The organism is Pseudomonas sp. DW-iso17, from assembly GCF_058725345.1.
Map to the genome: position 1 here is coordinate 1 of NZ_JBZXEA010000016.1, position 56516 is coordinate 56516.

The window sequence follows — 56516 nt, forward strand, 5'->3', positions numbered from 1 at the left end:
TCGACACCCGCAAAGGCGAACACCGCTACCACTACGACCCCCTCGCCCGCCTGACCCGCGCCGACCACTCCCAAGACGTACAGGAACGCTTCGGCCACAACCCGGCGGGCAACCTGCTCATGCAAGACCGCCCCGGCCCCGACATCGTCGCGGCCAACCGCCTGATGATCCAGGGCGACCGCCACTACGACTACGACGCCTTCGGCAACCTCATCCGCGAACGGCGCGGCAAAGGCCAGCAACTTGTTACTGAGTACCGCTATGACTGCCAGCATCGGCTCATCAGCGTCACGCAACCCAACGGCCAGACCGCCAGCTATCGCTACGATCCATTTGGGCGGCGCATCAGCAAGACCGTGGATGACATAACCACAGAGTTTTTCTGGCAAGGCGACAAGCTAATTGCCGAACACCATGCAGAACGCCATCGCAGCTACCTCTACGAACCCGGCAGCTTCCGCCCACTGGCACTGTTGGACGGTTTCGGCCCAAAAGAAACCAGGCCCTACCACTACCAACTCGACCACCTCGGCACCCCGCAGGAACTGACCAGCCCCGAGGGCGAAATCGTCTGGTCCGCCCACTACCGCGCCTACGGCCAGATCGCTCGGTTAGATGTGGACAAAATCGACAACCCGCTGCGTTTCCAAGGGCAGTATTTCGACCAGGAAAGCGGGCTGCACTACAATCGCCATCGCTACTACAATCCGGATATTGGTCGTTACCTGACGCCAGATCCAATGAAGCTGGCGGGGGGGATCAATGGGTACCGGTATGTGCCCAATCCGACAGGTTGGGTAGACCCGCTGGGACTGAGCTGTAAAAAAACAAGCTGCCCTGAAGGGCCGTATAGCGTAATCGTTCCAGGAGGAGGTTTAGCCGCACATGAGGCGGCAGGAGGACATCTAATGCAAAAGCATGTCGGTAGAACTGATCAACAGCTGCTTGACCGCTTGAGACAGGAACCACATATCCCGGCAGCCTCTACGTTTCATGATCGCGCAACAGCTGAACTCGCCGTTTCAAAGGTATTGGATAACAATCAAGACAAAATCAAAGACTTCCTAGAAGGAAACAACCAGCAGATAGTCATCACTCAACTATCCCCAGAGCCAATCGGCACAAGTTTCAAAAAGAACACTACGACACCTGTACCCGGAAAAGAAATTTACTTAATTATTCGCAGAGACCAAAAAATGCATACTGGATATCGAATTCACACAGGGTTTCCAAACCCATGAATAAAGACTACCCCGAGCTGCAGCAATTTCTTGCTGGATACTTCAATCAAGATTGGGTTGATGATCATAAAAGCGCAAACGACGTAATTGATTTTTTTATTTCGGAGTCGCCTGAAGATACGATAAAAATAGTGCTATCAGAGCTAGAAAAACTAATATCAGCCAAAAAAACAGAGCAAGATCTTCAAGACTTTTTACTCTCTGATATCGGCTGTTATTACTATTACCCTAATGAATGGAGTGATGGACAAAGGTGGTTAAACCATGTTGCCTTAACATTAAAAAACGCCATTAAATAATTTCCTGGCCGAGATACGGGGCTGCTAGGCAGCCCCACGCGAGCAAGCTCGCTCGCCACCGGTGTACTCAGCTCCTTTAGATCCCCGCCACCGCCAAATCCATCGCAAAATACGTAAATATCAAATCCGCCCCCGCCCGCTTGATCGACCCCAACGTCTCGCGCACCACTCGATCCTCATCAATCGCCCCGGCCTGTGCGCCGAACTTGATCATCGCGTACTCACCGCTCACCTGGTACGCCGCCACCGGCAGGCGCGAGGCTTCGCGGATGTCGCGGATGATGTCGAGGTAGGCACCGGCAGGCTTGACCATCAGCGCATCAGCGCCTTCCTGTTCGTCCAGCAGCGATTCGCGCACGGCTTCACGGCGGTTCATCGGGTTCATCTGGTAGCTTTTGCGGTCGCCCTTGAGCGCGCTACCGCCGGCTTCTCGGAAGGGGCCGTAGAGGGCCGAGGCGAATTTGGTGGAGTAGGCCATGATCGGGATGTGGGTGAAGCCGGCGTCATCCAGCGCGCGGCGGATGGCCTGGACCTGGCCGTCCATCGCCGCTGACGGGGCGATCACGTCGGCGCCGGCGCGGGCGGCGGCCACGGCTTGTTTGCCGAGGTTGACCAGGGTCGCGTCGTTGTCGACATGGGCACCGTGCATCACGCCGCAGTGACCGTGGTCGGTGTATTCGCAGAAGCAGGTGTCGGACATCACGATCATTTCCGGCACGGCGTCCTTGATGATCGAGGACATGCGCGAAACCAGGCCGCGTTCTTTCCACGTGTCGCTGCCGCTGGCGTCGAGGTGGTGGGACACACCGAAGGTCATCACCGACTTGATGCCAGCGCGGGCGTAACGCTCGATCTCACCGGCGAGTTTTTTCTCAGGAATGCGCAACACACCCGGCATGCTGGTGATGGGCACGAAGTCGTCGATTTCTTCTTCGACGAAAATCGGCAGTACCAAGTCGTTGAGGGTGAATTCGCTTTCCTGGAACAGGCCACGCAATTCAGGGGAGCGGCGCAGGCGACGTGGACGGGCTTGGGGGAACTGGCTGGTCATGGCAATCCTGAAAAATGGCTGAACACTTTGGGGCGAAAGCTTATGCCCCCAAGTCCCGGCAACACAAATGCCGAGGGGCCAATAGTGTATTGCCGGGTGCGTAACAATTCATTGATCTAAAGCTGTAGACGCCCTTCGATGCACAACGCTACGGCGCCGCCCACCCAGATTTCATCGCCCTGGCGCTCGATATGAATACGCCCCGCTCGCCCAATCGCCGTGCCTTGGCTGACCACGTAACGGCTGGGCGCCAGGCCCTCGGCGAGCAGCCATTGGGCCACGCCGGCATTCAAGCTGCCGGTGGCCGGGTCTTCGGCGGCGCCATCGCCAGCGACAAAAGCGCGCACTTCAAAGTGCGCGTCCACCGCATCACGCGTCGGATCACAGGGGCCGATCACCCCTACGGCTAGACCCAGCAGTTGCGCATAGTCCGGTTGCAACGCAAGCACCGCGTCACGATCAGCCAGCATCACCGCCAGCCAACCCGCACCATTGTCGACCCACTGGCTGCGCACAATCGCCTCGGGCGCCAGCTTCAATGCCAGGCGCACGCGCTCCAGCAACGGCGCCTCCACGGGCCCTGCACGCAACAATGGCGGCGCGATAAACGCCAGTTGGTCACCCTGGCGACGAATACGCACCAAGCCGATTTCGCACTCCTGGATAATCTCCTCCCCACGTGGCACGCCGCCAGCCTGCAACCAGGCGTGGCAACTGCCCAAGGTCGGATGCCCGGCGAACGGCAGCTCTTTGAGGGTGGTGAAGATTCTCACCCGATAGTCAGCACGTGGGTCGCGCGGCGTCAGTAAAAACGTGGTTTCGCTGAGGTTGGTCCAATTGGCAAAGTCCGCCATCTGCTGGTCGGTGAAGCTATCGGCCCCGAGCACCACGGCCAAGGGGTTGCCTTTGAGCGGCACGCTGCTGAATACGTCCAGTTGTTGAAAATCGAAAGTCGGCATGCATCAGCTCGGAATGTTGAGGCCACGGATCACCGCAGGACGTGCGACAAAGCCGTCCAGCGCGCGCAGTACGTTAGGGAAATCGGTGATGCCTACCAGGTCACCGGACTCGTAGAACCCGATCAGGTTGCGAACCCACGGAAAGGTCGCAATGTCGGCGATGCTGTACTCGTCGCCCATGATCCAGGTGCGGCCCAACAGGCGCTTTTCGAGCACGCCCAGCAAGCGCCGCGATTCGGCGGCGTAGCGATCACGCGGGCGCTTGTCCTCATAAGCCTTGCCGGCGAATTTGTTGAAGAACCCCAGTTGGCCAAACATCGGGCCAATGCCGCCCATCTGGAACATCAACCATTGCAGGGTTTCATAGCGGGTGGCCGGGTCTTCGGAAAGCAACTGGCTGGTCTTTTCCGCCAGGTAAACGAGGATCGCGCCGGATTCGAACAGTGCCAGCGGCTGCCCGCTCGGGCCGTTGGGGTCGATAATCGCAGGGATCTTGTTGTTGGGGTTCAGGGACAGGAACTCGGGAGACAATTGGTCCTGGGTGTCGAAGCTGACCTTGTGCGCCTCGTAAGGCAGGCCCAGTTCTTCGAGCATGATCGACACCTTGACGCCGTTGGGCGTGGGTAGCGAATACAGCTGCAGGCGTTCTGGGTGCTGGGCGGGCCATTTGCTATTGATCGGGAAAGCGGCGAGTGCGTTCATCGAGAACCCCCTGGTCGGAAAGCCCCATCATAGTCATCTGCCTGCCGCCGTGCATGGGTCATCGTTGCGCAACATTTGCCGGCTAGTATCCCGCGTGGGCGAACCAAAGCGCCCGAATGCACTCTTAAAGAGCGCCCGAACAATGAATGGAGGCTGCTTGCTATATCGACAGGGAACACCGCAGGACGCTGATGCGTCACTGGGGCCGGGCTTGTCCGCCTTAACCCGACGCACGAAGACTCGAACCTATCATGAAGATCAAGCCTCTGCGCCTTGTGCCACGACTCAAACGTTATTCCTACATGGTATTGCCGCTGCTGCTGGTCAGCGCTGCTATCGTCACCGCCCTGGACGCCCGTGAAAGCCGTGCGCAACCGGTCGATGGCGTGCAAACCCTGGTATTCCTGCGCCATGGTGAAAAACCCGCCGGTGGCCTGGGCCAACTCAATTGCCAGGGCCTGAACCGCGCCATGAACCTGGCGACCCTGTTGCCGGAAAAGTTCGGCAAAGCCAACTATGTGTTCGCTGCCAACCCGACGCGCAACGTCGAGGAAGGCGAACTGGATAACTCCTACAGCTACATTCGCCCACTGATCACCATCAGCCCCAGCGCGATCAAGCTCGGCCTGCCGGTGAATATCGAGTTCTCAGCGAATGACACCAGTGCCCTGGCCGAAGAACTGGTCGAGGACAAGTACCGCAACGCGACCATCTACACGGCCTGGTCCCACGGTTACTTGCCGGAACTGATCAACAAAGTCGCCAGCGAAGCCGCTGGCGAAAAACACACCATTACCGATGATTGGTCTGGCAATGACTACGACTCCCTGTACGTGCTGACATTGACCTGGCACAACGGCAAGGCTTCGCTGCTCAGCCGCAACTACAAGCAAGGGCTGAATAACGGCGGGGAAAACTGCCCGGACCCGACCCAGGTCAGCGCAGATATCTGAAGCTTGGGCCGCAGGGGCGTATGATGCCGGGCTATCGACTCACCTGCGGATCCTCTCCATGTCCAACCTCGCTTCCACCCAGCCCAACCGCGGCTGGGCATTCTGGTGCAAACCTGCGCTGTTTCTCCTGGTGGCCTGCATCGGCCTCTACTATGTGAAGTGGTCGCCCTACTACCTCAAGGCGTTTGTAGCGGCCGACAACCACAGCATTGGCGCCTCGATTCTCAATGACCAGCAAAGCTCGCCCCTGGCGGCGGCGCTGGCCTATGCCCAGGTGTATTTCCTGGCCATCTGGAAAGCCGCCGTACTGGCAGTGATCCTCGGTTCATTGCTGCAGGTATTGATCCCTCGCGACTGGCTGCTGCGCCTGTTTGGCCGCGCCGGGCTGGGCTCGACCCTGCGCGGAGGGCTGTTCGCCCTGCCGGGGATGATGTGCAGCTGCTGCGCGGCCCCGGTGGCGGCGGGCATGCGCCGCCAGCAGGTGTCGGTCGGCGCGGCGCTGGCGTTCTGGATTGCCAACCCGGTATTGAACCCGGCCACACTGGTATTCATGGGCTTTGTGCTGGGCTGGGGTTTCACCGCGCTGCGGCTGGTGGCGGGGATTGTGCTGGTGGTGGGCGTGTCCCTGGTGGCACAGCGCATTGCGCGCCCGGACCACGTGCCGGAAGCAGCACTTGAAGCCGTTGCCGACGTCAGCACAGTGGAGTCGCAACCGTTCTTGAGCCGCTGGTTACGCACGCTGTGGCAGCTGTTCTGGAGCACTATCCCGGTGTATATCCTGGCGGTGCTGATCCTCGGCGCGGCACGGGTTTGGTTGTTTCCCCATGTGGACGGAGCGATGGCCGACAGCCTGGTGTGGCTGGTGCCGCTGGCGATTGTGGGCACGCTGTTTGTGATTCCGACAGCGGCAGAGATTCCCATCGTACAAACCATGATGGCCCTGGGCATGGGCACCGGCCCGGCCGTGGCCTTGCTGATGACCCTGCCGAGCGTGAGCCTGCCGTCGCTGTTGATGCTGCGCAAGGATTTCGATGCGCGGGTGCTGGTGACGGTGGCCGGCTTGACCATGCTGGTGGGGGTGGTGTGTGGGTTGATTGGAGCGGTAATTCTTTAGATTTTCAGTGGGGCCGATGGCCTCATCGCAGGCAAGCCAGCTCCCACCTTTGTATGTATTCACACTTCAAAAGGTGGAAGCTGGCTTGCCTGCGATGGCGTCCCAAAGGTCACCCCACCCGGGCCGCCCGCTCGCGCAAATACTCCACCACTGCACCCTGCTCCCCGGCAAACTCGATACGCGCGCCCTTGCTTTCGCGCTGGAACGCATACATCGGGTCGTAATACTCACGCAACAAGCCTTCAATCCATACCCGATGCAACTCCACTGCGCCGCTGCGCGCCTGTTCGGCCAGGGCATCCTGCAACACCGCCTGCAACCGCTGGAAACGCTCGCCGCCCAGTCGCTTGTGAATATTGGCCAGGCTTTGGGTCAGGCGCTCGGCAAATAATCGCTGGCCGGTTTCCCCAAACACCTCAATGAACTCGGCGCACAGGTCCACCACGTAATCCTTCAGGATGCGCTCGACACGGCCCTCGACGCTGTCTTCCAGCCACACCATCGGAAACGTCTGCATGCCCTTGTGCAATGGCAGCGGCAGCGCACAGCTGCCGATCATGCGGCTCTCGTCCTCGACCACGAACTGGTCAATGCCCGTCGCGCGCTTCTTCAACAGGTCCACCGCCAGGCGGTTCTCGAAGTCGATATTGGACGGTTGCGCCGTAGCACGCTTGCCGAAGCTGGAACCGCGATGGTTGGCGTGCCCTTCCAAATCCAGGGCATTGCGCAGTTGGCCGAGCACTTCGGTCTTGCCGGTGCCGGTCATGCCGCCCAGCAGTACGAAATCACACTGGGCAGTCGCCTGCTCCAGGGTCTCCAGCAGGAAGGTGCGCATGGCCTTGTAGCCACCGCCCACGCGGGGATATTCGATGCCCGCTTCGGTTTTCAACCATTGCTGCACGATCTGCGAACGCAGGCCGCCCCGAAAGCAGTAAAGGTAGCCATTGGGGTTAGCCTGGGCAAACTGCGCCCACTGTTCGATGCGCTCGGCCTTGATCGCCCCGGACACCAACTCATGCCCCAGCACGATCGCCGCTTGCTGGCCTTGCTGCTTGTAACAGGTGCCGACCCGCTGGCGCTCGTCGTCGGTCATCAGCGGCAGGTTGATCACCCCGGGGAACGCGCCCTTGGTGAATTCGACCGGCGCGCGGGTATCCATCATCGGGAGGTCGTTGAGGAAAATGTCGCGGTAATCGGTGATGTCCGTCGCCATCAAATCACCTCAACCGCGTTGGTCTGTCGCTCCAGCAGTTCACCGATAGGCTCAAGGGCCAGGCCCAGCTCGGCGGCGACGGCGTGGAACTCGGCATCACCCTCCGGGGTAACGGCGATCAGCAGGCCGCCGCTGGTCTGGGGGTCGCACAGCACGCGCTTGTGCAGTTCCTGCACACGCCCCAGCTTGCTGGCGTAGCTTTCAAAGTTGCGCAAGGTGCCACCCGGCACACAGCCCTGGTCCAGGTAATACTCCACCCCTGGCAGGCGCGGAACCTTTGCATAATCGATGCGGGCCGTCAGGCCACTGCCGTCGGCCATTTCCACCAGGTGGCCGAGCAGGCCGAAACCGGTGACATCGGTCATGGCCGTCACGCCGGCCAACTTGCCGAAACGGCTGCCCGGCTTGTTGAGAGTGCACATCCAGTCACGCGCCAGGCCGATATCCGCCTCGCGCAGCTTGCCCTTCTTCTCGGCGGTGGTGAGGATGCCGATGCCCAGGGGCTTGGTCAGGTACAGGCGGCAACCGGCGGTGGCCGTGTCGTTACGCTTCATATGGCGCTTTTGCACAATGCCGGTCACGGCCAGACCGAAGATCGGCTCCGGCGCGTCGATGGAATGCCCGCCCGCAAGCGGGATGCCCGCCGCGTCGCACACCGCCCGACCGCCACGAATCACTTCGCGGGCAATCTCCGGCGCCAGCACGTTGACCGGCCAGCCGAGAATGGCGATGGCCATCAAGGGATCGCCGCCCATGGCGTAGATATCGCTGATGGCATTGGTGGCGGCAATGCGGCCGAAGTCGAACGGGTCGTCGACAATCGGCATGAAAAAGTCCGTGGTGGACACCACGCCGCGCTCGTCGTCGATGGCGTATACCGCCGCATCGTCGCGGGAGGCATTGCCCACCCACAGGTTGGGGTCGAGGTTCTGTGCACCGCTGCCCGCAAGGATCACTTCCAGCACCTGGGGCGAAATCTTGCAACCGCAACCCGCACCGTGGCTGTACTGGGTAAGGCGAATCGGCTCGTTCATGGGGGACCTCAAGCTAACAAGTGGGCCGATTCTAGCAGACAGCAAAAGGCCGGCTGGGCTCTTGTGAGCACAGCCGGCCTGTTTGTTCAGCGATTACTGGCGCGCAGCGAGCAAACGTGCGTGCCGGTTACGCCGGGCGATGTTCAAGCATTCGATCGCCGCCGAGAAGGCCATGGCCGCATACACGTAGCCTTTTGGCACGTGGGCGCCGAAGCCTTCGGCGATCAGCGTCATGCCGATCATGATCAAGAAGCCCAGGGCCAGCATCACCACGGTCGGGTTGTCGTTGATGAACTTGGCCAACGGTTCAGCGGCCACCAGCATCACGATCACCGAGACCACCACGGCAATGATCATGATCGGCAAGTGCTCGGTCATGCCCACGGCGGTGATGATGCTGTCGATGGAGAACACCAGGTCGAGCATCAGGATCTGGCCGATGGCGGCAGCAAAGCCGATGGTCACGGTATTGCTGACGGTTGCCTTCTCTTCAGGCTCCGGGTCCATGCTGTGATGGATCTCGGTAGTTGCCTTCCACACCAGGAACAGGCCGCCGGCGATCAGGATCATGTCCTTCCACGAGAACGCCTGGCCGAACACTTCGAACACCGGTGTCGTCAATTGCACGATGAACGCGATGGTGCTCAACAGGCCCAGGCGCAATATCAACGCCATGCTGATACCAATGCGCCGCGCCTTGGCCCGGTGCTTCTCCGGCAGTTTATTGGTAAGGATCGAGATAAAGATCAGGTTATCGATGCCCAGCACGATTTCCATGACGATCAAGGTAGCCAATGCGACCCAGGCGGTGGGGCTGGCGGCCAGTTGTAAAAGGTAATCCATAGGTCAGTCCTGACGTGGTTGTGCTGGGGAATTAGGTTTCTTTGGTGTCGGATTCAGCAGCGTTTTCGGCGTCTTTTTCCTGCTTCTCAGGGCTGATCAAGCCCTGGGTTGCTTCACTCAATGCCTGTTCGGCGGCCTTGTGGGTGTCATCGATCGCCTGCTTGGCCGACTCGGTGGCTTTGCCCAGCACCTGTTGCGCGCTTTTCTCGACTTGATCACAGCCGCTGAGCCCTATCAATGAAAGCGCAAGCAACGACGCCGCGCCCAGGGAATTGAGTTTCATGATGTATTCCTCGTTAGAACCCTTGGGTCCAAGTAGTGGCCCCTCGATAGCGAGGCATTCTATGCAGGCGAACAGTTCAGTAAAATTCGTATTTTTCTCGCGTATACTTCGGTTTTTGCGAAGTGTAAGTGAGCATGCTCAATTATCGACAGCTGCATTACTTCTGGGTGGTGGCCAAGACCGGCAGCATCGTGCGCGCCTGTGAGCAGTTGAACCTCACGCCGCAGACCATCAGCGGGCAGATCAGCCTGTTGGAGCAGACCTTCGGTATTGCCCTGTTTCAGCGGGTCGGGCGCCAGCTTGAACTGACCGAAGCCGGGCGCCAGGCGCTGCCCTACGCCGAGCAGATGTTCCAGACCGGCAACGAACTGGAGGCGATGCTGCGCGCCCAGCCCGACGAACAGCAGATCCCGTTCCGCGTTGGGGTGGCGGATGTGGTGCCCAAATCCATCGTGTACCGGTTGATCGCGCCGACCATGGAGTTGAGCGAACCGATCCGCATCACCTGCCGTGAAGACAAACTCGAACGTTTACTGGCCGACCTGGCGATCCAGCGCCTGGACCTGGTGATTTCCGACAGCCCCATGCCCACGCACTTGGACATCAAGGGCTACAGCCAGAAGCTGGGAGAATGCGGCATCAGTTTTTTCGCCACCCAGACGTTGGCTGACCAGCATGGGGGGGATTTTCCCCAGTGTTTGCAGGGCGCACCGCTGCTGATCCCGGGCGCTGAGACCGTGGTGCGCAGCCGTTTGCAGCGCTGGTTTGCCGAACAGCAAATTCAACCCCGCATCATCGGCGAGTTCGACGACAGCGCTTTGATGCAGGCCTTCGGGCAATCCGGCAGCGGAATTTTTATCGCGCCCAGCGTGATCGCCGACGAGGTGGTGCGCCAATACGGCGTAGCGCTGATCGGCCAGACCGATGCAGTGACCGAGTCGTTTTATGCAATCTCAGTGGAGCGCAAGGTCAAGCACCCCGGCATTGTGGCAATTACCGAGGGTGCCCGGCGGGAGTTGTTTACCGCCCTGCCCTGATCGCTCAGGCATTGAGCGCCGTGGGTTTGGCGGTCATCAGCCACAGTGCGAGCAGGATCGACACCAGGATAAACCCCGAAGCGGCAAACCCCAGGCTGCCCAGGCCCAGGGTGTCGATGACATGCCCGCCCACCATCGCGCCCAGGCCAATGCCGAGGTTGGCGCCGGCGATATTCAGCGACGCGGCAAACGCCGGTGCATGGGGCGCGGCCTTCATCAAGCGCACATGGCTGACCAGGAACATCGCCGCCTGGGTCACGCCCCACACCGCCATCGCCGCGGCCAGGCCGATGGTCGAGTGAATCGCCGGCACCACCGCCACCATGCCCGCGATCATGAACCCGCAGAACACCATGGACGCAATCAACGGATGACGATCCACGGCACGTCCGCCCAGGGAGTTACCGATCAGCCCGACCGCACCAAAGCCCATCAGGCACCAGCCCACCAACGTGCCGTCGAACCCGGCCAGGCGCTCAAGGATATCTGCCAAGTAGGTATAGGCGGTGAACATGCCACTGAACACCAGGATCGACAGCAGGATATGCCCCTGCATCACGGGGCTGCGCAGGATCTTGAATTGCGAGCGCAAGCTGGCCTGCTGGTGCTTGGCCGGGGTAACCGGCAGGTAGACATACAGCAGCAATGCCTTGGCCAGGGCAATCACCGCGAGCACGGCGAACGCGGTGCGCCAGCCGAACATATCGGAAATCAGCGTGCCCACCGGAATACCAAATACGGTGGCGCAAACAATGCCAAAGCCGATTTTTTCAATCGCACGCCCGGCGAACTCAGGGCCGACAATGTCAACCGCCGTTTCGCTGGCCAGGGCCCAGAACACGGGCAAGCCCAAGGCTGGGATCAAACGGGCCAGGGCCATTACCCAAATATTCGGCGCCAGTGCCGCCACCGTATTGGCCGCTGCAAACATGATCAAGATGCTGATAAACAGACGCTTGCGTGGGAAGCGTGCGCAGTAGGCAGTGAGGAACGGGCCGAACGCGGCCACGGTGAACGCGAACAAGGTCACCAGCAGCCCGGCCTGGGACACACTGACGTTCAGGTCCCGAGCAATCGAGGGCAACAGGCCGACGATGACGAATTCTGTGGTCAGCACGGTAAAACCGGCGGCTGACAGCAGCAGGATAGGAAACAACATGAAAACTCCAGAAACAACGACATCAACGACAGCCCGAGGGGCCCGCTGACGGATAGGAAAGATGAGAGGGATGAAGCTTAACAGAACATGTGCGGATCTGACCAAGCCCGACTGAAACGGGTGACGGAATGCCGCAGCGAACGAGACGCGTCCTACAGCATGCTAGACTTCGCGCCTGCTTCCTACAGTGCTTTCTGCCTGCAATGCTGTGCCCTACTAAAAAAACTAGAGACAACTCTTTATGACTGCTGCCCCTTCCCTGTTGCAACGTTTAATGCGCGTCAGCCTGGTCACCCAAATTGTCATCGGCCTGATTGCCGGGATCGTGTTGGCCTTGCTGTTCCCCGAGGCCGCGCGCGCCACCGGTTTTATCGGCAAGGTATTTGTCACGGCGCTGAAGGCTGTCGCGCCGATCCTGGTGTTTGTGCTGGTCATGGCCTCGATTGCCAACCACAAGCACGGTCAGGAAACTCACATCCGCCCGATCCTGTTTCTGTACCTGCTCGGCACTTTTTCCGCCGCCGTGGTTGCAGTGGTCGCCAGTATGTTGTTCCCGTCTGCCTTGGTACTGGTCACCCATGACGCCACGGTAAGCGCCCCCGGCGGTATCGGCGAGGTGCTGCAAAGCCTGTTGCTCAGCGTGGTGGATAACCCGGTCAGTGCGCTGATGAACGCCAACTTCATCGGCATTCTGGCCTGGGCCATTGGCATGGGCATCGCCATTCGCCATGCCGGTGAAACCACCCGTACGGTATTGGACGACTTGTCCAACGGCGTCACCCTGATCGTACGCGTGGTGATCCGCTTCGCCCCGCTGGGCATCTTTGGCCTGGTGGCCTCCACCCTGGCCACCTCGGGTTTCGGTGCCCTGCTCGGCTATGCCCATCTGCTGGTGGTGCTGATCGGCTGCATGCTTTTCGTGGCGTTGGTGATCAACCCGGCCATCGTGTTCTGGAAACTGCGCCGCAACCCGTACCCGCTGGTGCTGATGTGCCTGCGTGAAAGCGGGATCACCGCCTTCTTCACGCGCAGCTCGGCAGCGAACATTCCGGTCAACCTGGCGTTGAGCAAACGCCTGGGCCTGCATGAAGACACCTACTCGGTGTCGATCCCCCTCGGTGCCACCATCAACATGGCCGGCGCCGCCATCACTATCACCGTGCTGACCCTGGCGGCTGTGCACACTCTTGGGATTACCGTGGACCTGCCAACCGCCGTGCTGCTCAGCGTGGTCGCGGCCATTTGCGCCTGTGGGGCTTCCGGCGTGGCGGGCGGCTCGCTGCTGCTGATCCCGCTGGCGTGCAGCCTGTTTGGTATTCCAAGTGAAATCGCCATGCAGGTTGTCGCCGTTGGTTTCATCATCGGCGTACTGCAGGATTCGGCCGAAACGGCACTCAACTCATCTACCGATGTGTTGTTTACTGCGGCGGCGTGCCTGGGTAAAGAAGATCAGACCGCCTGATTGAGCAAAAAAAGCCCGAGCCGTTCACTCCTGAACCGACTCGGGCGTTTTTCATGGCGGATGAATATCCATCAAGATGGCGAAGTGGCCGCAGTGAATCCCTGAAGGGGCATCCCGTATCGCTCGTTTGTTTGCGGATTGAATCGGTACCATTTACCGCTGACGGAATCTAGCTGAGCGATAATCTTTGTCGCGTCCTCGCCCGCAGAAGTGCCAACCATTACATTTTTCGGCTTGTGCTGAAAAACCCTGTTAACACTAATGTTAGCCGCAACGCTTTTCCAGCCAAGGCTTAATTTGCCCACTACCGAAGAAAACGCTGTCAGGCCTCTAGTCCCGATGGCCGCCCCGCCTGCAAAGGGGTTGGCGGCGCTTATAAATGCCCGCCCCAGCCTGCCTGTAACACCTCCGCGCCCTAGCTGCCCACCTACCTTCGCGATCTTTGAAATTTTTCCGACGGCGCCTGCACCTGCGACAACAAAACCAAACACGTCAAATGCAAGGAATTTCAGCCCTTCACCAACCCTACCCTGCTGAAAACTGTGAAGCGCCGACGCTCCCGGTATCAGTGCACGGGTCACCGCCTGGATTTTTTCGAACTCAGTCACTTCAGTGTCGAACGTGGTGACACCTCTGGCCGCGTTGACCACCGTTTCACGTTCGTCGGCCCTGAAAAAATGGCGTGTGACTGCGTCTGCTATATGCTGCGTTCGCTGCGAACTGAAGGCTTGGGTAGGAGATGAAGTTTGAAGCTTTGATTCTCGCTCTTTACGTTCTGCCGAATCATTGGCATTAATTTCACTGATTTTGGTGTTGGATCGAACTCTGACCTTGGGTTTATTCGTAGCAACGGGGCTCCACTCGCCTTGCAACCCTGTCTTGAGCCCCTCCGCTAAATCTGCGCGATGCTGCAGCCCGCCCGTCGCGGGATTGAATTCGTAAATCCGTTTCTTGCCTTTATGCAGCGTCTCAAGAAATACAGAGCTACTTTTAACTTCTTCAGTCTCCGAAACATCGTATTGAATCTTGTAACCTGCCGATGTAATGGTTTGGGTGACTTTTTCCTCCCCATAGATTTTCAACGCGCCGTGCTGCAGTGCCTCCTGATCCTCCTGAGGCAGCAAAGACATCTGATGTTTAACATTCACGCTCATGGCGTCTTTAAATCCGTCGAAATACTCCAAGACATGTGATTCGAACGCTTCGTTTAAAGATCCCATCTCGTGAACGTCAGCCGCTATTTTTTCAATCGGAACAGCGGGATCATTGGAAAACCATCTGACATGTTGCTGCGGGGCGGAATAGATATCCAATATCGAATAGGGGCCTTTTAAGTCGCGGTGTTTCTCGGTGGGATAGATTGTTTTTTTCTCGAAGTCTATTTTCCCATAGGTTTCCTCGGGAAAACGGGCCCTCAATATACTGAGCCCTAACTCCGAGCGACTATGTAATATCGTGCGTTGCGCTTCTGAAGCCGTTGTCAATAACTCGAAGCGCTCGTTGGCGAGGACGCCGGCACGTTCAATTTCTTCATCCGTATAATTGTTATCCTCCCGTTTTTCGATGGCCCCATCCGCCACTGCCCAATGAATCAACCCCTCTCGCGCCGCCAACGCTTCCACTTGTATCCCGGCATCGTCTATGGGCCTCAAGTCGTCTTTGAGCAACTGCTCATATGTTTTAGTCGCCGCCACACCTGGAGAGCGCATTTCAGCTTTGGCAACGATCGATTTCAAACTGACCCAACCCGGTGAGCCGTAAGTCACATGATCCGGGACATCTTTGACCAGTAATTCCGGAGCGTGGTGCGACAACGGCAGATAGGCCGCAACAGGAGCGTTACCGCCGTATGACTTGCTCAGATGATCAGTGAGCCCCTTCAGAACAAATGACAGCGGTTTTCCCCAGTTCTCGCGCGCCGACAGATCAAACCCGGCCACCTTGTTCTTTTCGCCCGGTTTCCATAACGCATCCTGATTGAGGCCTATCTGGAGAGCCGAAAGTACCCAGTCCTCAACACTGCCGACCCCCTCGAACTTATCGCGCAAGGCTTCGCCCAAGGACTGCGCAGCCGGGCTTTGCAAAAGCCTCAAGATCGCTTGTCGGGGATCTTTCAATTCTGCTTCGGACCATTGGATGGTTTGTGTCAGATACCCGAACGCGTTTTGGCTCAATTTCAACTGGTCGAATTCGGGTAGCCCCATCGCGTTATAGGAAACAGCATCGTAGATCGCCTGCTGTTGCGTCGTATCGAGCGGCGTTGGCCACGCTAGTCCGCCGCCCAAATCCTGACGCCGTTGTGGGTACTGGAGCTCTGCTAAACTGAGGCCAATTTGTCGCATTTCTTCTGTATTAACCGGATGTTTCCAGCCATTGGCCGTCATGAACTGCAAGAGGTTCACTTGTCGTCCGGCCATTGGTTGGTTATCCAAGTGGAAACCAGATTCAGGGCCAATCGTGAACAGTTGCGATTGCAGGTAGGATAGAAATCCGGCTTCACGATCATAGGGAGGCTGGAAGCCAGGGCGAAAAGAGAGGTTACTCTGATGCAAGCGCTCTTGTTGATCCAGATACTTGCCTACCTTAGCATTAGCTTCGACCAGGGCATCTTGGAAGGCTTGCAGATCGCGTCTATCGGCAAGTTGTTGTTTTTGTAACATCAGGGTTTCTTCAGAACGCGCTTGACCAACGCCCGACGTCGCAAATGCGTTGTTTTTTTGCAACGCTTGAGCTCGTGCTCGATCCTCGGTTGAATCGTTATGTATCGTCTCTCCATAAAACTGGGCGATCAACTTGAGCGGTACACTGTCGGCGCGCACGGCCGAGTAGCTTATCCCGTCGGGAGCATAGGCTTTCAATGCGGCCAGAATTGGCCCTGCGTATAACGCCCAGCGAGGGTGGTCTTTTAAAGTAAATCGGGCAATTGCTCCATTTTTTTCTTTAACGCTCAGCGTCCCGTCTGGGGCGATCTCCATGGTGGTCGGGTCCAAACCCTGCCTCTTCAGCACATAGGCGAGATACGGGTCTTCAAATGTATTACGCAACTGTGTACGCCATTGGCCGAGAGACGACGCGTCTGGAATATTCGGAATAATAGTGTGCTCATCACGGGCTCGACTCTCCAGGGCTTCTGCATAACGGGCGGCCAATTCACTGTCGGCTTGAGCACGGTCAGAAGTTGATAGAACCGCTTCGTTACCGGGAGCCTCTCGACGGGTCCGACTCATCGCAAACGAACGTGAAGACGAATCCTGGCTGACGGAGGTATTGCGTGTATCTTCGAAATAAGCGTTATGGGTTGTCGACGTTAACGCAGAGGAGGAAAGCTGCATTTAGTTTGTGGTCTCCAGGTTCTTCGGTTGAAAGTTTAATAGGCACTCCTGAGTGAGATTTACTGAATATTGGTTGCATCAAGATATGTAACAAAGCATTGGTGAAAAGAATATCCTGCAAAAAAAAAACCGAGGCCGTTCATTTCAGAACAAGCCCCGGTTTTTTATTGAAGCGTGAGTTTAGAACGCGCCCATGTAATCACGCTTGCCCACTTCCACACCGTTATGACGCAGCAAGGCATAAGCGGTAGTGATGTGGAAGAAGAACTGCGGCAGGCCGTAGGTCAGCAGGTAGGACTGGCCGCTGAAGCGCTTCTCTTTCGGCGTGCCTGGGCGGGTGATGATTTCGATACCTTCCTTGCCGTCGATCTGCTCGGGCTTGATGGTGGCGACGAAGGCCAGGACCTTGGCGATCAGTGCTTGCAGGTCGGCAAAGGTGACTTCGTTGTCTTCGTACTTCGGTACTTCGATCTCGGCCAGGCGTGCCGACACACCTTTGGCGAAGTCCACGGCGATCTGCACCTGGCGCACCAACGGGAACATGTCCGGGAACAGGCGCGCTTGCAGCAAGGCGTTGGGCTCGATGTTCTTGGCGCTGGCGTGGGCTTCGGCTTTGTTCAGCACATCGCTCAACGCGTTGAGCATTTGCTTGAAGACTGGGATAGAAGCGGCGTACAGGGAAATGGTCATGTCAGTCTCACTGATAATGGCAGGGTTGGAACCAGCGGCGATTATAGCCATGCCCGGTGCTTGTCTTTTATTTTTTGAGGATTACGCTGGTGAGCTTCACTGCATAGGGAAAGCGCGATGACCGCCGAGCACGACACCGACACCCCTGAGCCGCGCCTGAACAGCACGGAAATCCGCATCCTGGGCTGCCTGATCGAAAAACAGGCGACCAACCCGGAAACCTACCCCCTCACCCTCAACGCCCTGGTGCTGGCCTGCAACCAGAAGACCAGCCGCGAGCCGGTGATGAACCTCAGCCAAGGCCAGGTCGGCCAGAGCCTGCGCGCGCTCGAAGGCCAAGGCTTCACGCGCCTGGTGATGGGCAGCCGCGCCGACCGCTGGGAGCACCGTGTGGACAAGGCCCTGGAACTGGTGCCGGCCCAGGTGATCCTGACCGGGCTGCTGTTCCTGCGGGGGCCGCAGACCGTCAATGAGTTGCTCACCCGCAGTGGGCGTATGCATGACTTTGAGGATGCCGAACAGGTTGTGCATCAGCTCGAGCGCCTGATTGCACGAGGACTGGCGCTGCTCGTGCCGCGTCAGGCGGGGCAGCGGGAAGACCGGTATACCCATGCACTGGGGGACCCGGCAGATATTGAAGCGATTATGACCGCGCGGGGGAATCCGGTAGAGCGTAGCGCAGGGGCTGTTTCGGTGGAGCGCATTGAAGAGCTGGAAGCGCGGATTGCCGCACTGGAAGAACGGCTGGCGCAGCTGGAACAGGGATAATGCAGATAAACATGTGGGAGCTGGCTTGCCTGCGATAGCCATTGGTATCGACACAACTTTGTAGGTTGCAGCAGCCAACGGTAACTACGATGCGAAGCGAGCCGCTCTTGATCTTGCTCTGCTTTTGATCTTAGGCGCCCCGTTAAACCACGCTGGCCGAACGCAGGCTTTAATTCGTGGGTAACCCGGCAGGACGCCGGGTTAGCCGCCCCGCGCCATGGATGGCGCGTGGCGGCGGCCCACGGATTCAAGCCTGCGTTCGGGCACACCGAGCCTAGGCGAGGTGCCGAGTGGTGGGGCAAGAGCCTTTTGCTTACTTTTGGGCTCTTTTCAAAAGTGAGCCGCTGTAAAAGCGGAACCCTAAGTAGCCGTTACCGCAGGAATGGATATGTACTCGGTATTACGGCGTCGACTGTGAGGCCGTCTTCGCAGGCAAGCCAGCTCCCACAGTTGGATCGTGGGGTGTCAGGTAGATAGCCGTCGCCTGGCAGGCCGCCATCGCAGGCGAGCCAGCTCCCACAGTTGGATCGCGTGCACGTCAGTTAGATCACCGAATGGTTGTGCGTAAGGCTTTAGCTGCGGGCGAAGGCCACCGCTGCCTCGAACTGCTCCTGCGTAGGCCGCACACCGGTATAAAGCACAAACTGCTCCAACGCCTGGATAGCGATCACTTCCAGCCCGGTAATCACCCGCTTGCCCTGGGCACGGCCACGCACGATCAACGGCGTTTCCGCTGGGATCGCCACCACATCGAAGACCGTCTCGGCCTGATCGATTGCCTCGGCGTCAAACGCCAACGCATCCGCTTCCGCACCGCCGGTCATGCCAATGGGCGTCACGTTGATCAGCATCTGTGGCCGCAGGCTGCCCAGATCCGCCTGCCACGCGTACCCCAGGTTCCTGGCCAATGCCTGGCCCGCCACCTCATTACGTGCCACGATCACGCCATTGGCGTACCCCCCGTCACGCAAGGCACTGGCGACCGCCTTGGCCATGCCGCCGCTGCCGCGCAGGGCGAAGCTGGAGTCCTTGGGTACCGCGTGTTTTTTCAACAGTTGCTCGATGGCGATGTAGTCGGTGTTGTAAGCCTTGAGGTGGCCGTTGGTGTTGACGATGGTGTTCAGGGAGTCGATGGCTTGAACCGAATCGTCGAGTTCGTCCACCAAGGCAATGGCAGCCTCCTTGAACGGCATGGACACCCCGCAACCGCGCACACCCAGGGCGCGGATACCGCCGATCGCGCCGGGCAGGTCCTGGCTGCTGAAGGCTTTATAGTAAAAATTCAGACCCAGTTGTTCATACAGGTGGTTATGAAAACGCAGGCCAAAGTTCCCAGGGCGCGCCGACAGTGACATGCACAGTTGGGTGTCCTTGTTGGGGTGCATCTGCATGGATAACTCCTTGAAGTAAGCAAATCGGTACAGACCTTACACAACCTTTACTCATTGGCCGTGCTGTTTTCTCGAAATACGTTGTCTTAAAAGTATCCCCGCGACAATCCTTGAGTCTATTGATTGCAGACCACAAGCGCAGGGGCTAATTGAGGAATGACCATCATGCGTAAACTTCCCAGGATCGCCTTGCTTATCGGCGCACTCGCAATGGCCGGCCAAGCTTCCGCCCACGGTGGTGGTTGGGGTGGCCCGGCCGTGTTCGGTGCGCTTGTCGGCGCAGCGGTAGTCGGCTCTGTAGTTGCCAGCCAGCCGCGTGAGGTGTACGTGCAACAACCGGTGTATGTGCAGCCGCAGCCGGTGTATGCCGCGCCGCCGCCGGTCTACTACGCGCCACCGCCACCAGTGTATGTGCAACAGCAGGTTTACTACCGCCCGGCGCCCGTCTATTACGGCCCACCGCGCGGTTATTATGGGCCACCTCGCGGCTACTACGGCCCGCCCCACGGCTACTACCGCCATGGTTGGTAAGTTTTAATCCATTGACAGGCACAGGCCTCGCCCACACGCGGGGCCTTTTTTTGCCTGAAAAGTCCGGATTTATCCTGCCGATGTCGCTGTGAGAACAACGCACGAGCGCCAATCCCACATCATGAGCGTCGAATATCCTCTTGATCGATGGCGGGCTGCGCTGTCATGTTTGCGTCACAAAACAGTCGCACTATCGACCCAGTCCAGCCAATAACAATTAAGGACGATTGACCATGCCCACGCAAAACCCGCACCGCACCGCCGGCCTGTGCACCTCCAGCAAGGTCTATAACGCGTTGACTGAACTCAAGCACCTTGAAGGCCATCGCAGCGCCAAGTTCCTGGCATTGCTGGCCGAAAACCTGGTGCGCAAGGGCCTGCTCAGTGAGCACGAAGTGGTGAACATGCTCGACCAGGTGGTGGATTAACGCCTGGCATTGATGTCGACTATCGAGCCAGGTGATTTTTCCCAAGCACCGGCAAACCGTAAGGTGACCTCCATAACGTTTGGAGGTACTTATGCCCACTGTTCAAATCATGTCTGTCATCGGTAGCGCCGTCCCCGCCCCTCTGCGCAAACTGGGCTTGCTCGCCTGCTGGTATGTGGTGCGCGATGGCGAGCCGATCAGCGGCCCGCTCACTTCGTTATCGGATGCCGAAACACAACGCCGAATGGCAACCGACTTCAGGCTAGAAGCCTGAACGCTATGGCAGCGGCAACTTGACCCGCGGCTTGGTTTCGACGAACAACGCCCAGCACGACATGAACAACGCCGCCACCAGCGGCCCGATGACAAAGCCGTTAAGGCCGAACACCGACAGGCCACCCAAGGTCGAGATCAGGATCAGGTAGTCCGGCATCTTGGTGTCCTTGCCCACCAGGATCGGGCGCAGTACGTTGTCCACCAGGCCAATCACGAACACCCCGAACAGCCCCAGCACCACGCCCTGCCAGATCGAACCGCTCAACAGGAAGTAAACCGCCACCGGCCCCCAGACCAGCCCGGCACCCACCGCTGGCAATAGTGACAGGAACGCCATCAGCACGGCCCAGAGCAAGGCACTGGGGATGTCCAGGAACCAGAAGATCAAACCTCCCAGCGCACCTTGGGTCACAGCCACCAGCACGTTGCCCTTGACCGTGGCGCGCACCACGCGGTTGAACTTGAGCTGCAGGCGACGCTTTTGCGGCTCGGCCAACGGTACGGCTGTGCGCACTTTGCGTACCAGTTCCGGGCCATCGCGCAGCAGGAAAAACAGCAGGTACAACATGATGAAAAAGCTCACCAGGAAATCAAACGTCCCCTGGCCGAAGCTGAACGCCTGAGAGGCAAAGAACTGACTGCCCTGCATCGCGCCCTTGACGACCTTTTCCCGCAGCCCTTCGAGGTTGCCCATGCCAAAACGGTCGAGCAATTGCTGGAAATACGGCGGTAGAACGTTCTTGAATTGCTCGATATAACCCGCCACGTCGAGTTTGCCGCTCTCGATGTTTTTGTAGAGCGTGGCCCCCTCTTGCACCAGCAAAGCACTGGTGATGATCACCGGCAGAATCGCGATCACCAGGCACACCATCAAGGTGGTCAGGGAGGTCAGGTTGCGGTTCCAGCTAAAACGTTGCTGCAGGCGGCGCTGCATCGGCGCAAAGATAATGCCCAGGATCACGGCCCAGAACACCGCGCCGTAGAACGGCAGCAATATCCAGATAAAAGCCACGGTGACCAAGGCCAGTAGCAGCAACAGGGTTTTGAATTGCAGGTTGGTTTGATTCATGTCCGGTCCATGTCAGAAAAACAGGGCCGATGGCGGCCCTGTTGCTTAGTCCGCAGCCAAACGTGGGAGTGCCCTTGTTTATCGAACAAGCATAGATCGCCATGCGTAGACGTGGATCAATGAACGGCGCCCGGCCCTGCACTACCCTCGCGCCTTTTGCGACCTACAGCCATGCCCTCGATGATTGCCCCCGAGCTGCTCGCCCCTGCCGGCACCCTGAAAAACATGCGCTACGCCTTCGCCTACGGTGCCGACGCGGTCTATGCCGGCCAGCCGCGCTACAGCCTGCGGGTGCGCAACAACGAGTTCGACCACGCCAACCTGGCCCTCGGCATCCAGGAAGCCCATGACCAGGGCAAGCGTTTCTACGTGGTGGTGAACATTGCGCCGCACAACGCCAAGCTCAAGACCTTCCTCAAGGACCTGGCGCCGGTGATCGCCATGGGCCCGGATGCGCTGATCATGTCCGACCCGGGGTTGATCATGCTGGTGCGCCAGCACTTCCCGCAGATGCCGATCCACCTGTCGGTACAGGCCAATACGGTGAACTGGGCCAGCGTGGCGTTCTGGCAGCAACAAGGCATTTGCAGGGTGATTCTGTCGCGGGAGCTGTCCCTGGAAGAGATCGGCGAAATCCGCCAGCAAGTGCCGGCGATGGAGTTGGAGGTGTTTGTACATGGCGCCTTGTGCATGGCCTATTCCGGGCGGTGCCTGCTGTCGGGCTACATGAACAAGCGCGATGCCAACCAGGGCACCTGCACCAATGCCTGCCGCTGGAAATACCAGGCCACGCCGGCAGTGGAGAATGCCACTGGCGATATCGTCCATGAATATCAACCCACATTGGGCATCGGCACGCCCACCGATCAGGTGTTCCTGCTACAGGAAGCCAATCGCCCCGATGAACCCATGCCCGCCTTCGAAGACGAACACGGCACCTACATCATGAACGCCAAGGACCTGCGGGCCGTGCAGCATGTGGAGCGCCTGGCACAGATGGGCGTGCATTCGTTGAAGATCGAAGGCCGCACCAAGTCCCACTTTTACTGCGCGCGCACCACCCAGGTCTACCGCCAGGCCATCGATGACGCAGTGGCCGGGCGTGCATTTGACCGCGGCTTGATGACCAACCTCGAGTCCCTGGCCCAGCGTGGCTACACCGAAGGTTTCCTGCGCCGCCACGTGCACGATGAATACCAGAACTACCAGAACGGCAGCTCGGTTTCCGAGCGCCAGCAGTTTGTCGGGGAGCTGACCGGCGAGCGCCGTGGCGCGTTGGCCGAGGTGAAGGTCAAGAACCGCTTTGCGCTGGGCGACCACCTGGAGTTGATGACGCCCGCGGGCAATTTTCATTTTGACTTGCCGAGCCTGCATAACGCCAAGGGCGAAAGCATTGAGGTGGCGCCGGGGGACGGGCATACGGTGTATGTGCCGATTCCGGCGCAGATGGACCTGCGCTTTGGCCTGCTGATGCGCGACGTTTAAACCCTGCCATGGGTTGAATGGGTCAGATCCTGAACTGGCCCACCAACTGTCCGAGGCGCTGGCCCAGGTCGGCCAAACTGCGAGACGTCTGAGCGCCCAGTTGGGTTTCGTCCGCCACGCTGTCTACCGCTACCGCAATCTGATGCACGCTGCGGTTGATCTCTTCCGCCACGGCGGTCTGCTCTTCCGCGGCGCTGGCGATCTGGGCGTTCATTGAGTTGATGGTGCCAATCAGTTGCGCCATGGTGTCCAGGGACGCGCCGGCCTGGTTGGCCTGGGCCGAGGTGCCGTCGCCGGCATCGCTGGAGCGGCGCATAGCGTCCACGGCCGCCTCGGTGCCTTTTTGCAGGCGATCGATCATGCCCTGGATTTCCTGGGTGCTGGTTTGGGTGCGACTGGCCAGGGCGCGCACTTCATCGGCGACTACGGCAAAGCCACGCCCAGCCTCCCCGGCCCGTGCGGCCTCGATGGCAGCGTTGAGCGCCAGCAGGTTGGTTTGCTCGGCGATGGAGCGGATCACGCCGAGCACACTGACGATTGACGACACATCCTGCTGCAGGCTGTCCAGGGACACGCCGCTGCTGCGGATGTCGTTCACCAGCGCATGGATCTGCGCGATGCTGCCGTCTACCACACGTTTGGCGGCCTGGCCTTCGGCGTCGGTCTGCTGCGCAGCGACGGCGGCGCCTTGGGCACTGCGTGCCACTTCGTGCGCCGCCGAAGACATCTGGTTGATCGCAGTGGCCACCTGGTCGGTCTCGTGGCGCTGGCGTTCCATGGCCTGTTCGGAACGCTGGGCTTGGTCGGACACCTGGCTCACCAGCCCGGTGAGTTGGGCGGTCATGTCGGTGATCTGGCGCACCAGGCCGTGGATTTTATCGACAAAGCGGTTGAATGCACCGGCCAGGTCGCCGAGTTCATCCTGGCTGGTAATGGCCAGGCGGCGGGTCAGGTCACCTTCACCCGCGGCGATGTCATCGAGGTTGGCTTTCATCAGGTGCAGCGGACGCAAGATGGTATTGGCCAGCAGCATGCCCACGGCGGCGATCACCAGCAACACCACCACGGCCACGCCGAGGATGCTCAACAGCACGCCTTGCATGCGCTTCTCGACTTTTGCCTGCACCACCGCCACTTGGGCGTCGATGCCATCGAGGTTCACCGAGGTGCCGATCACCATGTCCCACTTGGGCAGGTACTCGGTATAGCCGAGCTTGGGCACCAGTTCGGTCTGGCCGGGCTGGGTCGAGCTGTATTGCAGGTAGTGGCTGCCGTCCTTGCCGACCTTGACCAGGTCGCGGTTGACGTAGACGCCGTTGGGGTCGCGGTTGTCCTTGAAGCTTTTGCCTACGCCGTCCGGGCTGTTGCCCTTGAACAGGCGGATGGTCTCGGAGTCGTAGCCGAAGAAATAGCCGTCTTTGCCGTAGCTGGTATTGGACAGCAACTTGACCACCTGCGCCCGCGCCGCGCTGTCGCCGGGGGCTGCCGCGTCGTAGAGCGGCTTGATGGTGGTCATAGCCACCTCGACATAACTTTGCAGGGTGGCCTTGGCGTCGTTGAGCAGGCGCTGACGGGTTTCATCCACCTCGTTGCGGGCCTGGCCCTGCAGAATCCACACGGTGGTCAGGCTGATGACCACGGCAAACAACAACACCGGCACGACAGCAAGGGCCAGGACTTTGGCCTTCAAACTCAGACGCATGGCTTTTCTCTCTTGTTAGTGGCGACTTGAGAGGTTAACGGCCATGTGAGCGATTACTGTAGGCGCGAGCTTGTGTGGCCAGAGCTTGCTCCCGCTCGGGTGCGCAGCGCCCGCAAGCTTTTTGGGGCTGCTTCGCAGCCCAGCGGGAGCAATCTCTGGCCACAGGGGGCTCACTTGGATCAGAGCGTCATCGCAGCCAGCCAGCCGAACGCCAGCAGCGGCAGGTTGTAGTGCAGGAAGGTCGGTACCACGGTGTCCCAGATATGGTGGTGCTGGCCGTCGATGTTCAGGCCGGAGGTGGGGCCTAGGGTGGAGTCCGAGGCAGGCGAACCGGCGTCGCCCAAGGCACCGGCGGTACCAACGATGCACACGATGGCCACCGGGCTGAAGCCCAACTGCACACACAGCGGCACGAAAATCGCCGCGAGGATCGGCACCGTGGAAAACGACGAGCCGATGCCCATGGTCACCAACAACCCCACCAGCAGCATCAACAACGCGCCAACGCCCCGGCTATGACCGATGAACGCTGCCGAGGCCTGCACCAGCGAGTTCACGTCACCGGTCGCCTTGAGCACTTCGGCAAAACCTGAGGACGCGATCATGATGAAACCGATCATCGCCATCATCTTCATGCCTTCGGTGAACAGGTCATCGGTGTCGCGCCAGCGCACGATGCCCGACACCGAGAAGATCAGGAACCCGGCCAGGGCGCCGATGATCATCGAGTCCAGCCACAACTGGATGATGAACGCCGAGGCAATCGCCAGGCCGGCCACCAGCAGGGTCAGCGGGTTGTACTGCACCGCCACTTGCTCGACACGCTCGATTTTCTTCAGGTCGTACACACGCTTTTTGCGGTAGCTGATCAACACCGCCACCAGCAGGCCGACCACCATGCCCAGCGCCGGCAAGCCCATGGCGTGGGTGACATTGACCCCGCTGATATCCACTCCGCTCTTGGCGACGTTAGCCAGCAGGATCTGATTGAGGAAGATATTGCCAAAGCCCACCGGCAGAAACATGTACGGGGTGATCAGGCCGAAGGTCATCACGCAGGCGATCAGGCGACGGTCCAGTTGCAGCTTGGTCAGCACATACAGCAGCGGCGGTACCAGCAGCGGAATAAACGCAATGTGGATCGGCAAGATGTTCTGCGAGGCAATCGCCACCACCCACAACAGGCCGATCAGCAGCCATTTGACGTGGTTGCCACCGCTGGCGTCCTGGCGGTCCACCAGCAGCAAGGCTTTGTCCGCCAGCGCATGGGCCAGCCCGGACTTGGCAATCGCCACGGCGAAAGCCCCGAGCAATGCGTAGGACAAGGCCACGGTTGCGCCGCCGCCCAGCCCGCCGTTGAAGGCCTTGAGCGTGGCCTCGATACCCAGGCCACCGGTCAAGCCGCCCACCAGGGCGCCGACGATAATGGCGATGACCACGTGCACGCGGGACAGGCTGAGTACCAGCATGGTGCCGACCGCGGCGATGACTGCGTTAATCATGGTTACCTCAAGCAGAAACAAAAAAGACAGGCATGCCCGCGCGCGGCCCATGGGAACAGCTGCCGGCGTGCAAGCTTGAAAGAGGTCTTATTAGAGGGCGCGCACTTTGCAGGAGCTGGGCTGTCATGTCAAAAACTGTGGTGAGGCAAAGCCCTCTGCACGCATAAAGAATTACAGGCGCTGGCCGATACGCTGTCTCTATGTGCTTTCAGGTAAGGATGTCCCGATGTCGCTCAGGCAGCTCTCCATTCAATGGAAAATCACCCTGCTGGCGGGCCTCTGCCTGCTGGGGATCGTGACCCTGCTGGTGGGTCTGTCGCTGTATCGCATGGCGCAGAGCTCCCAGCAGGTCAAGGCGTCCAGCATGCAGATGCTCGACGAAGCCGCCCAGTCGCGCATCGAGGCCCAAGGCGAAGTGCAAGCGCTGGGCATTCGCCAGCAGTTCATGGATGCCTACCAATACGGCCATGGTTTTTCCCGCCAGGTGCTGTTTTTGCGCGAACAGGCCGAGAAGCGCTTTCTCGATGCCTTCGACACCCGTGAAGACCTGACCCGCCAGGTCAAGGCCGCCCTGCAGGCCAACCCCGACCTGCTCGGCCTGTCCCTGGTGTTCGAAGCCAATGCGCTGGACGGCAAAGACGAACTGTTCGCCAACCAGGCAGAACTAGGCAGCAATGACAAAGGCCGTTTCGCACTGTACTGGTCGCAACCGACACCGGGGAAAATCACCTCGATGGCACTGCCCGAGAGCGACATGGCCGACACCTCCATCGGCCCCAGCGGCGAAAAAGCCAACGCCTGGTTCACCTGCCCGCGCACGACTCTCAAACCCTGCGTGATCGAGCCCTACTTCTATGTGATCGACGGCCAGAACGTGCTGATGACCAGCATCGTGTTCCCGCTGATGGTCAATGGCAAAGTCATCGCCTCGCTGTCGGTGGATATCAACCTCAACAGCCTGCAGGCGGTCAGCCAACAGGCCAGCCAGAAACTGTACGACGGCCAGACCCAGGTCAGCATCCTCAGCCCGACCGGCTTACTGGCCGGCTACAGCCCGGATGCCAGCAAACTCAGCCAACGCCTGGAGCAGGTCGACCCGGCCAGCGGCGCACAGTTGACCAGTGCCTTGGCCAGCAGTACCCAGACCCACAGCCTGCGCACCGACCATCAACTCAAGGTACTGGCGCCTTTTGCGCCGATTCCCGGCGGTAAGGCGTGGGGCGTATTGCTGGATGTACCGGAAAAAGTCCTGGTCGCCCCCGCCGAAGCGCTGAAAAACCAGCTGGACGCCGACAACGCCAAAGGCACCCTGCTAGAACTGGGCCTGGGCCTGCTCGCCGCCGTGGTCGGCTTGATCCTGGTGTGGCTGATGGCGCGCAGCGTGACCCGGCCAATCCTTGGCGTGGCGCACATGCTTGAGGATATCGCCAGCGGCGAAGGCGACCTGACCCGGCGCCTGGCCTACGCCAAACAGGACGAACTGGGCCAATTGGCCGGCTGGTTCAACCGCTTCCTCGACAAGCTGCAGCCGATCATTGCCGAGGTCAAACGCTCGGTGCAGGACGCCCGCGGCACTGCCGACCAGTCCGCGGCCATTGCCACGCAAACCAGCGCCGGCATGGAGCAGCAGTACCGCCAGGTGGATCAGGTGGCTACCGCATCCCACGAAATGAGCGCCACCGCCCAGGACGTGGCCCGCAGCGCCGCCCAAGCGGCCCAAGCCGCCCGAGATGCCGACCAGGCAACTCGTCAAGGCTTGACGGTTATCGACCGCACCACCGCCAACATTGGCGAGCTCGCCGCCGACATGAGCACCGCCATGACCCAGGTAGAGGGCTTGGCCGCCAACAGCGAACAGATCGGCTCGGTGCTTGAAGTGATTCGCGGCATCGCCGAGCAGACCAATCTGTTGGCGCTCAACGCCGCCATCGAAGCCGCTCGCGCCGGTGAAGCCGGCCGCGGTTTTGCCGTGGTCGCCGACGAAGTGCGCAACCTGGCGCGGCGCACCCAGGAATCGGTGGAAGAAACCCGCCTGGTGATCGAACAATTGCAAACCGGTACCAGCGACGTGGTCGGCTCCATGGGCAACAGCTATCGCCAGGCTCAGGGCAGCGTCGAACAGGTCGGCCAGGCCGTCACCGCCTTGCGCCAGATTGGCGATGCGGTCACGGTGATCAGTGATATGAACCTGCAAATCGCCAGCGCCGCCGAAGAGCAAAGCGCCGTGGCCGAAGAGATCAACAGCAACGTGGCGACCATTCGCGATGTGACCGAGTCGTTGTCGGAGCAGGCCAATGAATCGGCGCGGGTCAGCCAGGCGTTGAACAGCCTGGCAAATCAGCAGCAGGGGTTGATGGATCAGTTCAGGGTCTGAATGTAGCAAGGCTTTACTGTGGGAGCCGGGCTTGCCCGCGATGCAGACACCTCGGTATGTCAGGCAAACCGAGTCGATGCTATCGCAGGCAAGCCAGCTCCCACATTTTGAGCGGTGGTGTGTGAATGCTAGCGCCGTGGCAACTGGATCAATACCTTGAGCCCACCCAGCTCGCTCTCTTGCAGTTGCAACACCCCACCCCACACCTCAACGATATCCCGCACGATCCCCAAACCCAGGCCATGGCCAACCCTTTGCTCATCCAGGCGTGCGCCACGGCTGAACACTTGGTCGCGCTGGGCCTCGGGAATGCCGGGGCCGTCGTCTTCCACCGCCAGCCGATAGCCCTGGGGCGTCTCGCTAACGCTCAGGCGTACCTCGGCGTCCGCCCATTTACAGGCGTTGTCCAACAGGTTACCCAGCAGTTCCAGCAGGTCTTCACGGTCCCAAGGCAGTTGCAGGCCCGGCGCCACCTGGTAGCTGAGGTCCAGGTGTTCGCCGTGGATCATGCGCAGGGTGGCCAGTAAACCGGGCAGCTCTTGTTCACAGTCAAACAACGCGCCCGGCAGCGCATCACCCGCCAGGCGCGCACGGTTGAGTTCACGGTTGAGGCGCTGCTGCACTTGCTCCAATTGCTCGCGCAGCAACTGGCTCAGTTGCGGATGATCCTTGAGGGCGTCACTGGAGGCCGCGCTCAACAACACTGCCAGCGGGGTTTTCAGCGCATGCCCCAGGTTGCCGAGGGCGTTGCGCGAGCGCTTGAGGCTGTCTTCGGTGTGCGCCAACAGGTGGTTGATTTGCGCCACCAGTGGCTCCAGCTCAAGCGGCACCTGAGTATCGAGTTGCGAGCGCTGGCCTTGTTGCAGTTGGGCGATCTGGTTACGTGCGGTCTCCAGGGGGCGCAGGGCACGGCGCACGGTGACCCGTTGCAGGATCAGCACCAGCAGCAGCGCCGCCAGCCCCATCACCAGGCCGACCTGACGCATCAGGCGAAAGCTCTCGCGCACAGGCGTGTAGTCCTGGGCCACGCTGATGGAAATCGATTGGCCAAAGCGCTTGTAGTCCGAGCGCAGCACCAACAGTTGCTGGCCTTCGGGTCCCAGTTGCAGGTTGCCCTTGAGCCCCGCCACCGGGAGCCGGGGCAGTTCCTGGTCCCACAGTGAGCGGGAGCGCCAATGCACATCGGCAAAGTCGATACGAAAGTAATGCCCGGAAAATGGCCGTTGGTACGCCGGCGACAGGCGTTGCTCATCCAACTGCACGCCGTTGGGCCCACGCACCAGCGCCACCAGCAGGTTTTCGCTGTCGTTGCGCAAGCCCGCTTCAAGGTAGCGCTGCAAACCCGCCTCGAACAACCACAGGCTGGTTTGCGCCAGCACCACGCCGACGATCACCATCACGCTGATCAACCCCAGGCTCAAGCGCCGCTGGATCGACCTCATGCCGGAGTGGCGCCGAATCGGTAACCCTGACCGCGTCGGGTCTCGATCACGCTGCGTCCCAATTTGCGCCGCAGGTGGTTGACGTGCACCTCCAGCACATTGGAGTCGCGTTCGGTCTCACCGTCATACAAGTGCTCGGCAAGGTGGCTTTTGGACAGGATCTGTTCGGGATGCAGCATGAAATAGCGTAACAAGCGAAACTCGGCAGCCGTCAGTTGGATCTCGGCGCCGTCACGTAGCACGCACTGGCGCCCTTCATCCAAATGCAGGCCGGCGGCTTGCAGGGTGGGCTGGTTCGTCTGGCCGTGGGAGCGGCGCAGCAGCGACTGGATGCGCAGGTACAGCTCTTCAGGGTGAAAGGGTTTGCTCAGGTAATCATCGGCGCCGGCCTTGAGCCCTTCGATACGCTCGGCCCAGGAATCGCGGGCGGTAAGGATCAGCACCGGGATGGCCAACGCGGCGGCGCGCCATTGGGCCAGCACATCAAGCCCGGGCAAACCGGGCAGGCCAAGGTCGAGAATGATCAAGTCATAGGGCTCGCTGCGCCCTTGATACACGGCGTCCCGGCCGTCGGCCAGCCAGTCGACTGCATAACCCTGGCGCTGCAGGCCGGCCATCAGTTCGTCGGCCAGGGGCACGTTGTCTTCCACCAGGAGCAGGCGCATCAGTCTTCCTCATCTTTGATCAGGTCGCCATTGGTGGCATCCAGCTTGATCTCGCGCACCACGCCCTCGGTGGTCACCAGTTCCACTTCATAGGCGTATTGCCCGTGTTTCTTTTCCAGTTCGGCCTCCAGCAGCCGCGAGCCGGGGTATCGCGCCATGGCCTGCTGCAACAGCTGTTCCAATGGCAGGATCACGCCTTGCTGGCGCAGGGCCAGGGCTTCGTCCTGGTTGAGGTCGCGGGCCGCCAGGCTGGAACAAAACACCATGAGCACCAGCGCCACGCGACTGCCGACGCGTAAATTTACCTTCATTACGTATCCTGATGATTCTTGAGAACCTGCCCGGTGAGCGCATTCAATTCAACATCCCATTCAATGCCGTCGGTATCTCGTAGCTCGACTTCATAAACGTACTTGCCGTATTCCTCATCCAAATCGGTGTCCAGCAGCGTCGAACCAGGGTGAAGGGCCAGGGCCGTAGCGTCCAATTGATCGAAAGCGACAATTGTAACAGTGGCCGGCACGATCAGTGGCTTGTCGGGGTCCACGGCGGCGGCCGGGGTCGCCGTAACGAGGATGATAGCGGCGGCGCCCAGGGCAGTGAGGCGCTTCATGATAAGTCTCCGTTACATGATGTTTTCCTACGCCGGCCACGGTACGCGCTGCAACTTAACTGAAACTGAATTGCCACCATGGCAATTCCGGTTAAGCCATTTTTCCCACTGCCTGCGAGATTTCTTATACTGCCCCGCTCGCCTCAACAGAGACCGGTATGACAGCCATCCATATCAAGTTCCCGGCCTTGACCCTCAAGGCCGGCAAACGCGCCTTCACCCGCATCCGCGAGCAGGGCCTTGCGCCTGCCGACGTCGGTATCCTCCCCGGCGCGGCGGGCGGCCCCAAGGCCCTGGGTATCCAAGGGCTGGACCTGGCGCTGTTCGGTGACTGGTTGCCCCGTGCGCCGCGCGAGCGTGCGCTGATCGGCGCGTCCATCGGCTCGTGGCGGTTCGCCAGCGCCTGCCTGCCCGACCCGGTGCAAGGTTTGCTCGACCTGGGCCGCCTGTACAACGAGCAGCGCTTTGCCAAAGGCGTGACCATGGCGCAAGTCAGCCAGAGCTGCCAACGCATGCTCGACGACCTGCTGGCCGGGCGCGATGCGCGGGTGCTGGACAACCCCGACTATCGGCTGAACATCATGGTGGTCAAGAGCCACGGATTGCTCGCCGATGACCACCGTGGGCGGCTGGGGCTGGGCCTGTCATCGGTGATTGCCGATAATCTGCGGGGCCGCGCACGGCTGTCGCGGCATTTCGAACGGCTGATCATCCACGACCCGCGTCAGGCGCCTCCGGTACACCCCCTGAAAGATTTCCCCTCGCGCTTCCTCACCCTGGACGTGGGCAACCTGCGCCAGGCGTTGCTCGCGTCCGGCTCGATCCCCATGGTCATGCAAGGCGTGCGCGACCTGCCCGGTGCCGGGGCCGGCACCTACCGCGACGGCGGCCTGCTGGATTACCACCTCGACCTGCCCTACCACGGCGATGACATTGTGCTGTACCCGCACTTTACCGACCGGGTCATCCCCGGCTGGTTCGACAAGGGCCTGCCATGGCGACGCAGCAACCAGCAGGGCTTGCAGGATGTGTTACTGCTGGCGCCGTCCAGGGACTACCTGGCCCGCCTGCCCCACGGCAAGCTGCCAGACCGCAGCGACTTCAAGCGTTTCATGGGCGATGATCCAGGCCGCAACAAATATTGGCAAACTGCCATGAGCGAGAGCCAACGACTGGGGGATGAGTTTTTGGCATTGGCGGATAACGGCAAGCTCGGCGACCGTTTGCTAGCCCTTTGACCGCATGGGCGCCTGCGGCCGAGGGGCGGTATGCGCAGAGGTTGAGCAAACTGTTAAACTCGCCGCCTGCCAGACACCTGACCGAGCTGAAAACACTGTGGAAATCTTCAAGGAATTTACATTCGAATCCGCCCATCGCCTGCCCCACGTACCGGAAGGCCACAAATGCGGGCGCCTGCATGGGCACTCGTTCAAGGTGGCCATCCACCTGAGCGGCGACCTGGATCCCCATACCGGCTGGATTCGCGACTTCTCGGAGATCAAAGCGATTTTCAAGCCGCTCTATGAACGCCTCGACCACAACTACCTCAATGACATTCCCGGCCTGGAAAACCCCACCAGCGAAGTGCTGGCCAAGTGGATCTGGAATGAACTGAAACCCTTGCTGCCGGAACTCAGTGCGATCCGTATCCACGAGACCTGCACCAGTGGGTGCATTTATCGCGGCGAGTAAGTGATCGAGTGTTGAAAAGACCACCTGCGGGAAATGTCACCGTGGCGAGGGAGCTTGCTCCCGCTGGGTCGCGAAGCGGCCCCAAAAGATGGGACTGCTACGCAGCCCAACGGGAGCAAGCTCCCTCGCCACAGGTCACTGTTTTTTTCGCTCTAGCTCTTAATTGGCTGGCATTGCCAACTGTAGGTGTTTTTTTCGAAGCGGCGGGCTGATCCATTAGGAAAACCCGCACAGACGCCGATCGACTGAGCCAGTTTGGCTCACCGCTGCACTGCTTTTGCGCTGATTGGGAGGAGGCGGCCTTATAAAGGGCTTACTCCGTCAGCCCATACCTGCCTGCACCTGCATTGGCACGCAGGATGCACACGACCTGGGTCACCACTCAGGGAGCAGCCCCCATGACGCAGCAAGAACCCGGCAACGACTACCCTCTCAGCGAAGTCCCCTTGCACGCGCGTAAGGGCCTGGCCTCTACGGCCATGGTGTTGCTGGGGTTCACCTTTTTTACCGCGACCATGTTCGCCGGCGGCAAGCTGGGGGTAGCGTTCAGCTTCATGGATATGCTCGGCGTCGTGGCCCTGGGTAACCTGTTGTTGGGTATCTACGCCGCAGGCTTGGGTTACATCGCGTTCAAGAGCGGCTTGAACTCGGTGTTGATGGGGCGTTTCTGCTTTGGCGAAGTGGGCAGCAAACTCAGTGACTTGATCCTCGGTTTTACCCAGATCGGCTGGTATGCCTGGGGCACGGCCACGGCTGCGGTGGTATTGGGCAAGTATTTCCAATTGAGCCAGGGCAGTGTGCTGGGGCTGATGGTGGTATTTGGCTTACTGTTCTGCGCCACCGCCTACGTGGGGTATCGCGGCTTGGAAATCCTGTCCTACATCGCGGTGCCGGCCATGGGCATCCTGTTGACCCTGTCGATGTGGGTCGCCACCGTGAAGGTCGGCGGGCTGGAGGGGCTGCTGGCGGTGGTGCCCAGCGCTGAGCTGGACTTGTCCACCGCCATCACGCTGGTGTTCGGGACCTTTGTCAGCGGGGCAACTCAGGCCACCAACTGGACACGGTTTTCGCGCTCGGCCAAGGTTGCGGTGCTGGCCAGCCTGATCGGCTTTTTTGTCGGCAACGGCTTGATGGTGCTGATCGGGGCCTATGGCGCCATCGTCTATCAGCAACCGGATGTGGTGGAGGTCTTGCTGCTGCAAGGTTTCGCCACGGCGGCGATGGCGATGTTGCTGCTCAATATCTGGAGCACCCAGGACAACACCATCTACAACTTCGCCGTCGCCGGTTGCAACTTGCTGCGCACCCAGCGTCGCAAGAGCGTGACCCTGGCCGGCGCGGTGATCGGCACCCTGCTCGCCTTGTTCGGCATGTACGACCTGCTGGTGCCGTACCTGATCCTGCTGGGTACGGTCATCCCGCCGATAGGAGGCGTGATCATGGCGGACTTCTTTTATCGCTATCGCGGCCACTATCCCCGCTTGGCAGAGGCTCGCTTACCGGCGTTCAATTGGCCAGGTCTGATCGCGTATGGGGTGGGCACCGTGGTCGCATTCAACTCGCCGTGGGTCGCGCCGTTGGTGGGAATTTTTGCCGCATCGCTGACCTATGTGCTGCTCAGCGCCATACTACGCGCCATGACCGCCTGGACATCGGTATCGCCCTGAGGATCTGGCGGCTGTCTGCCTGAATGTTTTTAGCCAAGAGGAACTTGCCCATGCACATCATCAATGCCCGCCTGCGCAACCGTGAAGGCCTGCATGATCTGCACCTGGAACACGGCCGGATCGCCAGCATCACTGCGCAAACGGGGGAGCCGGCGCTGATGGCCGGCGACTTGGACGCCGCCGGCAACCTGGTCATACCGCCCTTTGTCGAGCCCCACATCCACCTCGACGCCACCCTCACCGCCGGCGAGCCGCGCTGGAACATGAGCGGTACGCTGTTTGAAGGCATCGAGTGCTGGGGCGAACGCAAGGCCACCATTACTCTGGAAGACACCAAGGCCCGGGCCAAAAAAACCATTCAGACCCTCGCCGCCCATGGCATCCAGCATGTGCGCACCCATGTCGACGTCACCGACCCAGACCTTACTGCACTCAAGGCCCTGCTGGAGGTACGTGAAGAGAGCACGCACCTGATCGATTTGCAAATCGTCGCCTTTCCCCAGGAAGGCATCGAGTCCTTCCGCAATGGTCGTGAGTTGATGGAAGAAGCCATTCGCCTGGGTGCCGATGTGATCGGTGGCATCCCCCACTTCGAATACACCCGCGACCAAGGCGTGAGTTCGGTGAAGTTCCTCATGGACCTGGCCGAACGTACTGGCTGCCTGGTGGACGTGCACTGTGACGAAACCGACGACCCCCACTCACGCTTTCTCGAAGTCCTCGCGGAAGAAGCCCGCAGCCGCGACATGGGTGCCCGCGTGACCGCCAGCCATACCACCGCCATGGGTTCCTACGACAATGCTTACTGCGCCAAGCTGTTTCGCCTGCTGGGGCATTCCGGCATCAGCTTTGTCTCGTGCCCCACCGAAAGCATCCACCTGCAGGGCCGCTTCGACAACTTCCCGAAACGGCGCGGTGTCACCCGTGTGAACGAACTGCTTGAGGCCGGCATGAACGTGTGTTTCGGCCAGGATTCCATCGTCGATCCCTGGTACCCGCTGGGTAACGGCAACATTCTGCGAGTACTGGAGGCCGGTCTGCACATCTGTCATATGCTCGGTTACCGCAATTTGCAAAACGCCCTGGACCTGGTCACCGACAACAGTGCCAAAGCCATGGCCCTGGGTGATCGTTATGGGTTGCAAGCAGGCCGCCCGGCTAACCTGTTGATCCTGTCGGCCGACAGCGACTACGAAGTCATACGTAGCCAGGGCTTGCCGCTGTACTCGATTCGCAACGGCAAGGTGCTGATGAAGCGGCAACCGGCGCAGGTAGAGTTTATGTAACCGCGCGGGTTAGACGATTGAGTCGATGTCCAGCGTTTGCCCCCGTACCTGTTCGTCGTGGGCAGGCGGCGGGATGCTGGCGAATTGGGCCGGCTCACGATTCTCGCGGTGGCTGAACCAACGTTTGAGGCTCGATTGAAGATGTGCAGAACGGGCATGGCTGCCGTAGACATCGCGGGCTTCCAGGCGACGCCAGCGCAGGCTTGCCAAGCGCTCGCGGCTGGTGTGCAAACGGTCGATCTCTGCGTTCAAGGCATCAGTAGGTTCATGGCTACGATCATTGGCAGGGCGCCGTAGCGCAAGTTCACGCCGCTTGGCCCGGAGTTGCTCGCGCATGTCTTCAAAGGCCCGGTCGAGCAGCTCGAACTCCCTCTGAGTCACCAACGCGCCCTCACTCTCCAGGGTTTGTTGCCAGCGGCGCAATGTCGCCCACGCCGCGGGGATGTAGCTGGTGGTCATGAAGTGCTGGTCGGCTTGAAACAGCTGCCTCAGCACATTATCGCGCTCGGGCATGTCGCCCTGCAGTTGCAATGCGCGGTTGCAACCCGCTTCTTGGAGGGATTCACAGCCAGGCTTCCATAACACCGAGGAGTGGCTGCCATCCGGGAGCGTGATCGGCATGAAGTGATATTGCTCGCCATGATGTCGATAAGGGTTACCACCCACCCGCACCAGCCCTGCGGCGAACAACAGGCCACCGGGCACGGGGTGGCTGAATAGCGTGATGGCCCCGGGAATCCAGAGCTTGGCGGTGGTATTCATCCAGGGCGCCGGGACGCTGGGGACAGGGTCGTTGTGGTTGACGATGCGGTGGTGGACCAATGTTGAGGCGCCGGCAGTGAATTCGGCGTCGGCGGCGCGGGGGGCGCCGTAGGTGTAGAGCAGAATGTTGTAGTGGGCGTCTGGGGTTCGGCGCAGTCCTTCGGCCAATAGCAATGCAATGGCGCCGCCGAGGCTGTGACCGCAAATTACGATGCGCTGACCTGTGTGAAACTGATCAAGATATTGCAATACGAAATTACGCATAGCCCGATAGGCCTGGTAAAAACCATCGTGTGCTTTTCCAATACCGCCTTCAAAAGCCACCTGATGGGCGTCGGCGTCACGTAATGCGTCGGCACGGCTGACCGTTCCTCGCACAGAAATCAGGATGACTTCATCGTGGTGGGTGATGAAAGCCTGGGTGTCAGTACCGAATTTTTCATCATCGAAAAAGTGCAAGCGTGCGGGGTGTTCCTGTTCTTCCTTCCGTTCCGGGCGATTTTGTGGATACAACTGCGGATCGAAAGGCAGGATTTCGAAGCGTTGGGAGTAAGGGATATCTTCGTAGAGGGGGTAAAAACGGTGTGATTGCTTCGGATCAATTCGCCAGGCTTCGTGATACACCGAAAGCTGTTCAGCGAATAAATTTCCAACGCTCGGATCTAACGGAAACCGAACTTCGTCTAACGGTCTTTCTGCGGGGACCTGCCCAAAATCGCAGTAACTCAACGCAGCAAACAATGCCAGTTGGTATAGGTTCAAGGCGCAGAAGCTGTCTTCGGTGGATAACATTGGGCGTAACGCCCGTAGGGGTCGTACTTCTAGAACGGTGTGCTTGTTGGGGAACAGTACGATACCCACCAATGAGGGCTGAGGCGGGCCGAAGCCCAGATCGGCCATCATTTTCAATGCGTGACGCTTGGGTCGCAAAGCTGACGAAGCAGGTCGGGGCAGATGAGCGCTATGGCGTACCAAATCGCTTACTTCAACCTGATAAACTCCATCCGCTTGTGGGTAGGCAGGCGCCCCCTCAACGCGTCTTCCGTCAGCACTAGCAAAAAAAGTTCGCTCAGCGCGAATTTGAAGTTCGGTGATAGGTAGTTTGTACGTTCGGCGCGTTCTTAGCTGGTAGTACGGCTCCTCAGTCCCGCTATACAAATCATCCAACATGAGAACAACAGGGCCGCAATAGAAATCCTGCAGACTGGCAAAACCCTCACCATTCAATTTACCGACGTACTGCCTCCCTGAACTGTCATGGACCGAAAATGATAGTCCGCCATAGGCTTTTCCATTGCCCGCCATATCGACTAAACGAAAACTTACCCAGTGCCCTTTCAATGCGCAAGCAGGCATTCGTTCACTGAAAAAAGCGTGCTTCCATGCATCCAGCTTCATGAATTCGTCCTTGTTATTGGCATGTTGGATAGACGTCGCATATGCGCCCGTCCGGCATTTTTATGGGTTTGAAGTCCGTGGTGTTACCTGCGCAATATGCAAAAAGGTCTTCGAAACTCTTGCCTCTGCATCGCCGCCATCCACCCGGCACAGCTACCCACCTATCATCAAAGGCAGGTAACTCATCCTCACTGACAGATAGCACCAACCTCAGCTTTTTCCCCGGCAATTGCGGACGTTGCGCCACGCCCCCTACCCGCGACTCTTGCAACTTGCCCATCGAATCCAATGAATTGCAGATCAGAAGTTTTCTAATCGCGTGCAAAGGCCCGACCGTCCGAAAGTGCCATTTACATTGCCCACGTATTTCCTGCACACCCGACTCGGGCATCCCAGGCAGGTCGGCCTCCAAACGGTCGCGAATGGAAATACTCCCGAAATTCCCGCCCACATCCGTACTCCGCGTCCCCCACTTCGCATAGAAGTCAAACTCCACACTGCGTAGTACCAACGGACAACCCTCTACCGTTTCAGTCAATGGCAACTCATAACTCACGCTGCTCGCTACAGGCTTGTAGTCTGTAAAAAAGACCTTTCGCTCAGGTCTTTTGCCTCGCCGCCGAGGCAAGGTGCAGGTCTCACCCGTTGCGGGCCGGTAGTTGGCAGCCGTTTTAAGTTCAAATTGCGCCGGCAAATCCACCTCCAATGTAAAACGCTCCACCGTCCTCCCCGTACACCCCGAAAGCCACGCACCCGTAATAACCACCAGCACCCACCCTATCCACCTATTCACCTTTCCCTACCTCGCTGTGCCACTGCTCCATCACTCGTTCAAAATGCTCCCCTGGCGCCTCGCCAATCCTCGGTAACCAATGAATAACACTGCTGCCGGTCGCCTCTGCCAACCGGCGTACCACCAGAAACTCGAGCTGCGCCGGCTCCCGCCATTGCCAGCTGCGTGCCTGCTCCAGTACCTGGGCCAGCCAAATCCTGGGGTCTTGGAATTCGACCAATGCCGCCAGGTCTTCACTGTGCTCAGCCAGCAGGTAGCGCAGGATATTGGCGTGCAGGATGGCTTCGGCGTGAGGGTTGGGTGTGTCGAGCCACGGCGCTGGATCAGGCGCAGGGTAGTCGCCCGGCGCAGGATTTTCGTGGTGATGCCAACGGCCTTCATGCCAATAGCACACGCTGATCAGTGGTCCGAGGTAGGCGGGCCAATGCTCTTTGCCCAGATGGGCCAAGGCACGGGCCAGGGTGCGATTGTCGTGAATGCGATAAAGCACCTGACGGCCTTCTGGCGCCACCCGCAGTCTCTCGCGCCAATGGCGCGCCACACCCACCAGGTCGCTGGCCGACAGGCTGGCGAGCCAGCCCCAGTTCGACTCGGGGTGTAGCAACAGGTCGGCCAAGGCAGGCTCATTCAGTTGTTCCAGTAACAGTATGAGCGGGCCTGTATTCGCCAACTCCGCCGCAGCGGTCTCGCTGTAGAGGTTGCAATAGTGCGACGGAGCACGATTTGCCATCAGGCGTTGGCGAGCCTCGTGGTTACCATCAAGCATCAGGCACAATGGGTGTCCGCTCTGCTGTTGTTGGGCCATCCAACAATGGAGCAAGCTGTCCATCAGGCCGCCCTCCCGGGGATATCGCACAGGCCTTCGCGGCAGCCTTCGCACAGAGGGCAAAAGTCGGCGCCCAGTTGCTTGGCCAAGTCCATGATGACGTTTTGCACAGCAGAGATTTGCGTGCCGGCAACCCCTGATGGGTTCACCGAACGGCTTGCAGACGGCGAACCGCCCAGAGTGATGGACCGGCTGCTGGAAATACTGCCGGCTTGCATCACCAGGTGTTCCCCGCCTGCCTTCAAGCTCAGTTGTGCGCCGGCCTTTATCACCAGGCTGGCGCCGGCCTTGAGATGAACCTGCTGCCCGGCTTCGATCAACAAGCTCTTGCCAACGCGAGTCACGCTATCGCCCTCCACCTCCAGGCGACTGTCATGCCCCACCCGTTGCTCCAGGTCACGCTGGGCACGCAGGTAGATGAGTTCTTCGCCGCGCCGGTCTTCCAAGTGCAACTCGTTGGCGCCTCCGCCGCCCGGCGAGCTGCGGCTACGCAGTACGCTGCGTGTCTTGTGCTGCGGCAAAGCGTACGCCGGCAAGTGCGATGCATTGGGCAGGCAACTGGTGACAAGGGGTTGGTCCGGGTCGCCCTCCAAAAAGCTCACCAGCACTTCCATGCCCACCCGTGGAATGACCATGGCGCCAAACCCATCACCCGCCCAACCGGACGCCACGCGCAGCCAACAACTGCTCGTCTCGTCGCCCTTGTCCGCGCGATCCCAATGAAAGCGCACCTTCACACGGCCATAGGCATCGCAGTGCACGTCCTCGCCGGCAGGCCCGGTTACCGTCGCGGTCTGGCTGCCACTGATCGTCGGTTTGGGGTGCTTGAGGGCAGGTCGATGCACTGCGCGCCAGGGGGTTGCGGTGAACCGGTTGCGATAGCCTTGGAACCCATTGGCATCAACGATCGACTCCTCCAGCACCTGCGGCTGGTAACCCTCATGACGCACCGAGGTCAGCAACCATAAGTCGTTGCAGGCTGGGTCCGGGTGATCGCACAGTTCAAGGAAGTGGCCACTGCATAGCGCCGGTTGATCGCTCTTGCCCAGCACTCGATGGCGATCACGCTGGTGACGCTCCAGGCTGCGTCGCGCCAGCTTCGCACCACGTGCATGGCCCGTAAAGCCAGCAGGGTAGCCATAGTCTTCCAAAGGATCCGCCGGCCCGGCACCGGCTTGGTCATGCAGGCGAAACGAAGGGTGCTCAAAGTCATAGTCACGACGTACGGTGCGCCGGCTGCGCGTGACCAGGCGCCGGTCGAAACGTTGGACGACCGGGGCCCCAAGCGATGGATCAGCCGAGGAACAATAACGCTGTACCGGCAACCGGCGAAACACCGTCTGGTCATCACCAAACACCAGCAGATGATTCTCTGCACTGTGACGAAAGTGATAGTGAATGCCCTCCTCTTCACACAGCCGTTGGATGAAATGCAGGTCGGACTCCCTGTACTGCACGCAAAAGGCGCGTGGTGGATACACCACCGGCCCGAGCTCAAAGGCATAGGCGTCGGCGAAGATGCCGTGCTGTTCGAGGACCGCAACAATGATCTGCGGTACGCTGCGCTGCTGGAAAACCCGCTGGTCGCAACGATAGGCAAGGGATGCCAGACGTGGCGCCAGTGTCAGGTGATAAAGGGCGAGCCGCGTACCGGGATCATCCCGACCGATGGCAAAGATTTGCCCATGCAAGCCCTGACCTGCTTCGCCCAAGTGCAGATAGGCGGGTTGATGAAGCAATGCCTCCAGGTCAAGGAAGGGGTCTTCGCTGACTAACTGCACCTGTATAAAGTAGGGCTGGTCGAGGGCTTCGCTGCCTTTGAATGCCACTATCTGAAAATCTGTCTTTATACCTGCAAGGACCAATTTGAAACGTGACGAAACAAACGCGTTAACCATCCTTTGTTACCCGTCTTCAACTTTTCGTTTGAACAGCTTTCCCTCGTCAACGCCATTTGGATTGAGAAAAAGCACCTGAATGCGCTAAAGCTTAGCGATTTCAGGCGACTTTCGGCCCTTCAGAAATAATAAAGAAGTTTCGTACAGCAAAGATGGAAGTGTCTTTTACAGAATATAAATACAGCCAAAAAATCATCTAATAATTAGAGGCAAACTCTGACTGCGGCTTGTACTCTCTTAACTGAGTTTTAAGGAAACGGCTGACGCTTATTTAAGGCATCAGTCATTTCCGATGTTCAGACTTTTAATTGCGCTGTCCCGAAAAGACTAACACTCAGCACGTCTCCTGATTCGATCTGCAAGCGCACTGGCGCCGTGCCACCCGGCATTACCACCGCTACGTCGCCCCCCTCAACCCAACCTGCTCGCCATGCCGCGCACGCCACTGCACTGGCGCTGGTCCCCGAGGACGCCGTAGGCCCCTCTCCTCGCTCAAATACGCGTGCGATGATTCGATTGCCAGCGTCTCGAGCAGCCCATTGCAGGTTGACCCCACCGACACAGGGTTGGCCGCACCCTGCCGGCGGTGCAAAAGCGATGGCCTTCAACTGCTTGAAAAGTACCGACTGATGCATCGTGTCACAGCCTGGCAATGCCGAAACCTGCTCAACCAGCGTCACACAATGGGGGTTGCCAACCCGGACAAATTGACTGCTCCCCCATTGCGGATTGAGCGACGTCAAGGCTGCCATATGACTGAGTTCATGCCGCCCCACAGCCACCGGGCTCACGCCAACCGCCCCCACCGCCAAGGGGCCAAACTCGGGCCGGCCCAAGGCCAGCCAGAAGCCTGGCACCTGTTCATGCTCAGCCGGCTCGACACAGGTGATTACGGGCGATACCGCATCCGGCTTGTCGTGATACACCCGCAACTCGCTGCCATGGACCAGCAAACCCTGGTCGGTCAACGCTTGGGCAAAGATAGTCAGCCCATTGCCACTGCGTTCGGCGAGAGAGCCGTCGGTATTGATGATCAGCAGATCAAACGGTGGCTGGGCCTGAAATGGCCCGACCAACAAACCATCGCAGCGATGCGCCTTGGCACCAGCAGGACGCGGCAACGAACCCCAACCACATTCCGACGCAATCGCCGATGCGGCCCACGCCTTACGCGTGCTCGCAGCCAAGCCGGCAGTGTCGGGCACGGCAATACCCTGGCGGCATAAATAGGCGGGGCTGACCACCCCATAGATATTGCCGCGCGCGTCGTAGAATCGGGTCATAACCACACCAACCGGAAATTCTTCATCGGTTCGTCCGTTCACTTATCTACTATCGGGACAGCAGCGTATTACACAACAGCCGGTCTGTGGGAAGTGAGCTGGAAGGTGGTAATCCGCCGCAAGAAACCTGGGGTTCAACCACTCCCCGCAGGGATTACACACCTTCCAGCCCACCTCCTACAGGCTCGATCATTTCTACGTGGTGACCGGCCACCAAAGCGTTCCATGTTTGTAAAAAAATGAGGCTTGCACCCCGTACCTTTAATCCTGAACACCAACGGAACCCGATTCGCTCAAGAGGGCCTGATATGCAAGGATGTCGCGCCGGACATCGTTCGTTGAACGCCAAACCAAGGATTTTCCATGACTGCCATTCCCACTCCTGCCCCCGTGGTTCCCGGGCGACTGGAGCAGATGTCGACCCGCATCGCTTTTTTTATCGCAGGTTTTGGTATCGCCGCCTGGGCGCCGCTGGTGCCGTACGCCAAGGCGCGTGCGAATCTGAATGAAGGCACCCTTGGCCTGCTGCTGTTATGCCTGGGGGTGGGGTCGATCATCGCAATGCCGGCAGCGGGCGCGCTGGCCTCGCGTTACGGTTGCCGACGCGTGCTGAGCGCAGGGACACTGATGATCTGCCTGGCCCTGCCGATGCTGGCCACCGTCAGTTCCATCCCGTTGCTGATTGCCGGGTTGTTCCTGTTTGGCGCAGGCCTGGGCACCGTGGACTCCACCGTCAACCTGCAAGCGGTGATCGTTGAGCGCGCCAGTGGCAAAACCATGATGTCGGGTTTCCATGGTTTGTTCAGCCTGGGGGGCATTGTCGGCGCTGCGGGGGTTGCGGGGTTGCTGGGCCTGGGCCTGTCGCCATTGCAGGCGACCCTGGTGGTGGTGGTTATTACACTGGCCGCGCTGTTGAAGGCTGCACCGCACTTACTGCCTTATGGCAGTGAAAGTTCGGGGCCGGCATTTGCAGTGCCCCATGGTGTGGTGTTGTTTATCGGTTGCCTGTGTTTCATCGTGTTCCTGGCTGAAGGCGCCGTACTGGATTGGAGCGCTGTGTTCCTCAGCGCCGAGCGCGGCCTGGATGAGGCTTACGCCGGCCTGGGCTACGCGGCATTTGCCTTGACCATGACCGCTGGACGCCTGACCGGTGATGCGATTGTTCGACGCCTGGGCCCCACGCGGGTCATCGTGATGGGCGGCACGCTGGCCTGTGCCGGCTTGCTCCTCGCGACGCTATTGCCTGCGTGGGAAACTGCGCTGCTGGGGTATGCGCTGGTGGGGGCTGGGTGTTCGAATATCGTGCCGGTGCTGTACACCGCCGTGGGTAAGCAAACGGTAATGCCGGAGCATATTGCAGTGCCTGCCATCACCACATTGGGCTACGCCGGCATTCTCGCCGGCCCCGCCGTGATTGGTTTTATCGCCCACGGCAGCAGCTTGAGCACTGCCTTCATCCTGATCGCCGTATTGCTGGCGGCGGTGGCCATCAGCGGCAAAGTCCTCAAGGTGTAGCTTGCCTTTCAGCGTGCCTTGCGTGCGGCGTCTTGCTCATGCCACCGTTCGAGGCTTTTGTTGCTGAGCCACCCCTCTTTGTGAGGCGGGCCAAATAGTCGTGTGCCATTGGCGCGCTCCAACGAAGGCAGCAAACCTGGACGCTCAATAATGTTCTTCGCGGTGTAGACACAGAGTTCGCTGTATTTGGACTGGGGCATGCCCGTGGACGCATCCAGCACCGGCGCGCCCTGCTGATCAACCTCATGCGGGTCCTGCATGACCTCCCGCAGCCTGGCTATTTCAACATACTGATGCGGTTCAAACAGGTAGGTTCGGTCCATGGCCTTGTCTCTCAACAGCGGAAACTGGCTTTGTAGCGCCTCCACCACCTGCGCATTGCCTTGCGCATGAAACGGGTCCTGACTGAACTCGGTTGCCGAGCTGTTCCCCTGCAACGCTTGGGCCGCCGCGCGGAGGCTGTCACGGGTGATATCGCCGTCACGACTGAAGATCGCGTCACTTAACCGCGGGCGCTTGAGCATTTCCCCGACGACCTGAATCACGCCGTCCAACGCCTCGCTTTCACCCATAGGATGAACGGCGATCCGCTGCAAAGACATCCACGTCAAGCGCCCATCATTCAGAAAGGAGTGCAGCAGGCCGAAGGATTTTTCCAGGGCCTTCGCCAGTTGGTTGTCCGTTGAGCTAGCACCCGGCGGGGTACCACTGGCCCGCCCAATGGGAAAGTTCTGCAAGTCACGATGGCGCAGAGCGGACAATGTTCCGCGTAAAAGAAAAGGCTTGCGCGACCCCTCGCCCGACGTCGATGAAGGGGGCTGATGCCAGGTCTCAGGGTGGATGGCCGCTGATGACGTAGTTGAGTATACGGCCGGCTTGTCGGGGGGCAGAGGCCGTCCGGAAGGTAATACACCCTCGATTGTCATGGGTTTTCTCCAACACTTTTCAGATGCATATCCGCAGGGTGATTTTTACCTTGATGGGCAAAATCAACGAATGGACTCTACCCAGGCAGGCACCTCATGTGTGGTTGGAGGAACTCGGCAGTTCCGAGTCAACGATACCTACCAATGACAATATGTAAAACCGTGGTCAGCCGCGGTTAACCCAGCTTGCGCCTACGCCACCAGCCTGCCAGGCAATTGATCAACCCCGTGTCGTTCAACGAATCGGCGCCCTCCCCCCTGACCTGCGGGTCTGCCAGCATGCCCCGGGAAAAGTCGTCCGACACGGGCGCCTGGAATCTACGCTCGCCGGCATAAGCCTTCATACGCCGTGCTTCTGCCTCATATTCCGTCGACGCAAAAGGGAAGCTACGCGAGGGGCCGCGCTCCTTGGATACTGGTGGACTTGTACGTTGGGTACTGCGCAACAGGTCGATGGGACCGTTTGGGGAAGAATTAAACGAGGCTGAAGTCATATGTTTTCCCTCATTCAGAATCTGAAAAGCGGCGGGTCGAATTACAACCGCAAGTATCACCTCTGTGGCAAATGGGCGTAATTCGTTCCTTGAAACATATTGGACTGGCGCCGCCCCCGAGAGGCGGCGCCTGAAGAGCGGTCAGCGGGACAACAAGTACAGTCCTGTACGGCTGATTTTCCCGTCGTCATCTTTACTGGCGCGGTTATCCATTTTCTCCAGCAGATCACTGCGCTTGCGTATTATTTCCTGGGATAACTGAATCAGATGGTCCTTGGCTGCGTCGCCGGTAAGTGGCTGGCAGGCCCACTTTTTCAGGTCGCGGATTTTAAGGCTTGAGCCCCCGCTCCCGTTTTTCAACTCGTCGAAATGCTCAAGCAGCTCACCGGCCAGTTCCTTGTCGCTCTTGTACTTGAAGTAGTTTTCTCCTTTGATTACCGCGTTCAGGCTGTGCCGGTCGATCAGGCCATCCAAAGCGCCCGTGGAACCGTGCCGGTCCAATGCGGCCATCAGTTCCGGACGTCGTAGCAGTTCATTGGCCAGGCGAATGTTCTCGTTCATGACGGGGTTGGGCGACCACCCTCTTTTTGCCATTGCAAGAATGCTGTCAACGCTAATGGAACCAGGGTTCTTCGGGTCTCTGAAGGCATTGAAGTTATCGCGCAACTGCTGCGCCAGCTCTTCTCTATTTTTCAGCGAGTACTGCGGATCAGGCCTGCCGGGGGCGGGCGGATACGGCCGACCTGCAGTGGGGTCCGGCCTCGGTGGCGGATTACTCCCAATGGGGTTCGGCCTGGGTGGCGGGTTGCTGCAACCTGGGTTCGGCTTTGGCGGCGGATGCCCACAGCCAGGATGCATAGACGGCCGATGCCCGAAGAGCCAATGACTGATCCAGTGCGGGAGTTGGCCCAGGAAATTCTGCATCGCCGGTGGTCTGTGGTGATGTCCACGCACGTCAGCTGCGGAGGTGGGTGCCTGGGGGTTACCGAATACCGGCCCGGCTTTGTTGTCCCCCGATTGAAAATTCACATGGGCAGCATTCTGGCCCTTGAAGGAAGGTGCAGCCTGGCGCGTGTTTTTGACCTCGGCCTTGGCGCTGGCCTGTGAAAGGTCAGGCGTTGATGAAGCAGAGACGGGTGTATCCAACATCGATACCGACATAAGTTTCTCCATACAGTGGGCGATTTTCAGCTTGTCGCTCCAACGCAGTGTCGAAGCCCATCAGCTTTCCCATGTGTGGTTTTGCGTCGGAATCAGTTCCTGATCCAGCCATAATCTGTGCTGTGGTGATGTAGGAAACAGAGTGTGGTCTTGCAGCAATGAGTGCGCGGAGCGCTTTGCCCAGGCAAAAAAAATCGCCCCCCTGAGGTTGCGATTTTCCCCAGAGACGACAGATCAGAACCCGACGCTTGCCTGTACAAAGAAGGTGCGAGGCTCGCCCAGGTACAAGCCGGCATTGTTATCGCTGGAGCGCGTGTAATGCTGCTGGTCGAAGACGTTTTTCACGCCCACACCCAGCTTCAGGTTCGACAACTGCGCGCCGAAGTCATAACCGCTGCGCACGTTGACCGAGACATACCCTGGGATATCACCGTATTGACCATCCGCGGTGCCTTGGGTGATGTAGGTGGTTCCGGTGCCTGGCGCCCGTTGGCCGGACTGGGCATAGACATCCAGGTTGTGGGTCCAGTGGTTGACGTCGTAACGCAGGCCCAGGGTCGCCACTTGGCGGGAATACAGTGGCAGGTCGCGGCCCTTGAACGGCACATCACCTTCGGAGGTGGCCTTGGTGTAGGTGAAGCCCGCGTTGGCGGTCAGGCCGTCGAGGCGCGGGTCGAGGTTGGACAGGTCGTAATGGGCCGATGCTTCGATGCCGCTGTGCTTGGTGGCGCCGAGGTTGGTCCAGCCCACGTCATTGCTGACGTATTGCAGTTCATCCGAGAAGTCGATGTAGAACAGCGTCACTTCGCCGCCCCAGACGCTGTCGTTGTAGCGCGTACCGACCTCGTAGGTCTTGGCCTTTTCCGGGTTCAGGCCGTTGGCCGTCTGGTCGCCGGTACCGCCCTGGCCCAGTTGGAAATACTGCAGGCTGCCGAAGGAGGTTTCGTAGTTGGCGAACAGTTTCCAGGCGTCAGACACGTGGTACATCACGCTCAGCGCCGGCAGCGGTTCGTTGTTGTGGACCTCGCGGCGTTTTTCCTCGGTACGCTTGCCGTTCAGGGCCACGACTGGGCGGTCATGCCATTCGGTACGGATATCTTCAAAGCGAATGCCCGGGGTGATGGTCCATTTGCCAATATCGATTTTGTTATCGATATAGAAGGCGTTGGCTTCAGTGCCCCCCGTGCGGTCCTGATACACGTGACCGTCGCTCTGCCCGCCCGGCGTCGGTACGTTGTTGACCAGGTTCAGGCTGGTGGCCTCCTCGTGCATGCCTTCTTTGAGGTAGCGATAGCCCACGCTGACTTCCTGGGTACTGGGCCCCAGGTCAAACACATGGGACACACGCGGCTCGATGCCGAAGGTGTAGTAGGTGCGCGGGTAGGAACTGAGGGTCTTGAGGTCGCGGTTGGCAATGTTGCTGCCACGGAAACTGTCGGAATAGTAAGTCAGCACTTCGGCCTGGGTGCGGTCGTCGATCTGGCGGATGTACTTGAAGGAGATGTCCTTGCGGCGCCCGCTGAAGTTGTCCCAGTCACGCACCGATTGGTACGGGTTGGCATCGAACTGCTTCTGGGTCAGGCCGCCGGGCATATCGGCGCTGGCATCGTAATAGTGGAAGTTCAGCGAGAAATCGTCTTGATCGGTCGGCGCCCAGTGGGTCTTGAAGATCACATCATCGATGTCGTTGCCGTTGTTGCTGTTGCGGTAACCGTTGCCATTGACTCCGGAGTACAGCAGCGCGGCACCGATACCGTTGTCGGCCGTGCCGCCGATAAAGGCGTTTTCCACATGCTTCCAGCCCCCGTGGGCAGACGTTTGCAGGGTGGTGCCGACTTCCCCGGAGAAGTCTTGCGGGATCGCACGGGTTACGAAGTTGATCACGCCGCCGACGTTCTGTGGCCCATAACGCACCGAACCCGCGCCACGGACAACGTCGATACTTTCCAGGTTACCGGCAGAAATTGGCGCCATCGACAGCTGTGGCTGGCCGTAGGGAGCGAACGCAGCCGGTACGCCGTCAATCAGCACGGTGGAGCGCGGCGACAGGCGTGACGTCAGCCCGCGCACACCGACGTTGAGGGAAATATCACTGCCGCCGGTGCCGTTGGATTCCTGCACTTGCACGCCAGGCACACGGCGCAGCACATCACCGACGTTCATCGCGCCCTGCTCTACCATGGCCTCGCGGCGAATAACCGTGCGCGCACCGGGGTGGTTCTGCACCACTTCGGCATCGGCGTCGGCAAGCCAGTCGCCCACCACTTTGATATCGGTGACCCCCAGTTCCAGCGGTGAGCCCGCTTCACCGGTGCCGCTGCGCACCGGACGCAAGGTCACGGAGCCGGCGTCAATCTGGTAATCCAGGCCACTGCCTTGCAGTAATTGCCGCAGGGCTTGTTCGGGCGAGAGGTTGCCATCGACCGCGGGAGCTTGCTTGCCAGCCACCATATCGGGGCTGAAGAACACTTGCAGCGAGGTCTGCTGGCCCAATTGGCTCAAGGCTGCGCCGAGGGATTGGGCACGAATGTGGATGCCCTCGGCAGCCTGTGCGGTACTGATGGCAACGGCCAGGGCCAAGGGCGCCCAGCGGGAAATTTTATTGTTGTGAAGAGCAAGTTTTTTCACGTCGAACCTAGTCCTGTGATCGCAAGCATGCGCAGCCGTTAATGCAAACCAGTTGCAGTTGTACGAGAAGACGAAGAACTCGAAAAAAACCTGAACGTCAGCGTGAAATAATTTCCTGGCTACCGTCCGGCAAAGTGCGCAAGGCGACCGGCAGGATGTGGGGCAAGGCCTTGAGCAAAGCGTCGGTGTCGCTGGATTTGAAGACGCTGGTCAAGCGCAGGTTGCCCACCGCTGCCGTACTGACCCGCAGCGGTTGCTCGCGGTAGCGCGACACTTCCCGCGCCACGTCTACCAGGGTGGCGTTGTTGAACACTAGTTTACCGCTGCGCCACGCGGTCAGTTCTTCAGGGTTCACCGCGTAGGCCGCCGCCACTTGGCCTTGGGGATCGACATGGGTGCCACGCCCGGCGGTGAGCGTGACGATGTGATCGGATGCCCGGCCCTGCACCTTGACCGTGCCGGCTTCGACCGCCACGCGGGTCTGGTCCGCCTCCCGACGTACATCAAAGCGCGTGCCGGTGACGGTCACCTGCCCTGCCCCGGCTGCGACCACAAACGGGCGTTCGGCGTCATGTTGCACGCTGAACATCGCCTCGCCCTGCTTGAGCTCTACGCCCCGACGGCTCTTTTCGTAGCGAACCGCGACCACGCTGCGGCTGTTGAGGTCCATCACGGAACCGTCAGGCAAGGTCACCTGACGATGCTCGCCTAACCGAGTGCTGAATTCGGCATTGTAGGGCTTTGGCTGCCCCAGACCGCTGTACGCACCCAGGCCCACTGCAACGGCGACCACACTGGCGGCCACGGCATAACGCAGAAGCGCACGCCGTCCAAGGCGCTCGGTTGGCGCATCGCCCAGCGCCTGCAAGCGGGCCTTGGGCAGCAAATCCGTCGCACTCCATAGCCCTTGCAGCACATCGATTTCGTACTGATGCGCGGGCTGCGACCTGCGCCAGGCATCGAAACGTTGACGTTCCTGGGCGCTCAATGGGCCGTCTTGCAGGCGTACAAACCACTGCGCGGCCTCATCACGGACACGGTTATCCATCGTGGAAGATCCTGTTTCAAAGCCGGTCATGGCGCGCTCGCATCCAGACGATCACGCAGATGCCGCAAGGTGCGGATCATATACTTTTCCACCATGTTTTTAGACAGCCCCAGGCGTGTGGCGATTTCCTGCTGGGTGAGCCCTTCGATCTTCTGCCAGATAAAAATCCTGCGACAGTTGAGCGGCAATTCGGCCAGCGCCCGCTCGATGGCGTCGGCCAATTGGATCGCGTGCATGTAATGTTCCGGGTCGCTACTGTGCGGCGTACTGTGATCAACCACCTGCAGCGTCAACGTCTCGCGACGGTCTTCGCGGCGGTAGGCGTCCACCGCAATATTGCGCGCGGTTTGATGCAGGTAGGCGCGCGGTTGCGCCACCTCGCAGGCAGCGGACTCAAGCACACGCACGAAGGTGTCGTGCGCCAGGTCTTCGGCTTGCTGACGGTTTCTCAGGCGGCGTGTCCAGGTGCCGATCAACTCTTCGTAGTGCTCGAAAAAGCCTGTTCTGCGGGGCGGCTGAGAAGTCATCGCGAGAGCACTGGGGAGGCGGGGTGTGAATAGTAATGCTTCCTATTAAGTGGGGCAATTGCTGCTCATCGCCCACCCACTATTTGTTTGAAATGACCTCACTCATGTATTGATGCAAATCACGAAAGTCTTTAACGCTCCAGGCATGTGGCGCGATCTTTACGCCATTGTCTTGCAGCGTCTTGGGGATCAGGTTGCCATTGGGGCGAAGGATGACCGAGGAGACGATAACGCCAGGATATTCATGGAGTCGTTTCTTGAAGGCGGCGGTTGTCAGGTCGGGGGTTGGCGGATTACTTTTTTTAGCCAATGGCCCGGTGCCTTTGATATCGGGCCCATGGCACACAGCACAGCGCTGTAGATACAGCGTTTTACCATTGCTGTTATCGGCAAGGCACAGGGCTGTTTGAGTCAGTGATAAAACGGCCAAGACGCCGCTGACTAACAGTTTGATCAATCTGGTATCGGCCCACGCCTGCATTCCATCGCTTCCTGTATTGCCCTTTGTTTTCAGCATCATACGATAAAGTCGCGCTTTTACCCGCGCTGGGCGTAAACGCGAGGGGGTGAACTTCCGCTCCCCGCCGCCAGTCAGCAAGAAGGACTCTCATAAAACGGTGGGTGGGCGATGCAGATTTCCTTGCAGCAACAAGTGGCCCTGGTCACCGGGGCCAGTTCCGGCATTGGCGCGGGCGCGGCCAAAGCCCTGGCCGCAGCGGGCGCCGCGGTGGTGCTTAACTACAACTCCCAGGCGGCACCGGCTGAGGCTCTCGCCGCGCAGATCAATGCCAACGGCGGCCGAGCGCTTGCGATTGGCGGCGATGTGTCCAAGGAGGCCGATGTCGAACGCCTGTTCGCCCAAACCCTCGACGCCTTCGGCCATCTGGATATTCTGGTGGCCAACTCCGGCCTGCAAAAAGATGCCAATCTGGTCGACATGACCCTTGAGGATTGGAACACGGTGATTGGCGTCAACCTCACCGGGCAGTTCCTGTGCGCGCGGGCGGCGGTGCGTATCTTCAATCGCCAGGGCGTTCGCGAAGGTGTGTCACGGGCCGCCGGCAAAATCATCCATATGAGTTCGGTGCATCAAATCATCCCCTGGGCCGGGCATGTGAATTACGCCGCGTCCAAGGGCGGCGTGGAGATGCTGATGCGCACCCTCGCCCAGGAAGTCAGCGAACAGCGCATCCGTATCAATGGCATTGCGCCAGGGGCGATTCGCACGGCGATCAACCGCGCGGCCACCGAAGGCGCGGCAGAACAAGAGCTGCTTAAATTGATTCCCTATGGTCGTGTCGGTGACGTCGAAGACGTGGCCAACGCCGTGGTGTGGCTGGCCAGCGATGCCTCTGATTATGTGGTTGGCAGCACCTTGTTCATCGATGGCGGTATGAGCCTCTACCCGGAGTTCCGTGGCAATGGTTGATTTCAAGAACGAACCTCAAAGTGCCATTGATGCCCACGGGATCATTGGCGACATGCGCAGCGCGGCACTGGTGAACGACCGCGGCAGCATCGACTTCTTCTGCTGGCCGGAATTTGACAGCCCGTCGGTGTTTTGCGCATTGCTCGACACGCCCGAGGCCGGCACATTTCAGCTTACCCCGGACCTGCCCAACGCCCGCCGCGAGCAGATCTACCTGCCCGACACCAACGTGCTGCAGACCCGCTGGCTGAGCGATGAAGCGGTGGTGGAGATCACCGACCTGCTGACCGTCAGCGAAAACGTCGATGAACTGCCTTTGCTGATCAGGCGGGTACGGGTGGTCAGTGGCAAGGCGACTATCCACTTAAGCTGCGCCGTGCGCCACGACTATGCCCGGGCCGCTACCGAGGCGAAGGCCGAGGCTGCCAGTGTCGTGTTCACCGCCAACGGCCAACCCGGCCTGCGCCTGACCGGCAGCCAGCCGCTGACCCTCCAAGACAACACCGCCATCGCCACCTTTACCCTCGCCCAGGATGAAGGCGCCGAATTTGTCCTCGGTGGCCAGGAGGATGCGCGCGTCACCAACGACTGTACTGACCTCTACCTGGAGCGCACCTTGAAGTTCTGGCGCGGTTGGATCAGCCAGTCCAACTACCGCGGGCGCTGGCGCGAGATGGTCAACCGCTCGGCACTGGCGCTGAAACTGCTGACCTCGCGCAAACACGGCGCCATCATCGCCGCGGCCACGTTCGGGCTGCCGGAAACGCCCGGCGGCGAACGCAACTGGGACTACCGCTATACCTGGATCCGCGATGCGTCGTTCACCGTCTATGCGTTCATGCGCCTGGGTTTCGTCGAGGAAGCCAACGCCTATATGCGCTGGCTCAGGTGTCGGGTCAGCGACTGCTGCGGCCAGCCGACCAAGATCAACATCCTGTACGGCATCGACGGTCGCCAGGAACTGCCGGAAACCACCCTCGACCACTTGAGCGGCCACGGCGGCGCCCAACCGGTACGGGTGGGCAATGAGGCGTTCGATCAGATCCAGCTGGATATCTATGGCGAACTGATGGACGCGGTCTATCTGGTGAACAAGTACGGCGAAGCCATCTCCCACCAAGGCTGGAAACACACGGTGGAAGTGGTCGACCAAGTGTGTGAGATCTGGAACCGCAAAGACGTAGGCATCTGGGAAATGCGCGGTGAGCAGCACCACTTCCTGCATTCACGCCTGATGTGCTGGGTGGCCCTGGACCGTGCCATTCGCCTGGCCTCCAAACGTTCGCTGCCGGCCCCGTTCGCACGCTGGGACCAGACGCGCCAGGCGATCTACGCCGACATCTGGAGCAACTTCTGGAACGAAGAACGCGGGCATTTCGTCCAGCATATCGGCAGTACGGCGCTGGACGGCTCGATGCTGTTGATGCCGCTGGTGCGCTTCGTTGCAGCCACCGACCCGCGCTGGCTGGCGACGCTGGAAGCGATCCAGAAAAGCCTGGTGCGCGACGGCATGGTCTACCGCTACCGCAATGACGACAGCCAGATCGATGGGCTGCAAGGCGTCGAAGGCGCGTTTGCCGCCTGCTCGTTCTGGTACGTCGAATGCCTCGCGCGCGCCGGGCAAGTCGAAAAAGCCCATTTGGAGTTCGAGCAGTTGCTGCGTTACGCCAACCCGCTGGGGTTGTACGCCGAAGAGTTCGACAGCCAGGCCCGGCACTTGGGTAACACGCCCCAGGCCTTGAGCCACTTGGCATTGATCAGTGCGGCAACGTTCCTGGACCGCAAACTCAGCGGGGAGAAAACCGTATGGCAACCGTGACGTCCCCTGCCCCGCTGCTGTATGTGCGCACAACTCTACTTGATGTGGCTTACGAAACCCACGGCCCCATCGATGGCGAACCGGTGATCCTGTTGCATGGCTTCCCTTACGACCCACGGGGCTACGACGACATCGCGCCGGTGCTGGCTGAACGTGGTTATCGGGTATTGGTCCCGTATTTACGCGGTTATGGCCCGACGCGATTTATCAACACGCAAGTGATGCGCTCCGGCCAACAGGCGGCGCTGGCCAAGGATTTGCTCGACTTCATGGATGCATTGTCGATCCCGCAAGCCACCCTCGCCGGCTTTGACTGGGGTGGGCGCGCCGCCTGTATTGTCGCGGCGCTATGGCCACAGCGGGTGCGCGGGCTGGTGACCGGCGATGGCTACAACATCCAGGCCATCAGCCAGTCGCTCAAACCCCGGCCGCCTGAGACAGAGCACCGGCTCTGGTATCAGTACTACTTTCACACCCAGCGCGGGGTCGACGGCTTGACGGCCAACCGGCGTGAACTCTGCCAATTGCTCTGGACGCTGTGGTCACCGTCCTGGGCCGAAGGGCCAAGCCGCTACGCCCTGACCGCGCCGTCGTTTGATAACCCGGATTTTGTCGAGGTGGTGATTCATTCCTATCGCCATCGCTTTATGTATGCGCCGGGTGATCCCGCGCTGGAATACATCGAGCAGGCGCTGGTGCCCCAACCGGCGATATCGGTACCGAGCATTTCGTTGTGTGGGGCCGACGATGGCGTGGGCCCGCCGTCGCTGGAGGATGATGACGTGGAGCACTTCAGCGGTTTTTATCGCCGCCAGGTGTTGCCCGGCGTGGGTCATAACGTTTTCCAGGAAGCGCCCCAGGTCACGCTTCAAGCTTTGCTGGAACTACTGGAGCGGTGAAAAACGCTCTCGATAAGCCTGGGGCGTCACTGACAAGGCCCGCAGAAAGCTGCGGCGCAAAGTCTCTTCACAGCCAAAACCGCATTGCATGGCGATACGTTTGATGGAGGTCGTGCTGTCTGCCAGTTGCCGGCGTGCGTTTTCGACGCGAATCAGTTCCACGGCCCGCGCCGGTGTTTGGCCAGTCTCGGTGCGGTAATGGCGTACAAAGCTGCGCTCGCTCATGTCAGCCTGGGCTGCCAGGGTGGCGATGCTCAAATCCAGCGTCAGGTTATCGGCGATCCAGGCATGCAGCTCGGCAAAACGGCTGTCGCTTTTTTGCAGAGATAACGTCACGCTGAATTGCGACTGACCGCCAGGGCGCTTGAGGAACACCACCAAGTGGCGCGCCACCTCCAGGGCAATCGCACGCCCCAGGTCATCCTCTACCAGGGCCAGGCACAGGTCGATCCCGGCGGTCACGCCAGCAGACGTCCACACCGCGCCCTGCTGGATGAAAATCGGATTGGCCTCCACCGTGAGTGCAGGGAACTTGCGCGCCAGTTCTTCACAGCGCGTCCAGTGCGTGGCCACGCGGCAACCATCAAGCAGACCACTGGCGGCCAGCAGAAAAGCCCCGGTGCAGACCGAGGCCATGCGCCGGGTGTGCAGGGATTTATCACGCACCCATTGCACCAGCGTCGGGTCCTCGGCAACACCGTACACACCCCAGCCACCGGCGATCACCAGCGTGTCGCAGGGCTGGTCAATGGCGGGCAGCGGCTCGGCCAGCAGCGCCAGGCCGGCCGACGTCATTACCGGCCCAGCCTGAGTAGCAATGACGTTGACCGCGTAGGGCAATGGCAAA

At 59.8% G+C, this 56516-nt stretch carries 51 protein-coding genes and 1 pseudogene (1 of these 52 running past the window's edge); 21 read left to right on the top strand and 31 right to left on the bottom strand.

The features are described 5' to 3' along the window. Both AC4PS6_RS13385 and AC4PS6_RS13390 read left to right on the top strand, forming a co-directional pair. A partial coding sequence (locus tag AC4PS6_RS13385) for an RHS repeat-associated core domain-containing protein (RefSeq protein WP_492180855.1) occupies window positions 1-1241 on the top strand: 1241 nt, incomplete at its 5' end. Then, window positions 1238-1540: a contact-dependent growth inhibition system immunity protein gene (locus tag AC4PS6_RS13390; RefSeq protein WP_019817509.1), complete on the top strand. Its 303-nt coding sequence runs from the start codon at window positions 1238-1240 to the stop codon at window positions 1538-1540. The genes AC4PS6_RS13385 and AC4PS6_RS13390, both read left to right, overlap by 4 nt. Window positions 1541-1616: 76 nt before the next feature. On the opposite strand, the gene hemB is transcribed toward AC4PS6_RS13390, so the two are convergent. From hemB to AC4PS6_RS13405, 3 genes are all read right to left on the bottom strand, one after another. Next, on the bottom strand, window positions 1617-2591 hold the full coding sequence (gene hemB / locus AC4PS6_RS13395; protein ID WP_019817510.1) for a porphobilinogen synthase: 975 nt from the start codon (window positions 2589-2591) through the stop codon (window positions 1617-1619). A 116-nt stretch (window positions 2592-2707) separates the two neighbouring features. Continuing rightward, window positions 2708-3550: a PhzF family phenazine biosynthesis protein gene (locus AC4PS6_RS13400; protein WP_089042728.1), complete on the bottom strand. Its 843-nt coding sequence runs from the start codon at window positions 3548-3550 to the stop codon at window positions 2708-2710. 3 nt (window positions 3551-3553) lie between these two features. Continuing rightward, on the bottom strand, window positions 3554-4252 hold the full coding sequence (locus tag AC4PS6_RS13405) for a glutathione S-transferase N-terminal domain-containing protein (protein ID WP_019817512.1): 699 nt from the start codon (window positions 4250-4252) through the stop codon (window positions 3554-3556). A 251-nt stretch (window positions 4253-4503) separates the two neighbouring features. Between AC4PS6_RS13405 and AC4PS6_RS13410 the strand changes: the two genes are divergently transcribed. After that, complete coding sequence (locus tag AC4PS6_RS13410) at window positions 4504-5205, top strand: hypothetical protein (RefSeq protein ID WP_019817513.1); 702 nt, start codon at window positions 4504-4506, stop codon at window positions 5203-5205. A gap of 58 nt (window positions 5206-5263) precedes the next feature. Beyond that, window positions 5264-6319 (top strand): permease, encoded by a 1056-nt coding sequence (locus AC4PS6_RS13415; RefSeq protein WP_019817514.1) that lies wholly within the window; start codon window positions 5264-5266, stop codon window positions 6317-6319. Between the two features lie 109 nt (window positions 6320-6428). Here the strand turns inward: AC4PS6_RS13415 and mnmH are convergent, their stop codons facing one another. The 4 genes from mnmH to AC4PS6_RS13435 form a co-directional block, all read right to left on the bottom strand. Beyond that, window positions 6429-7532, bottom strand: coding sequence for a tRNA 2-selenouridine(34) synthase MnmH (gene mnmH / locus AC4PS6_RS13420; protein WP_492180856.1), 1104 nt, complete (start codon window positions 7530-7532; stop codon window positions 6429-6431). Further along, window positions 7532-8566, bottom strand: a complete 1035-nt coding sequence (gene selD, locus AC4PS6_RS13425; RefSeq protein WP_020302053.1) for a selenide, water dikinase SelD — start codon at window positions 8564-8566, stop codon at window positions 7532-7534. The genes mnmH and selD overlap by 1 nt, the downstream gene beginning before the upstream one ends. Window positions 8567-8659: 93 nt before the next feature. After that, a complete protein-coding gene (locus AC4PS6_RS13430; protein ID WP_014717958.1) occupies window positions 8660-9409 on the bottom strand; it encodes a TerC family protein in 750 nt (249 codons plus the stop codon). Between the two features lie 31 nt (window positions 9410-9440). Continuing rightward, window positions 9441-9692 (bottom strand): hypothetical protein, encoded by a 252-nt coding sequence (locus tag AC4PS6_RS13435; RefSeq protein WP_288856441.1) that lies wholly within the window; start codon window positions 9690-9692, stop codon window positions 9441-9443. A gap of 134 nt (window positions 9693-9826) precedes the next feature. Here AC4PS6_RS13435 and nhaR point away from each other — a divergent pair, with 134 nt between their 5' ends. Beyond that, window positions 9827-10729, top strand: coding sequence for a transcriptional activator NhaR (gene nhaR / locus AC4PS6_RS13440; RefSeq protein ID WP_014717956.1), 903 nt, complete (start codon window positions 9827-9829; stop codon window positions 10727-10729). 4 nt (window positions 10730-10733) lie between these two features. Here nhaR and AC4PS6_RS13445 read toward each other — a convergent pair whose 3' ends face one another. Next, window positions 10734-11888, bottom strand: a complete 1155-nt coding sequence (locus tag AC4PS6_RS13445; RefSeq protein ID WP_020302054.1) for an MFS transporter — start codon at window positions 11886-11888, stop codon at window positions 10734-10736. 241 nt (window positions 11889-12129) lie between these two features. On the opposite strand from AC4PS6_RS13445, the gene sstT reads away from it, so the two are divergent. Beyond that, window positions 12130-13350 carry a serine/threonine transporter SstT gene (sstT, locus tag AC4PS6_RS13450; protein ID WP_014717954.1) on the top strand — a complete coding sequence of 407 codons (1221 nt, stop codon included), beginning with the start codon at window positions 12130-12132 and terminating at the stop codon, window positions 13348-13350. Between the two features lie 71 nt (window positions 13351-13421). On the opposite strand, the gene AC4PS6_RS13455 is transcribed toward sstT, so the two are convergent. Together AC4PS6_RS13455 and AC4PS6_RS13460 are read right to left on the bottom strand one after the other, a co-directional pair. Continuing rightward, entirely contained in the window at window positions 13422-16577 is a 3156-nt protein-coding gene (locus tag AC4PS6_RS13455) for a hypothetical protein (RefSeq protein ID WP_492180861.1), read from the bottom strand. A gap of 285 nt (window positions 16578-16862) precedes the next feature. Beyond that, window positions 16863-17372: a DUF1993 domain-containing protein gene (locus AC4PS6_RS13460; protein ID WP_333959236.1), complete on the bottom strand. Its 510-nt coding sequence runs from the start codon at window positions 17370-17372 to the stop codon at window positions 16863-16865. Window positions 17373-17489: 117 nt separating this feature from the next. Here AC4PS6_RS13460 and AC4PS6_RS13465 point away from each other — a divergent pair, with 117 nt between their 5' ends. Further along, the gene (locus AC4PS6_RS13465; protein WP_014717951.1) at window positions 17490-18140 is read left to right on the top strand and encodes a YceH family protein; all 651 of its coding nucleotides are present in this window, start codon (window positions 17490-17492) and stop codon (window positions 18138-18140) included. Between the two features lie 572 nt (window positions 18141-18712). Here the strand turns inward: AC4PS6_RS13465 and AC4PS6_RS13470 are convergent. Continuing rightward, entirely contained in the window at window positions 18713-19531 is an 819-nt protein-coding gene (locus tag AC4PS6_RS13470; RefSeq protein ID WP_014717950.1) for a shikimate 5-dehydrogenase, read from the bottom strand. Between the two features lie 156 nt (window positions 19532-19687). On the opposite strand from AC4PS6_RS13470, the gene AC4PS6_RS13475 reads away from it, so the two are divergent. The 3 genes from AC4PS6_RS13475 (at window position 19688) to AC4PS6_RS13485 (ending at window position 20764) form a co-directional block, all read left to right on the top strand. Next, window positions 19688-20062 (top strand): hypothetical protein, encoded by a 375-nt coding sequence (locus AC4PS6_RS13475; protein ID WP_019818659.1) that lies wholly within the window; start codon window positions 19688-19690, stop codon window positions 20060-20062. 233 nt (window positions 20063-20295) lie between these two features. Beyond that, a complete protein-coding gene (locus AC4PS6_RS13480; RefSeq protein WP_014717949.1) occupies window positions 20296-20490 on the top strand; it encodes a hypothetical protein in 195 nt (64 codons plus the stop codon). Window positions 20491-20581: 91 nt separating this feature from the next. Continuing rightward, on the top strand, window positions 20582-20764 hold the full coding sequence (locus tag AC4PS6_RS13485) for a hypothetical protein (RefSeq protein WP_003190283.1): 183 nt from the start codon (window positions 20582-20584) through the stop codon (window positions 20762-20764). 3 nt (window positions 20765-20767) lie between these two features. Here AC4PS6_RS13485 and AC4PS6_RS13490 read toward each other — a convergent pair whose 3' ends face one another. Further along, window positions 20768-21835, bottom strand: a complete 1068-nt coding sequence (locus AC4PS6_RS13490) for an AI-2E family transporter (RefSeq protein ID WP_019818663.1) — start codon at window positions 21833-21835, stop codon at window positions 20768-20770. A gap of 171 nt (window positions 21836-22006) precedes the next feature. On the opposite strand from AC4PS6_RS13490, the gene trhP reads away from it, so the two are divergent. Continuing rightward, a complete protein-coding gene (gene trhP / locus AC4PS6_RS13495) occupies window positions 22007-23320 on the top strand; it encodes a prephenate-dependent tRNA uridine(34) hydroxylase TrhP (protein WP_032903782.1) in 1314 nt (437 codons plus the stop codon). Window positions 23321-23342: 22 nt separating this feature from the next. Here trhP and ctpM read toward each other — a convergent pair whose 3' ends face one another. Together ctpM and AC4PS6_RS13505 are read right to left on the bottom strand one after the other, a co-directional pair. Beyond that, window positions 23343-25022: a methyl-accepting chemotaxis protein CtpM gene (ctpM, locus tag AC4PS6_RS13500; RefSeq protein ID WP_019818665.1), complete on the bottom strand. Its 1680-nt coding sequence runs from the start codon at window positions 25020-25022 to the stop codon at window positions 23343-23345. Window positions 25023-25201: 179 nt separating this feature from the next. Further along, on the bottom strand, window positions 25202-26521 hold the full coding sequence (locus AC4PS6_RS13505; protein ID WP_161793214.1) for a Na+/H+ antiporter family protein: 1320 nt from the start codon (window positions 26519-26521) through the stop codon (window positions 25202-25204). Between the two features lie 1372 nt (window positions 26522-27893). Here AC4PS6_RS13505 and AC4PS6_RS13510 point away from each other — a divergent pair. Together AC4PS6_RS13510 and AC4PS6_RS13515 are read left to right on the top strand one after the other, a co-directional pair. Further along, window positions 27894-28040: pseudogene (locus AC4PS6_RS13510) on the top strand (HAMP domain-containing protein); the annotation flags it as partial. Window positions 28041-28142: 102 nt separating this feature from the next. Beyond that, window positions 28143-28898 carry a methyl-accepting chemotaxis protein gene (locus AC4PS6_RS13515; RefSeq protein ID WP_370694801.1) on the top strand — a complete coding sequence of 252 codons (756 nt, stop codon included), beginning with the start codon at window positions 28143-28145 and terminating at the stop codon, window positions 28896-28898. A 128-nt stretch (window positions 28899-29026) separates the two neighbouring features. Here AC4PS6_RS13515 and AC4PS6_RS13520 read toward each other — a convergent pair whose 3' ends face one another. The 4 genes from AC4PS6_RS13520 to AC4PS6_RS13535 are packed head-to-tail and all read right to left on the bottom strand — an operon-like array spanning window position 29027 to window position 31618. After that, window positions 29027-30340 (bottom strand): sensor histidine kinase, encoded by a 1314-nt coding sequence (locus tag AC4PS6_RS13520; protein ID WP_014717944.1) that lies wholly within the window; start codon window positions 30338-30340, stop codon window positions 29027-29029. Next, entirely contained in the window at window positions 30337-31005 is a 669-nt protein-coding gene (locus AC4PS6_RS13525) for a response regulator transcription factor (RefSeq protein ID WP_003190268.1), read from the bottom strand. The genes AC4PS6_RS13520 and AC4PS6_RS13525 overlap by 4 nt, the downstream gene beginning before the upstream one ends. Beyond that, window positions 31005-31316: a PepSY domain-containing protein gene (locus AC4PS6_RS13530; RefSeq protein ID WP_003190266.1), complete on the bottom strand. Its 312-nt coding sequence runs from the start codon at window positions 31314-31316 to the stop codon at window positions 31005-31007. Before AC4PS6_RS13530 ends, AC4PS6_RS13525 begins: the two co-directional genes overlap by 1 nt. Beyond that, entirely contained in the window at window positions 31316-31618 is a 303-nt protein-coding gene (locus tag AC4PS6_RS13535) for a PepSY domain-containing protein (RefSeq protein WP_014717943.1), read from the bottom strand. Before AC4PS6_RS13535 ends, AC4PS6_RS13530 begins: the two co-directional genes overlap by 1 nt. A gap of 158 nt (window positions 31619-31776) precedes the next feature. Here AC4PS6_RS13535 and AC4PS6_RS13540 point away from each other — a divergent pair, with 158 nt between their 5' ends. The 4 genes from AC4PS6_RS13540 (at window position 31777) to codA (ending at window position 36263) form a co-directional block, all read left to right on the top strand. Further along, window positions 31777-32856, top strand: coding sequence for a patatin-like phospholipase domain-containing protein (locus tag AC4PS6_RS13540; protein WP_003190262.1), 1080 nt, complete (start codon window positions 31777-31779; stop codon window positions 32854-32856). Window positions 32857-32953: 97 nt separating this feature from the next. Continuing rightward, window positions 32954-33310 (top strand): 6-carboxytetrahydropterin synthase QueD, encoded by a 357-nt coding sequence (queD, locus tag AC4PS6_RS13545; RefSeq protein ID WP_003190259.1) that lies wholly within the window; start codon window positions 32954-32956, stop codon window positions 33308-33310. Between the two features lie 398 nt (window positions 33311-33708). Beyond that, window positions 33709-34977 carry a cytosine permease gene (gene codB, locus AC4PS6_RS13550; protein ID WP_014717865.1) on the top strand — a complete coding sequence of 423 codons (1269 nt, stop codon included), beginning with the start codon at window positions 33709-33711 and terminating at the stop codon, window positions 34975-34977. Window positions 34978-35027: 50 nt separating this feature from the next. After that, window positions 35028-36263 carry a cytosine deaminase gene (gene codA / locus AC4PS6_RS13555; protein WP_014717864.1) on the top strand — a complete coding sequence of 412 codons (1236 nt, stop codon included), beginning with the start codon at window positions 35028-35030 and terminating at the stop codon, window positions 36261-36263. 9 nt (window positions 36264-36272) lie between these two features. Here codA and AC4PS6_RS13560 read toward each other — a convergent pair whose 3' ends face one another. From AC4PS6_RS13560 to AC4PS6_RS13580, 5 genes are all read right to left on the bottom strand, one after another. Then, window positions 36273-38423 carry a lipase family protein gene (locus tag AC4PS6_RS13560; RefSeq protein ID WP_336827392.1) on the bottom strand — a complete coding sequence of 717 codons (2151 nt, stop codon included), beginning with the start codon at window positions 38421-38423 and terminating at the stop codon, window positions 36273-36275. Between the two features lie 13 nt (window positions 38424-38436). Further along, window positions 38437-39216 (bottom strand): hypothetical protein, encoded by a 780-nt coding sequence (locus AC4PS6_RS13565; protein WP_419722486.1) that lies wholly within the window; start codon window positions 39214-39216, stop codon window positions 38437-38439. Continuing rightward, window positions 39209-40045: a DUF4123 domain-containing protein gene (locus tag AC4PS6_RS13570; protein ID WP_060767125.1), complete on the bottom strand. Its 837-nt coding sequence runs from the start codon at window positions 40043-40045 to the stop codon at window positions 39209-39211. The genes AC4PS6_RS13565 and AC4PS6_RS13570 overlap by 8 nt, the downstream gene beginning before the upstream one ends. Beyond that, window positions 40045-41940, bottom strand: a complete 1896-nt coding sequence (tssI, locus tag AC4PS6_RS13575; RefSeq protein WP_492180857.1) for a type VI secretion system tip protein TssI/VgrG — start codon at window positions 41938-41940, stop codon at window positions 40045-40047. The genes AC4PS6_RS13570 and tssI overlap by 1 nt, the downstream gene beginning before the upstream one ends. Window positions 41941-42236: 296 nt before the next feature. Continuing rightward, on the bottom strand, window positions 42237-43223 hold the full coding sequence (locus AC4PS6_RS13580; RefSeq protein WP_492180858.1) for a diaminopimelate epimerase: 987 nt from the start codon (window positions 43221-43223) through the stop codon (window positions 42237-42239). Between the two features lie 363 nt (window positions 43224-43586). Here AC4PS6_RS13580 and AC4PS6_RS13585 point away from each other — a divergent pair, with 363 nt between their 5' ends. Further along, complete coding sequence (locus tag AC4PS6_RS13585; protein ID WP_014717858.1) at window positions 43587-44738, top strand: MFS transporter; 1152 nt, start codon at window positions 43587-43589, stop codon at window positions 44736-44738. An 8-nt stretch (window positions 44739-44746) separates the two neighbouring features. On the opposite strand, the gene AC4PS6_RS13590 is transcribed toward AC4PS6_RS13585, so the two are convergent. The 7 genes from AC4PS6_RS13590 to AC4PS6_RS13620 all read right to left on the bottom strand — a co-directional run bounded on the left by AC4PS6_RS13590 (window position 44747) and on the right by AC4PS6_RS13620 (window position 52003). Next, entirely contained in the window at window positions 44747-45664 is a 918-nt protein-coding gene (locus AC4PS6_RS13590; protein ID WP_238347436.1) for a type III secretion protein, read from the bottom strand. 176 nt (window positions 45665-45840) lie between these two features. Beyond that, window positions 45841-46008, bottom strand: a complete 168-nt coding sequence (locus tag AC4PS6_RS13595; RefSeq protein WP_020301887.1) for a hypothetical protein — start codon at window positions 46006-46008, stop codon at window positions 45841-45843. A gap of 291 nt (window positions 46009-46299) precedes the next feature. Beyond that, window positions 46300-47331, bottom strand: a complete 1032-nt coding sequence (locus AC4PS6_RS13600; RefSeq protein WP_492180859.1) for a type III secretion effector protein — start codon at window positions 47329-47331, stop codon at window positions 46300-46302. A 222-nt stretch (window positions 47332-47553) separates the two neighbouring features. Beyond that, on the bottom strand, window positions 47554-49947 hold the full coding sequence (locus tag AC4PS6_RS13605) for a TonB-dependent siderophore receptor (protein WP_019818702.1): 2394 nt from the start codon (window positions 49945-49947) through the stop codon (window positions 47554-47556). Between the two features lie 97 nt (window positions 49948-50044). Continuing rightward, window positions 50045-50995, bottom strand: a complete 951-nt coding sequence (locus AC4PS6_RS13610; RefSeq protein ID WP_019818704.1) for a FecR family protein — start codon at window positions 50993-50995, stop codon at window positions 50045-50047. A gap of 26 nt (window positions 50996-51021) precedes the next feature. After that, entirely contained in the window at window positions 51022-51522 is a 501-nt protein-coding gene (locus AC4PS6_RS13615; RefSeq protein WP_275968553.1) for a sigma-70 family RNA polymerase sigma factor, read from the bottom strand. 79 nt (window positions 51523-51601) lie between these two features. After that, complete coding sequence (locus AC4PS6_RS13620) at window positions 51602-52003, bottom strand: cytochrome c (protein WP_058410397.1); 402 nt, start codon at window positions 52001-52003, stop codon at window positions 51602-51604. A gap of 147 nt (window positions 52004-52150) precedes the next feature. On the opposite strand from AC4PS6_RS13620, the gene AC4PS6_RS13625 reads away from it, so the two are divergent. From AC4PS6_RS13625 to AC4PS6_RS13635, 3 genes are read left to right on the top strand one after another with little or no spacing between them, the layout of a single operon-like run. Then, window positions 52151-52951 (top strand): glucose 1-dehydrogenase, encoded by an 801-nt coding sequence (locus AC4PS6_RS13625; protein WP_020301883.1) that lies wholly within the window; start codon window positions 52151-52153, stop codon window positions 52949-52951. Further along, window positions 52944-54770, top strand: a complete 1827-nt coding sequence (locus AC4PS6_RS13630; RefSeq protein WP_336827396.1) for a glycoside hydrolase family 15 protein — start codon at window positions 52944-52946, stop codon at window positions 54768-54770. The genes AC4PS6_RS13625 and AC4PS6_RS13630 overlap by 8 nt, the downstream gene beginning before the upstream one ends. Then, the gene (locus AC4PS6_RS13635; RefSeq protein ID WP_103451771.1) at window positions 54758-55669 is read left to right on the top strand and encodes an alpha/beta fold hydrolase; all 912 of its coding nucleotides are present in this window, start codon (window positions 54758-54760) and stop codon (window positions 55667-55669) included. Before AC4PS6_RS13630 ends, AC4PS6_RS13635 begins: the two co-directional genes overlap by 13 nt. Here the strand turns inward: AC4PS6_RS13635 and AC4PS6_RS13640 are convergent. Next, on the bottom strand, window positions 55655-56516 hold the 3' portion of the coding sequence (locus AC4PS6_RS13640; protein WP_492180860.1) for a GlxA family transcriptional regulator. Its footprint extends 107 nt past the window's final position; only the last 862 of its 969 coding nucleotides appear in the window; its start codon lies off the right edge, out of view; its stop codon occupies window positions 55655-55657. The genes AC4PS6_RS13635 and AC4PS6_RS13640 overlap by 15 nt on opposite strands.

What these genes read in the sequence shown, in the direction of transcription:
- AC4PS6_RS13390 (WP_019817509.1), top strand. Translation starts at nt 1,238, where the DNA reads ATGAATAAAGACTACCCCGAGCTGCAGCAATTTCTTGCTGGATACTTC.
- hemB (WP_019817510.1), bottom strand. Translation starts at nt 2,591, where the DNA reads ATGACCAGCCAGTTCCCCCAAGCCCGTCCACGTCGCCTGCGCCGCTCC.
- AC4PS6_RS13400 (WP_089042728.1), bottom strand. Translation starts at nt 3,550, where the DNA reads ATGCCGACTTTCGATTTTCAACAACTGGACGTATTCAGCAGCGTGCCG.
- AC4PS6_RS13405 (WP_019817512.1), bottom strand. Translation starts at nt 4,252, where the DNA reads ATGAACGCACTCGCCGCTTTCCCGATCAATAGCAAATGGCCCGCCCAG.
- AC4PS6_RS13410 (WP_019817513.1), top strand. Translation starts at nt 4,504, where the DNA reads ATGAAGATCAAGCCTCTGCGCCTTGTGCCACGACTCAAACGTTATTCC.
- AC4PS6_RS13415 (WP_019817514.1), top strand. Translation starts at nt 5,264, where the DNA reads ATGTCCAACCTCGCTTCCACCCAGCCCAACCGCGGCTGGGCATTCTGG.
- mnmH (WP_492180856.1), bottom strand. Translation starts at nt 7,532, where the DNA reads ATGGCGACGGACATCACCGATTACCGCGACATTTTCCTCAACGACCTC.
- selD (WP_020302053.1), bottom strand. Translation starts at nt 8,566, where the DNA reads ATGAACGAGCCGATTCGCCTTACCCAGTACAGCCACGGTGCGGGTTGC.
- AC4PS6_RS13430 (WP_014717958.1), bottom strand. Translation starts at nt 9,409, where the DNA reads ATGGATTACCTTTTACAACTGGCCGCCAGCCCCACCGCCTGGGTCGCA.
- AC4PS6_RS13435 (WP_288856441.1), bottom strand. Translation starts at nt 9,692, where the DNA reads ATGAAACTCAATTCCCTGGGCGCGGCGTCGTTGCTTGCGCTTTCATTG.
- nhaR (WP_014717956.1), top strand. Translation starts at nt 9,827, where the DNA reads ATGCTCAATTATCGACAGCTGCATTACTTCTGGGTGGTGGCCAAGACC.
- AC4PS6_RS13445 (WP_020302054.1), bottom strand. Translation starts at nt 11,888, where the DNA reads ATGTTGTTTCCTATCCTGCTGCTGTCAGCCGCCGGTTTTACCGTGCTG.
- sstT (WP_014717954.1), top strand. Translation starts at nt 12,130, where the DNA reads ATGACTGCTGCCCCTTCCCTGTTGCAACGTTTAATGCGCGTCAGCCTG.
- AC4PS6_RS13455 (WP_492180861.1), bottom strand. Translation starts at nt 16,577, where the DNA reads ATGAGTCGGACCCGTCGAGAGGCTCCCGGTAACGAAGCGGTTCTATCA.
- AC4PS6_RS13460 (WP_333959236.1), bottom strand. Translation starts at nt 17,372, where the DNA reads ATGACCATTTCCCTGTACGCCGCTTCTATCCCAGTCTTCAAGCAAATG.
- AC4PS6_RS13465 (WP_014717951.1), top strand. Translation starts at nt 17,490, where the DNA reads ATGACCGCCGAGCACGACACCGACACCCCTGAGCCGCGCCTGAACAGC.
- AC4PS6_RS13470 (WP_014717950.1), bottom strand. Translation starts at nt 19,531, where the DNA reads ATGCAGATGCACCCCAACAAGGACACCCAACTGTGCATGTCACTGTCG.
- AC4PS6_RS13475 (WP_019818659.1), top strand. Translation starts at nt 19,688, where the DNA reads ATGACCATCATGCGTAAACTTCCCAGGATCGCCTTGCTTATCGGCGCA.
- AC4PS6_RS13480 (WP_014717949.1), top strand. Translation starts at nt 20,296, where the DNA reads ATGCCCACGCAAAACCCGCACCGCACCGCCGGCCTGTGCACCTCCAGC.
- AC4PS6_RS13485 (WP_003190283.1), top strand. Translation starts at nt 20,582, where the DNA reads ATGCCCACTGTTCAAATCATGTCTGTCATCGGTAGCGCCGTCCCCGCC.
- AC4PS6_RS13490 (WP_019818663.1), bottom strand. Translation starts at nt 21,835, where the DNA reads ATGAATCAAACCAACCTGCAATTCAAAACCCTGTTGCTGCTACTGGCC.
- trhP (WP_032903782.1), top strand. Translation starts at nt 22,007, where the DNA reads ATGCCCTCGATGATTGCCCCCGAGCTGCTCGCCCCTGCCGGCACCCTG.
- ctpM (WP_019818665.1), bottom strand. Translation starts at nt 25,022, where the DNA reads ATGCGTCTGAGTTTGAAGGCCAAAGTCCTGGCCCTTGCTGTCGTGCCG.
- AC4PS6_RS13515 (WP_370694801.1), top strand. Translation starts at nt 28,143, where the DNA reads ATGGAGCAGCAGTACCGCCAGGTGGATCAGGTGGCTACCGCATCCCAC.
- AC4PS6_RS13520 (WP_014717944.1), bottom strand. Translation starts at nt 30,340, where the DNA reads ATGAGGTCGATCCAGCGGCGCTTGAGCCTGGGGTTGATCAGCGTGATG.
- AC4PS6_RS13525 (WP_003190268.1), bottom strand. Translation starts at nt 31,005, where the DNA reads ATGCGCCTGCTCCTGGTGGAAGACAACGTGCCCCTGGCCGACGAACTG.
- AC4PS6_RS13530 (WP_003190266.1), bottom strand. Translation starts at nt 31,316, where the DNA reads ATGAAGGTAAATTTACGCGTCGGCAGTCGCGTGGCGCTGGTGCTCATG.
- AC4PS6_RS13535 (WP_014717943.1), bottom strand. Translation starts at nt 31,618, where the DNA reads ATGAAGCGCCTCACTGCCCTGGGCGCCGCCGCTATCATCCTCGTTACG.
- AC4PS6_RS13540 (WP_003190262.1), top strand. Translation starts at nt 31,777, where the DNA reads ATGACAGCCATCCATATCAAGTTCCCGGCCTTGACCCTCAAGGCCGGC.
- codB (WP_014717865.1), top strand. Translation starts at nt 33,709, where the DNA reads ATGACGCAGCAAGAACCCGGCAACGACTACCCTCTCAGCGAAGTCCCC.
- codA (WP_014717864.1), top strand. Translation starts at nt 35,028, where the DNA reads ATGCACATCATCAATGCCCGCCTGCGCAACCGTGAAGGCCTGCATGAT.
- AC4PS6_RS13560 (WP_336827392.1), bottom strand. Translation starts at nt 38,423, where the DNA reads ATGAAGCTGGATGCATGGAAGCACGCTTTTTTCAGTGAACGAATGCCT.
- AC4PS6_RS13570 (WP_060767125.1), bottom strand. Translation starts at nt 40,045, where the DNA reads ATGGACAGCTTGCTCCATTGTTGGATGGCCCAACAACAGCAGAGCGGA.
- tssI (WP_492180857.1), bottom strand. Translation starts at nt 41,940, where the DNA reads ATGGTTAACGCGTTTGTTTCGTCACGTTTCAAATTGGTCCTTGCAGGT.
- AC4PS6_RS13580 (WP_492180858.1), bottom strand. Translation starts at nt 43,223, where the DNA reads ATGACCCGATTCTACGACGCGCGCGGCAATATCTATGGGGTGGTCAGC.
- AC4PS6_RS13585 (WP_014717858.1), top strand. Translation starts at nt 43,587, where the DNA reads ATGACTGCCATTCCCACTCCTGCCCCCGTGGTTCCCGGGCGACTGGAG.
- AC4PS6_RS13590 (WP_238347436.1), bottom strand. Translation starts at nt 45,664, where the DNA reads ATGACAATCGAGGGTGTATTACCTTCCGGACGGCCTCTGCCCCCCGAC.
- AC4PS6_RS13595 (WP_020301887.1), bottom strand. Translation starts at nt 46,008, where the DNA reads ATGAAGGCTTATGCCGGCGAGCGTAGATTCCAGGCGCCCGTGTCGGAC.
- AC4PS6_RS13600 (WP_492180859.1), bottom strand. Translation starts at nt 47,331, where the DNA reads ATGGAGAAACTTATGTCGGTATCGATGTTGGATACACCCGTCTCTGCT.
- AC4PS6_RS13610 (WP_019818704.1), bottom strand. Translation starts at nt 50,995, where the DNA reads ATGGATAACCGTGTCCGTGATGAGGCCGCGCAGTGGTTTGTACGCCTG.
- AC4PS6_RS13615 (WP_275968553.1), bottom strand. Translation starts at nt 51,522, where the DNA reads ATGACTTCTCAGCCGCCCCGCAGAACAGGCTTTTTCGAGCACTACGAA.
- AC4PS6_RS13620 (WP_058410397.1), bottom strand. Translation starts at nt 52,003, where the DNA reads ATGCAGGCGTGGGCCGATACCAGATTGATCAAACTGTTAGTCAGCGGC.
- AC4PS6_RS13625 (WP_020301883.1), top strand. Translation starts at nt 52,151, where the DNA reads ATGCAGATTTCCTTGCAGCAACAAGTGGCCCTGGTCACCGGGGCCAGT.
- AC4PS6_RS13630 (WP_336827396.1), top strand. Translation starts at nt 52,944, where the DNA reads ATGGTTGATTTCAAGAACGAACCTCAAAGTGCCATTGATGCCCACGGG.
- AC4PS6_RS13635 (WP_103451771.1), top strand. Translation starts at nt 54,758, where the DNA reads ATGGCAACCGTGACGTCCCCTGCCCCGCTGCTGTATGTGCGCACAACT.